The sequence below is a fragment of the Clostridium sp. MT-14 genome, from assembly GCF_042436595.1.
GTDB lineage: Bacteria > Bacillota > Clostridia > Clostridiales > Clostridiaceae > Clostridium_B > Clostridium_B aromativorans.
Window position 1 is genome coordinate 1 of record NZ_JBHMIY010000019.1, and the last position, 57671, is coordinate 57671.

The window sequence follows — 57671 nt, forward strand, 5'->3', positions numbered from 1 at the left end:
GAGATAATGGTATAATACGAAAACTTGCCGCATATATCATTCTCGGTATCAATGATGAAGGAAAGAAAGAAGTTCTGTCTATCCAGATTGGCGAAAATGAAAGCAGTAAATACTGGCTCAGTGTCCTAAACGAACTCAAGAACAGGGGTGTAAAAGACATACTTATTCTCTGTGCTGACGGGCTTTCTGGTATAAAGGAATCAATATCTACGGCATTTCCAAAAACAGAATACAAGAGGTGCATTGTACATCAGATACGTAATACATTGAAGTATGTGTCATATAAAGACAAAAAAGCCTTTGCCTCAGACTTAAAGACCATATATCAGGCCCCGTCAGAAGAAATAGGTCATAGGAATATGGAAGTAGTAGCTGAAAAATGGCAGGATAAATATCCGGGAACAATGAACAGCTGGTCAAAAAACTGGGATGCCATAAGCCCTATATTCAAGTTTTCAACGGATGTCAGGAAAGTTATCTATACTACTCTATTTTTTCATTATCAAAAGTTTGTACAAGTTCATTGAATACTCTTTTATCATAAAAAAATTTGGTATTATATTTATTTAATAATACTACCGCGTTTTTATATATATCTTTAAAAAGCAAATCGAAACAATCCATCATAACTCACCTTTCTAATTTATTTTAGAATTTTTAATTACCATTTAAAGCCGATATTCAGTTCTGCTTGTTTTTTAAAAATTCTTGAAAATATTTCTTCCCTTACAGTTTCAAGTATATTTACATATTTTAGTTCATAATAATAGTTTGAACCTGATTTAAATAGCTGGATTAATGCACCTGAAACAATTAGTTCGTCATCATTCTCAAAATTAATTTTTATATTGAAAAATTGTTTAGTTAAAGATTCCTTTATATTAATATGACAGTAGAACATTAGAGAATCACCTCCAAGTTTAAATATTGCAATACTACTAATAGGAAATTTACAAAATATAAGTTCTCCCTGTAAATTCCATGATAGATTAAAGTAGTTGTTAAACTCAATTTGATGAATTTCTTTTATATGTAAAGTATTTTCTTTGAAGAAATTAAAAGCAATTTTATATTGATAAATATCGATTGTATTTTTACATATATATAAATGCATACATTGTATATCGGCAATGTTTATATCATTTAAAAAAATAAATTCATTAGATTTAAATATATATTCTGAATCTGTTTTTCTTAGAATTCCGTCTATTGAGTATGATGCTTTTGAGGTTTTTATTGTAAGAGTACTCCATTCGACTTTATTATCTAATTTATATATGCTATTGTTTTTAGACTTTATTATTACTTTTATTGCCGCATCTACAACTGTACTATCGAACTTTTTATCAGCGGAATGGAGAAGCTCTGTAACTAAAGAGTCTAAACTTTTAGAAGTATTGTAACTTCTGGCTGCATACATTGCATCTATGGCATCTGCAACAGAAATTATTTTACTTTCTAAAGGAATTTCATCGCCTTTCAAGTTATCAGGGTATCCAGTCCCATCTATTTTTTCATGATGGTATTTAATATATACCGCTATGTCATAATATATATTTTTTAATAGATTGTAGCCGTATATACTATGCTCTTTTAATATTATATATTCATTTTCCGTGAGGTTATCTGTTTTATTTAAGATATTTTTATTTATACATAATTTTCCCATGTCATGCAGTAATCCTGCGAGATAAATTTTATCTATTGAACTATAGTTTAATTTTAATTGTATAGCTATTTTCTTTGAAATATCAGCTACGTTATATGGGTGAAAAACCATAAGAGGCTCTTTTTCTTTGAGTATTTCAGTCATTATATAAATAAGTTCAAATATAAGCTCGTTTTTTTCATGGGATAGAAAATACATCTCATATGTATTTATAATTGAGTATAAAAGATATTTGAAATTGTCATTATTAATAAAATCGATATTAATGTGGTTATCATTTGTATCTAGTGAACACATGTATATGAATGTTGTTAAATTATTTTTACTTTTTATAGGTATAAGTAATTCCTCTTCTGCATTTTCTAAAATAATGGGAAAATTTGTTGTACAATTGTTTTTTACAAAAATTATCTCCTTATTGTAAAATAATAGTTTTAATTTGCTTTTGCCAAAATTAGTTATATTTATTTTTGACAATTTAGGTAGAGCTTTAAAAGGATTATTTTTAATGTCTAAAATTTTATCCAATGTAACAAAATTTTTATCTATGTTAAAATTAAGTATTGATATTGTATCACAATTAAAACAGTCTCCTATATTTTTTAATAAAGTATTAATATTATTGCTATTAAAGATAGATTTATAAGATTTAATCATTTTGACTACCTCCATATATTTAATGAAACAATTTGTTAATTTTGTTTCATNCAAATGCCATAGAAAGTCTTAATAGTACATATCCGCAGGCTTAACAGCCAGCGAAGTGTATTTTCAAGTGATACAGCACTTCTTAAGGCCTTGTATCTTGCAACTTCTGAGGCCACTAAAAAATGGACATCGGTCCTTAGAAACTGGGGGAAGGTACATGGTGAGCTGTCTATAATGTATGAGGGAAGACTTCCTGAATAAAAATAGAACCATCGAAAAAAGCGCCTGCAAATAGGTTTTTTTGGCATACATGTTTTTACACTGTATATTAAAAAATAAGGCAGTATTTCATTTTACTGATATCCGCCTTTAATAATTATCATAGAAAGCTAATTTACAGAAAAAGCTTCACACTCTCGGCAGGATTTAAATGCAATTTCAATTTCTCCTGTTCTCTTGATCTAGAGCCTTAATCTGTGCCACCAGACTATTAAGTTTATAATTTAATTTTTCCATATAACATTATTCTTCATTTAATCTAATTTTAGGAAACACATTCATATAACCCTCTCACACCCTCATAAACTTATGGATTTATTTATCTTTCGCTATTTTTCTCACACACAGCCATCATATTATATGCGGCTAAGTTCATACCTTTAGTTAATCTATTATTTACTATAGAATAATATTGTACATTAGAAAAATATTTATATAGTAATTTATCAAATTCCAAGAAATTATACTCTTTAATATGAAAAGGATTATTAATGCTTTCCCTAACAGCTTTATTTGGAGTAGATATAATCATTTTACCTTTATTTTTTAAAACTCTAATAGCTTCTGAAAAATATTTCTCTATCAAATTTAACGGTAAATGTTCTAATGTTTCAAATGAAATATACACATCAAAACATTCGTTGGTATAAGGCAGCTTTGTCACATCTCCAATAACCCAATTAATATTGTTAAAGTTATATGTTTTTTGGCCAAACGAAATATTTTCTTCAGCTAGATCCAACGCTTCTACATGCTTGCAGTTCTTTGAAATATATGCTGCACCATATCCAAACCCACAAGCAGCCTCTAAAACAAGGTCTGACTCTTTTATGGAATTAAACGCCAACCTATACCTTTCAATAACATTCATATATCCCATCAACGGCATAAATTGAGTAGCTGGTATTCCTCTTTCCCAATTATAAGCCAATTGATTTTTCTTTATATCATCAATTATTTTTTTATCGTTAATAAATCCTGCTATACCCCTACTATTGTATTTTATATCGCTATAAATTATATTTTTAATCATTTTAATTAATTTGTCCTTATTTCTCGAAAAATTTAAATAATCAGGTAAAACTATTTCCTCTTTTTCATTATCATAAATTATTCCAGTAATTATTAATTGTATTTTATCACAAGCTAAGATAAATTCTATAAGCTCATACTTTTCATTAAGCTTTTCTTTTTTCCCCATAACAATTCTAGAATTATTAAGATCACATTTATCAGCAAACTCTATTTCATAGCTATTAAATAGATTAATTTTCTCATAAACTTCTTTTATATCATAATTGGGAAAAACTAGATTATTAATTTTTTGTTGTAAATGTATCAATTGCCTATCAATATAAAATCTTTTATTTACCTCAATTTTTCGTAAAATCAAATTAATATTATTCTCTATATCACGTTTATTCCATATATCGTCAACATTAATATTTACATCCATTTTATTTTGCTTCTTTTTTACAATTATTAGTTTTTCTGATAACCCATGCTTATATTTCGCTAAACATAATTTATCAATATAATATATATATTCTAATATAATTTTCATATCTTCCTTTACATTACAATACTCTTTACTAAAATATCTGCATATTGAATTAAAAATGTCAATAGATTTTAACGATTCATTTCGCAATTCATTAATGTCAAATGGATTACTAACAAAAAAATATATGGGAATAGTTGAAATTATTTTCATACCATTTTCATTGAATAAATTTTCAATATATTCAATATCTCTAATTCTAACATGTGGTGATACATTTTCTACTTCGCCTTTACTTATAGCATCATAAATAATCATATAACCATTATCGCTTAATATATTACTTATATTTTTTAATGTAAACCTAAACTTATCTTCATCAGTTAAATGCAAAAGTACATCTGCACCAAAAACCAAATCATATTTATTTTTTTCAGGGTAATTTTGGATATCACTTACATCACCTTGTATAAAATTAAAATTCTTATATTTCGATGATAATACATCAATTGATTTTTTTGATATATCAATGGAATAATAATTACTTATTCCATTTGTTGCAAAATATTTTGTAAATAATCCTATACCTGGACCTATTTCAAATACTGATTTTAAATTTTTAAATAATTTTTTAATTATCTTATCTAATGAATAGAATCTAGCTTTATAAAGATATTCATTATATTCTTTACCCAATCCTATATATCCTACACCTTCTATATCAAACTTGCTATTCAATCTATTATTCCAATACTCTTTATAATCAAATTTTTGTTCATCTAATTTATTATCAATTATTTCATTTTTAATTATCTGTTTTACTTTTCTTATTTCTTTATTCAAAGAATAGTTTTTTTCAATAAACTTTCTATACTCTTTTGAATTATAATTTTCAGACATTATCATATCTATAGCTTCATCTAATGAATTAAATATATATCTCTTATTATAATGATCTTTCAATCCTTCACAATTATGAAGTATAGGCTTTATTCCACTTGCCATAGCCTCTGCTGCAGCAAAACATAATCCTTCATCAATACTTGATATAACCATATAATCTATTTTTTTTAACCACTCAATCTTTTGCTTTTCACTCTGCCATCCGTCAAAAACTATGCTTTTATCAAGTTTATATTCCTTTATAAAATACTGAAAATATGCTAATGTTCTCCTATCTTGAAACCGACCCGCTATATACAGCTTATACTTTGGATTAATATCATATAATGTTTTAAATATGTCAAGAGTTAATGGTATATTTTTCTTAAAATTTATATACCCTAAGTACCCCAAATTATAACCTTTCTTTTTCACATTCAAAGGATATTTATTTAAATTAATTCCACAAAATATCGTATGTATTCTTAATTTCCCTTTATATATATTTTTCGTATTTTTTTCAAATATTCTTCTAATATGTGGAGCTACAATAATTAAGTCATCAACATTTCCCCAATTTGTCTTTAAAATCAAATCACAATATACTTCATATCCATGAATTCTGCATATTATTTTCTTCTCTCTAGCCAAAGGCAATTTACTGCCATATATAACAAGTTCATCACACCACTCAAACCAGCATATATTGGCCCATGCCATGCCCTCGTCTATTTGCTTATAATCATTAACAATGACCTTCTTAACTACATACTCATCGGATAATCCATCTATAATATCACCTAGAAAACTGTCCATTCCCTGCTTTACAAAAAATACAAGCTTCAACCTGGAAATGGCATTTGCTTCCGGATGTTTTTTCTTTATCAAATCAATTGTGCTGTTTACCTGTTCCTTCAATTTTTCATCATTACAGCTGCTATTTGCTTTCTCATAATATTCAATTGCCAAATTAAATTTCTCAGCCTGCTCATACACATATCCCAAATTATAATTTAGGTCAAAACTCTTTTCATTTACGTTAAGCCCCTCTTTAAGCACTTTCTCCGCTTCCTGAAGCTTTCCTTCCATTATAAGAATAACAGAATCCATAGAATAGGCTTCTGCATCATCCCTGGCTATACTTTTGTATTGTTCTATAAGTTGCCTGGCCTCATTCAAACTGCCATTGTCAATGAGCTGCTGTATATTTCCCTTTAATTGTTTCTTTACTGAATCAATATCATTCTGCATACAATCCATCCACCTTTAAAAATTTACATTTTATAGTTTGTATTTACCTTATTAAGCCTTCTTAACGATATTTTGGATTTGAACAGCACTATTTCCAGATCATCTTTAACTATCTGCTCATATTCATCGATAATTCGATCTGCCTCATTTAGTTTATCATTATCTATCAATGCCTTTATAGTGTTTTTAACCTTTAACTTATAACTTTCAAGCTCGTCATTTTTCTTGTTGAATTTTTTTTCAAAATCTCCTAAAAGCATTTCTATTCCCTTTTTCATAAACGGATATGCTGCCAGTGCTTTCCTTAGATATATTATATATTCTTTTTCATCATAATCTTTAACTTCATCTGCCTTATTCATAAATATAAAAAAGACATCTTCATCGCTCTTTACATCATAGATCATTTCATTCCCCAAAAGCTGGTTGCTGTAAATCATAGATACATAGTTGATTCCACAGCCTATATAATCCTGAAATAGAACCCTATATTGTTTCTGGTCAAGTTTATCCAGAACAAGAATAAATCTTTCTAATAATCTATTTATCCTGATAACCTTGAAATCACTGCCTGTATTTTTAATAACATAATCATATACGGTGTCTGAAAAATCATCATATTTATTTGCCACATATACAATAAATTCTTCTACTTTATTCATAGAAACTTTCGACAATATACCATATATGTTTCCTGACGACTTCATCATAAAATAAACAAAGTCTCCAAAATAATTTGGCTGATCGGAAAGTGAAAAGTCATTTGCAAATTGAGTTATCATGCTACCATAATTATGTTGCCCATTCTCGTACATCTTTCTTATTTTATTTAAAAAACAATATGTATCATTGTACTGAGAAAAATATTTCAAGTAGGTCAAATAATCTCTTCTATCCAGATTTATCAGATTATTTTCAATCACATTTAAGAAATCCAGAGTAAAATTCTTATCTGAGATATCAAGTACTTTTTTATATAGTTCCCTTAATCCCACAAAATCAGTTTCCTTAAAAAATGATTGTACAGAAAATTGACTTATTCTTTTCAGATATTTTTCTGAATTGATTTTGTTTGCATATTTTATGCAATTGGAATAATCGCATAACTTGAAATAAGCAGCTGCAATATCGTAATAACCTTCGTCCTTCCTATTTATTGAATATATTTCGACAAGTCCATTGTATCTTATTCTCAGATTATCATAATCATCCACAAGTTCAAAATACTTTAAATACTCTTCTATAGCTTTTTCATACTTATTCATAAGCATATATACTTTTGCAAGGCAAAAATACAAATCTATATGTTGATCTTCAATTTTAATACCTTCAATACAATACTTTTCCGCTTTCTTATAATTCTTCACTTCACCTGATTCCAGATTGCATACTACAAGTTGATAATACAAATATATATAATCTGCCTTTTTCAGCTGTTTTCTTGAGAATATTTCATAAGCCCTTTCTATTTGTTCCAGAGCTTTTTTGAAATCCTTGTGCATTGAATATGATACAGAAAGCTGATATGCATAATAAATATTTTCAGGATTCTTTTCCAATTCTCTTTTCAATATACAGCTGGTTCTCTCAAATTTTCTATTCATAAGTTCTTTGTCCGTAGATATGTATCCTGTATGAACCAATACAGTACCCAAGGTTAAAACAGGACTTCTAAACACCGGTTCATTATGTACCTTTCCTTCATAATGAAAGTATCCATCATTTCTAAAAATTCTAGGGGATGTAGATAGGACATAATCCTGCTTTTCTTCATCTGTTATGCTTTTTACAGATAAATTACAGCAGTTGTATTTATCTGTATACTTTGAATTCAAGAATACCAAAATTTCACTGCAGTCTTCTACAGATTCATCGGCATCGATTATAAATATCCATTCACCTTTGGCATAACTGATAGTCACATTTCTCATACCAGAAAAGTCATTGTCCCATCTATGGAAATAAATCTTGTCTGTATATTTTTGAGCTACCTTTACGGTATCATCACTGGAACCTGTATCTACGATTATAAGCTCGGAATCCAAACCCGTTAAAATAGGTTTTAAACTCTCCAGACACCTGGGTAAATTTTTTTCTTCATCTTTAACCATCATACATATACTGAGTTTCATGCTATCCATCCTCCCAAAATTGATATAAATTTCATATCAATTTTCAATACATCATGTTTAGTTATCGTATAATAATATGATTTCTTTAAGTATTGAACATATTTTACCTTCTATTTTACTTTCTTTTCTTCGTTGGCTTCCTGTATAGTAATCCTTTAGCTTTTCTGATATTTACGAGATTATAACTGAATAATCAGTTCTCCTTTTTTACTGCTCTTATGTCAGTATAATATAATACTTTTACTTTTTAAATAATTTATTTATCTAAACTCTCCAATATTCCTTCTTTGACAGCTGCTAAATTATTAAAATTAAGCCCACCAATTATCATTAAAGATTTATCAAGTGCTCTTCTTAAAATAAATCTATCAATATCATCTATTGCTAAAATATCACAGTTTTTAAGAAAATTATTATACCTATTATCAAATTTCTTTCGGTTTATTCTCAATTCCTTAATATAATCTTTTGATTTTATTAAAGGGAAAAAATTATATTCTTTTAAAAGTTCATTAAAAATCATATCTACAACTTTCATATAATTAATATAGTTTTTTTCAATATTAAAATATAGTTTCTTTTCATTTATGTATCTATTAAGAGTATTTCTTGCTCTACTATCATATGGAAAATATATTGAAGGTCTAAATATAAAAGCAATTTTGGAAAAACATGATATTTGAACTCCTCTAGTATAGCCATTACTTTTTGCAATTTTTGCATAATTTTCAATATTACCTGGTGTATATGCTTTATTAAGTTCTTTTAAATATTCCTCTAGAATGAACTCAATAAAATTGTATCTTTTTATAACAGGTAACCCTCTTTGTATCCTAAAAATACCAATGAAATGTTTAAAATGAGGTTCATATTCTATGACGATTTCTTTTCTTCTAATTGTATTGCATTTACAATACTGATTATAGTATTGAGCTATCTCTTTAGAAAAGCTTCCCTCTTTGTCTCCAAAACTTGCTATTGCTTCGATAATGGCAAGTTTATAAATTGAAAAAATTTTTTGTGTTACCAACACATTCCATCACTCCTATTAGATATATGAGTAGTTTTGAGCATAACTCTAAGGCTTTTGTTTTCTTAGCCCTAAGCTGTGTATTGTCTGTTGCAATTGTGGCTATAAAATGTAGTAATTTTAAAAGAGAGAACCAATCGCATAGATTAGTCCTCTCTTAATTCATAAAACAATTACTTATTAAAACTTTTTATTCTTACTTCAAGTTCTTCTTTTAAAGGAACCTCCGCCTTCTACCATCGGTGGAGTAAGCGATTCACACAGATTTAATATTGTTAAATCCGGTTCTCTACTTATCTCAATAACTGAAGAACCTGTTGAGGCTGTTGATTTGCTTGCGTTTCACCAATGACCTTTCAATCACTGCCAGACTATATCTTCACCCATCTTTTCAGTTAAAAGTTATAACTTAAAAATCAATAGTTTAATTACACCTGAAATTCAGTTTACTAAATTTCTTCCTTCACTCTTAACTATCCACTTTCAACTCTCAACTAATTTATGGGGTCGGGCACTTCAGGAAGCCTCTTCCCTACAGACCTCATAGGCATACACTTTATTCAAGTTAAAAGTATATAATGAATAATTTTGATGGATTTTCGGCTGCCGTCGAAAACCTCCCTTTACTCTTAACTTTTCACTTTCAACTCTCAACTATAAAAATGCTTAGCCCGTCCGTCCTAGTCGTTGAACCTTCTCCAGCCTTTCGGCCCAGGAGCTTGGCTGCTGATTATCCAATCTGTTTGCTTTTCAGCCTGTCACACCTGTCCTTTCGGACTTTGCTTTAGGGAAACAGCTTAAGGAAGTTCCAGCAATTCACCCAATATACTTGAAGATCACTCTCCAAGAGACCCTATAAATACTTAACCAAAATTCAAATTTCCAATTTTTGTATTGGGGTCAGACCCCGCTTTATCTAAGCAATTGAAGAACCTGCTGTGGTTGAGTATTTGCCTGAGCCAGCATTGCCTGAGCAGCCTGGGAAAGAATATTGTTCTTGGAGTACTCGGACATCTCTGCTGCCATATCTACATCTCTGATTCTGGATTCAGCAGAAGTCAAGTTTTCTGAAGAAACTCCCAGATTATTTATAGTATGTTCCAGTCTGTTTTGTACCGCACCAAGCTGACCTCTTGTAGCAGATACCGTAGCTGTAGCTTTATCAATAACGTCGATGGCATTTGAAGCATCTTCTTTTGTCAGTACGTTCAAGGCTGCTTCCTGCTTAACATCAGTAGTTCCATTAGTTACTGTATTTGTACTTGTAAATCCAGATTGTCCTGCATTTCCAGTGATTCCAATAGCTGCTGATCTCATATCAGCTATATTAAGTGTCATGGATTGTCCTTTATTAGCACCTATCTGGAATGTAGTGGTAAATCCAGTTCCTTCAGCTCCAGCTCCTACAACTTGTTCTACATTCTTAACAGTATCTAAACCAGTACCTAATGCAGTTATTGGAGTCCCTGTACCATTTGCAACACTTATGTCAACACCATCTTTTGATATAAACTGAACTTTGTTATCACTTGAAAGTGAAGCTTCTACCTTGTCTGAAAGTCCTGCCTTCTGAAGTGATGCATTCAAGTCTTTTATAACATCATCCATTGCAGCTTTTGCTACATTTGCATCAGTATTACTTGTATCATAAACCTTATCTTCTGTTCCGTCGTTCAGGCTTACTTCAACTGCACTGTCAGATCCAACAGTAACCTTTATTGTAGAGCCCTTTGCTATAGTTGTATTAGCATCTGTTAAAGCATTAGTCGCTTCCAGTCCAGCTCTCTCGATTGTAGTTGGATCTCCACTTGCAATAGTATCAGCAGCAGTTAAACCTCCAGCCGCATCGACATTAATATCAATTTTGCTTGATGTTCCACTAGACTTATCTGTAAATTTGATAGCAGCTCCATCATCCGTAATATCAACTAAATCAGATAATTTAGTACCACCTGATGTAACATTATTTAATGCATTTATTGCAGCTATTGTATTAGCACCACTCGCAAGCGATACACTACTTAAATCAAACGTTACATTATCTACCTGTATTTTCCCGCTAAATGCTACTGCAGCACCTGTCGTAAACCCAACAGTTATTGCTGCACTTGTTGCCTGAGTTATCTTCTGTCCATCAGTGTTTCCAATGCCGCCATTTAAAAGCTTCTGGGTATTGAATTCTGTTGTATTTCCTATTCTGTTGATTTCAGAAGTCAATTGGTTTATTTCATCCTGGATTGATGATCTGTCGGCATCAGTATTTGTACCATTGGCTGCCTGGTTTGCAAGTGTCCTCATTCTCTGAAGTATGCTGTGAGTTTCATTTAATGCACCCTCAGCTGTCTGAACCATGGAGATACCATCCTGAGCATTGGAAGATGCCTGATTTAATCCATTTATCTGTCCTCTCATTTTTTCGGAGATTGCAAGACCTGCTGCATCGTCTCCTGCCCTGTTTATTCTAAGTCCTGAAGAAAGTTTTTCCATTGCCTTTGAAGCATTATTTGAATTGATGTTCATGTTTCTCAAGGCATTGTTTGCCATAAGATTGTGATTGATTATCATTTTTATTCCTCCTTGATTTTTGTACTGGACATCCTTGTCCACTTTATTTATAGTTACTTCTTTTAAGTTACAACTGATTTGACAGTTATAAGCTTAACTGAAGAGTACTAACAGATTTATTTAGTTAAGAGTGGAGAATTAATAGTGGAGAATTATGGTTGGAATTTTTTAATTTCATTAAAAAATTCCTTCATTTACTTTTCATTTTTAACTCTTGATTATTAACTTATATTAAGCTGCTTCTTTGTAGTTTTCACAATTGCAACTAACATCTTATTCAGTTCAGTACAATTCTCTATTAAAAATTCATACTTTGAAATATCAATATAATTAGTTGCAGTTAATAATTCTAACCAATATAGGGTCTCAGAACATTCTTTTAAAGAAATATTCATTTTCCATAAAAAATCTCTTTTGCTCTGTGAAAATAAACTCTCTCTAATATTCGCTCCAATACTGGTTCCTGATCTTAAAAGCTGTTTTGAAAGAACATACTCCCTTTTTTCCTGTGACAGATACTTATATAATTCAACTATGCTTACAGAAAACTTAAAAGCTTTGTTGTAAACCAGACTTTCCTTCAACTCTTCAACCTCCTAAATAATAATTGTATTTAGAATTATTGGCACACCAGCTATTATTTAATCAGTTGAATTCATTTTAGTGATTCTTTTAGTTAAGAGTGTGGAGTCAATAGTATATAGTTAAGGTTGAAATTTTTTAACTCTGTTAAAAAATTTCTTCATTCAATTTCAATTCTTAACTCTCAACTTTCAACTATTCTCATAAACTTTTAACTTTTTCTATCGTTCTAGTTCAATTATCGGCTTCCCCTTACAGGCCTTTATAGTCTTTTAAATTTTTTTACTGAATATTTTTGCCCCGCTTCCAACATTGCCATAGGCACTGCTGGCAGTTTTGTTTCTGGATATGTTATTGAGTTTTCCTTTTATAAATAAAGCTTTTTCTTTCATGAGCCTGCCTGCTTCATTTTCAATTTCACTTATATTTAGCTCCTTATAAACTTTTTTGGACTCAACTTTTATGTGATTATCAGAAATGAGTTCATTTAAAATACACTGCCTTATTTTTATTTTATCCTGAAGATAATCAAAATCATCTTTTTTAAGGGCATTCACAATATCTTCCGTGCATTTCTTATAATCATTCAATATCTCTTCGACAGTTCTTTTCATGTCAGCATCCCTTTCCTTTAGTTAAGAGTATAAAGTTGATAGTATATAGTTATGGTTGAAATTTTTTGATTTCATTAAAAAATTTTTTCATTTACTATACACTATATACTCTTAACTATTAACTAAGCTTTAGCTCAAGTACATTGAAAGTGTAGACTGCTGTGCATTGAGCTGCTCCATGGCAGTTTCAAGCTGTGTGAACTGATTATAGTATTTTGTCTGGTCATCATTCATTCTATCCGTCAGTGTATTTATGAGAAGCTGCTGCTGATATATCTGATCTGGGAGAGTGCCTGTTCCACCGCCTCCCATTACAGTATAATCGTCCTGTAGATTGGCATACTTTGTAAGTGTACCGCTGTTCAGCGTAGTTCCTATTACTCCCACATTCTTGTCTATTATGTCACTTATTCTCTGGAATATTCCTGACTGATTGAATTTGTCAGTAGCATCTGTACTATTGGAAGTAGTGGTAAAGAGCTTCATTATTTCATCTGCATGATTTGTAAGTGCATCTGTGAACTGCTGATCATCTGTAACGGTGAGCTTTCCTCCCTGGGTATAATCATCAGAAGTGTCAATTCCCAATGCATTGTCACCTATGCTTCCAAAATAAATTGTGGATACACTGTTTCCACTGCTGTCCTTAACAGGAGTATTAAAGGCACTTGTAAGATCATTCAAAAGCTGTTCCAAATTGTCATCATTCCTGAGTATGCCTTCCTTGGCCTTGTTCTCCCAGTTGGTTATATCTGTATCACTCATTTCCTCTTTCTGCGCATCTGTAAGAGGCGAATAGTCATAATCTTTTTTCTCACTGAGCTTGTCCTGTATTTCTCCAATTAGATTATTGTACTTGTCGATAAAGTTTGTAATGAGATCATGTGCTTTTGATGTATCCTGAGTTACCGATATATTTACAGGACTATCTGCTGCAATTGTCCCTGTTATACTGTAGGTAACACCATTTACAGTAAAGTTATTGGAAGATTGGGTTAAAGTCGTACCGGAGCTTGAACCTGGTTCTGTAATTGTAACAACAGCATCACTTCCATTTTTCATTGATGTATCCAGCCCAAGAACACTCAATAACTCAGCCGTAGTTGTTCCCTGTGATGGATTGTCTTCCGTAGGATTTGACATATCCGTTTCGATCTGCAGACTTGACGTACTTCCCGTAGACGCAGTCTGCAAGGTAAACTTGCCTGTCATATCATCAAAACTGCCTGTTACAGCTCCTCCCGTGGCATTTTTAACAGCTGTAATCAGATCATTCACTGTAGCAGATCCGTTTTTGCCTGTAGAACTATTATCTAAAGAAACAGATACTTCCTTTCCATTATACTTTAAATTCATTACAATTTTTCCATCAAGTCCTGATCCAAGTGAAGTGAGTTTTGTATCTGCGGAAGTTGATACTATACCCTTGCCAACCAAATTATTTAAATCACTTATACCGCCGTCATCTGTTATTTTAATCTCAGTATCAGATAAAGGTGTAAATTTTATATATTCACTGCCATTTTGATCTTTTACATATGAAGTGGACAACTTTCCGTTCAAATCTGAATTTTGACTTATCTGGTTGTTAATATATGAAGTTAATTCAGCCCCTGTCGTTCCTGTAAACCCTGACAAATCCAAAATAGCAGTTCCGTCATTAAAAGTTATTGTTTTTCCGCTCCAACCCTCTACAGTGTTCAGCTTAACTTGACTGCCTATAGAATTGAGACTGCTTATACCTGCATTTTCTGCAATCTGACTCACTGATATCTTATAATTTCCAGCTGTCGCATTGGTCCCTGCCTTTGCACTTACTGTAGTAGCATCAGAACTCGCTGCCACCATATTGTTGTATGCATTTGAAGACAGTAGATAACTTGTGCTTTTTGTTAAATCAAAGTAGGTGCTTTGTAAATCTTTTACATCCTTTATTATGCTCTGATAGGCTTCCTGTCTCCACTGTATGAGCTGCTGCTGCTGCTTTGCCTGATCTACTTTTGTCTGATCTGCCGTCAGCATCTTCTTTACCATTGCATCTATGTCAAGACCTGTATTCAGTCCTGTAATCCTGAGCATGTTTCCGCCGCCTGCACCTGTTGCACCCACAGGCATGCTGCTGCTTGTACTGTCTGCCATTTTCATACCTCCTTTATTGAGTTAAGAGTTGAGAATTGATAGTGTAAAGTTATTGAGGATTTTCGGCCGCTGACGAAAATCTTCCATCACTATATACTCTTAACTATTCACTCTTCACTTTCTTTGAAACCTTGTAAGCTTGCTCCCATGTGTCCTTTACATTTTCTATAATTGGAATTACCTCATCCATTATTGCTGCATCTTTTTTTATATTGGCATCCGTAAGTTTTCTAACTATGAAGTCATATACGGCCATGAGGGACTGTCCCCAGTTTCCTGCCTTTTTCACATCAAGCGTTGACATCAGTTCATAAAATACATTTTCAGCTTTAACTATATTCTCGTGTGCTTTCTTAACATCTTTATCCATTATTGCCTGCTTGCCTATTTTCGCAAATTTAGCTCCTCCATCCACCAGCATCAGAAGCAGCTGATCCTTGGAAGCAAAATTTACACTGTTGGTTTTATAGGTATTATAAGCATTAGCAGTATACATGCTAATTCCCTCCTTCTTTAATTAATAGTGCAGAGTGAAAAGTATATAGTATAAATGGAAATTTTTTAACTCCGTTAAAAAATTTCTTCATTGACTATTCACTCTTAACTCTTAACTATTAACTCTTAAAACTATTCACTTCTTTACATCTATAATACTTCCCCTGTTGTCCACTTTTGAAGTTGAATTTTTTTCCTCTCTAAAGGCATCGACTTTTACTTCTTCCACCCTGGTAGCCTTTACTACTATTTTCTTTTTGTTTTTTCCCTGCTTATATTTTCCAAGTTCTGTTTCAAAATTTCCCTGCTCTTTTTTCCCTTTATTCTTGTTATTATTGTCTATAAATATCTTTCTTTTATTATGGACTTTATCGGCACTGGTAGTTTCCTTTACTCTACGCCTCACTTCAGGGTCTATCTTATTTAACTTGAATTCCATAACAACACCCCCTTTTTCAATTCACAATTGTCAGTTCACAATTCACAATTCAGGTTGGAATTTTTAATGAAATTAAAAATTCCTTCGTCAATTGTACACTGTGCATTGTAAATTGTGTATTGAATTAAGCTTTTTCGTCCATAAAAAATCCTGACATTTCACAAAACTTCTCAACCATATCCAGTATTTTTTTAGGTGGTACTTCCTTTATAACTTCGTTGGTGTCATCATCAAGCACTTGTACTACAATATCCTTGAATCTACCGTAGATTTCAAATTTTAGATGAGTCTGATTTTCATTCATTATTTTATTTGCTTCATCTGCTGCATCCTTCGCATTTTTTACAGTTATATTTTCCTGATTGACCTTTTGTACTGTCCTATTCTGCAGAAGTTCTGAAACTTCATTATTGTAAACTCCGGCAGTTGTTCCAGATGTACCTGTGCTTAATTTTAAAGGCAGCTGTCCTCCTTGACCCATACCTGTAACTTCCATGCTAAACACCTCTTTATTTATTTTGCACCTGAATTTATTTTTTTAATTTTTTAAGCAGATTCATATCTGAAGCTGCTGCATCCCTATTTTCCTTTTTTACCTCATCATACAGTTCTTTTCTAAGTATAGTTACATTTTTAGGTGCGGATATAGAAAGCTTCACTGTACCTTCCTCTATTTTTGAAACAGTTACTTCTATATTATCACCAATTAAAAAGGATTCTCCCTTTTTTCTGCTTATAACCAGCAATCATGCTCCCTCCTCAAAAAGTGGGTATTTTATGGGATAATCTGAATTATCCAGTATTATTTGTTCCCCAATTTTTTTATTTATATTTATAACCAGCGGAGCTTTCAGATTTACGGTTATATTTTCTACTTTCGAACCGAGAGTCACTGTATTCAAAACCAGTATATCCTCATGACTGCTTATGCCCAATTCTTTCTTTTTATCCTCGCCTAATTTGAATTCATAATCTCTTAATATATTAAACGGTGAAACGAGAATAAGTCCTATGGCTAAATCCTCTATGGACTGGAGTACATAAAACATTTCATTTTCTTCTGCAGGAAATATGATGTATTTTTTTAAATGCTCCAACCCGGGAATACCCTTTTTAAAGGTTATTATATCTTTTTCATCATAATGTCTTACACCGTGATACTTTGTCTTTAATTCCATATTATCATCCTTTATTTAGTCAAAAGTGTATAGTGTAATCTAAAGTATATAGTAAATGTGGAAATTTTTTAATTTTATTAGAAAATTTCTTCATTCACCTTTAACTATTAACTATCATCTTTTAACTGATATAATCCATAAGCGTAGGCTGTATTATCCTTCCTCCAGTCTGAAGGCATGCCTGATAGATTGTTATCATAGTGGCATATTCTATGGTTTTTTGCGTTATATCTATATCCTCTGTTTTCGAGAGTATATCAGTCATGTCCACTTTAGAAGAAGAGTTTTGATCCGATAATCCATCCATTCTCTTTTCCTTGGCACCTATCTGAGAATCCACCTTGAGCACCTGCTTCGATGCAGCATCTATATCTATAAGATCTTCATTGATCAGTCTTTCCTTAGCTTTTTCTTCATCGTTCACATAAATTATATTTCCATCTAAATCCTTCTGAATATTCCCATCATCATCCGTCTGCTCAACCTGACCTGCCAGATGGTGTTCTATCCTGTCCATCAAAAGTCTTATATCATCATTATCCCCGGAACCATATTTCATCACATCCACTGCTGTGACATTGTAATCCAGCACAACTCCCTGAGAAACCTCTATATTTTTGGAAGCTCCTATGTTTTCCAGATCCATACTGGAAAGCTGCTTATCAACTGCCCCTGCCAAATCATCTACAACAGTAGTACCACTTATTTTAATATTATCACTGCCTACAGCCAAAAATTTTATATTTCCATCATTGGTTTTTACAACATTTATTTTATCCTTCAATCCAGTAATATTTTGTATTTGGGTATTCAGATCCTTTACCACATCATCTATATTTGAATCAGCAGGGTCTATAGCTATTTTATAAGTATTACTATTAAAATCAAAGCTTATAGTTTTACCAACAATATTAGTTTTTATACTATCATCAATATTCTTTGCTTTGAATGTTACAGTACCATCACCATTATCATCAATCTCAATTTTATCTTTAAGACCAGTAGTATCAGCATCTAAGGTATTAATTACATCAGCTGCTGCCGTAGCACCGCTCAAATCTAAACTACTCAAATCTAAATTATATGTTGTCCCATCAACAGTAAACTTTACATTACTAGGCAAATCAGAAACAGACTTTGTAATACCAGTACTATCAACAGTTGAATCAATACTGGAAATCCAATTATTTATATCAAATCCATCTGAAACTACATCAGGAAGATAATTCACCGTATTTCCGTCTTTATCTGAATAATCTATTTTGACACAATCTTTATATACATCTGTTGCGCTGCGGGTTATATCATAAGTTGAAGTACTTACGGGTTTTGAAAGGCCTGCAGTGCCCCCGAATACATACTCTCCCTTGAAGTTTGTATTTAAAAGCTGTGCAATCTGCGATACCTCCTGATTTACTTCATCGTTGATCTTGTCCCTTTCATCCTGGGTATAGCCTCCATCTCCGCCGCCCTTTTCCAGGTTGTTTCTTATCTTTGTAAGCACAGTATTGATCTGGGTAAGAGCTGTATCCGTAGTTTGCATCCATCCCTGGGCAGCTTTTATATTTACGGCGTATTGAGCATTGTAATCTATCGAAGTTTGAAGCTGCATTGCCCTCTGCACATTTATTGGATCATCGGAAGGCTTTGAAAAATTCTTCATGGAAGACATCTGAGTCTGAATTTTACTTAAATTTGTAAGATTTCTCTGCATATCCGTCAGAAAATTATTTGACAATAATTTATTTGTTACTCTCAAAAATAACACCACCTTTTATTAAGTGTAAAGTACATAGTGCAAAGTATATAGTGTATAGTTAATAGTGGTGGTGGAAATTTTTTAATTTTATTAAAAAATTTCTTCATCAACTATCCACTCTCAACTATCCACTCTCAACTATTGAATTTATTTTTTAAGTCCATTCACCACTACATCCAGAAGTTCATCAATCGTCGATATCATCTTTGCATTTGCCTGGTAGCAGTGCTGGAATTGTATGAGATTTGTCATCTCCTCATCTATGGAAACTCCCGACACTGATTCCCTTGACTGGGTATAGTTGGCGAGCTGGGTAGCTTCATTACTTACCTGATTTTTTGCTTCCTGCTCATGCATTCCAACCTTGTTCACCAGATCATTAAAATAGTTGTTAAGAGTGGAACCTCCTGTCACACTTCCTACAGAATACACATTGTTCAACTTGTCATTTGTGGAAAATATGTCTTCAACCAATTCATCTCTAGTTGAAGTGGATGTCACGCTCTGTATATTCATAAGGCTGTTCGCCAGCTGGGCTATAGCTGCAGCCCTGTTTCCATCGGTGCTGTCATTGAGGGAATTTCCCTTTGAATCATATTTGGTGGCAGTTTTTATTTTTGAAGGATCATTCAAGATGGCCACATTTACCGTTATGTTCCCTGCATTTATGTTGTTTTCGTCTTTTTCAGTATAGGAACCTGAAGCTTCAGGATCTGCATTTACAAAAAAATTGTTTACGCCGCCTTCCTGAGAACCAGTATTGTCTCCGTCTTCAACCCAGTTGCTGCTCTGACTTATTATGGCATTTACTGAAAGGGCTAGTGCTTTTGCAAATTTATTCAGCGTATCCTGATAATCATCCACATTCTGCTGTACGGCCATATAGCCCTTTAGCTCGCCCGTAGGCGGTGTGAAAATTGCCAATTGATTGAAATCCACAGATGTATCTTTTACTAAATCTCCTATACCAGTAGTACTATTAGTAATTTTACCACTGCTATCAACACTATAAGCCATTCCATCTTTATCTGCCCACAACACTCTGCTTTCATCCAGTTGCTTTGCCTCATCTTCTGTCATATTTACTGTAATGTTAACTTTATTACTATCCGTAAGAGTATCACCTTTTTTATAGTAATCAACTGAATATTCATATATAATATTTCCATCAGTATCTTTTATAACACTACTAGGATCGCTAGGGTCGCTGAGCTTCGCACCTTTGCTGGTTATGCTGGTTATATAAGAAAAACTGACTACATCATAACTGTCTGGATTATCTGACTGGACTATATTGAGCGGATTACCGTCAGTTCCAATAGGTGCTGTACCATCGACTCCATCGCTTGAGGTGGTGACGTCAATGCCGTCCAGAGATCTCTGGTTGATGGTTATGCCAAATTCACTGCTCAATTGATCCAGGAGAAGATCCCTGCTGTCCATGAGATCATTGGGGTTCTGTCCGGATATCTTGACATCTTTAATCTGCTGGTTCAATTTGGATATCTGGGACAGCATGCCGTTTATGTCCACCACCAGGTTTTTTATCTCGGTATTTGTATTGTCCTTGATACTTGTAAGCTGTGAATAAGTGCTGTTTATGCTGTTAGTCAGCTGATAAGCCTGCTGGGCAACGGTGCTTGTATTTTCTGTGGAGCCTGACAGGTCCTGCCATGAACTAAAAAACTGCTGTATAAGCGAGGAAATTCCAGTATCCGTAGGTTCGTTCAGGGCATTTTCCACCTGAGTCAGATATTTATCCTTAGCTGTATACTGGCCGCTTACACCCATCTGCACCCTTACCTGGTAGTCCAGAAAAATGTCCCTTATTCTATCTATAGAGGCCACCGTCACTCCTGTTCCCAGCTGTCCTGCGCTAGCTGGACTGTTCATGCTGGGCATGGTATAGGGCGGGGTGGTTACAAGATCCGCCCTCTGCCTGGAGTACCCGTCTGTATTTGCATTTGCTATATTGTGAGATGTCACATTTATTGCCGTCTGCTGCGAAAAAAGCCCGCTCTTTGCTGTATTGAATATTGAAAACAATCCCGGCATTTAATCAACTCCTTTTTTCCAATTTACAATTTTCAATTGACAGTTGACAATTTTAGGTAGAAATTTTTAATAGAATTAAAAATTTCATCATTAACTGTTAATTGTCCATTATCAATTGTTAACTCTCAATTATGCATTGTGCATTGCTAAACTATCTGCTCTTTCCCAGTGCGTTGTAGGTAACTGCTTTTCTGGCTGGATTGAGTGCCCTGAGCATCTGGTTGGTAAATACAAGCCACTGTTTTATAAGGGCCTCGTTTGTATCCTTTTGCAGCTGCATTTTTCTGAGTAATTCCACTATATTTTCATAGGTCTTTTTCATATTTTCATCCCTGGATTCTGCAATAACTTCTCTCATAGGTCTTTTGTCTGTAATTTTTCTTCTTTCCACTTCCCAGAAAGCTACGGTTTTGCTCTTCTCCTCCAGTACTTTCACTATTTTATCCAGTTTAAACACTTCTCTTTTTAAAAGGTACTGATTTTGATCCTCCAGGGCCTTAAGAAGTTCTTTTAAAACTGAATACTCGTTTTCCATTATGTTCATCAACTGCAGTGACACCGCATCTCACCTCCATAGAACTATGGGGAGAACTATAATATTTTCCCCTTCATGGCATCTAAAATTCTAGATGCCACCAATTTTTTATCTACATTATAGGTTCCGTTTTCCACAGCCTTTCTTATACTTTCTATTTTTTCTTCAGAACTTATGAATTTATCCTCAGGAGAATAAGAACTCAAACTTTTTCCTGCAGACGAAATTTCAATGGAATCCTTTTTATCCATATTTTTAATTGTCACGTGCTCTTTCTTATTTCCCCCGTAGATATTCAATGCCTGGTTCAAAATGATCCCATTAATCTTCATATAAATACACTCCCTTAAATTCAACGACTCCAAATGTTCTTTGTCATTAATAATATTATCGGGTATATATATTTAAGGTTTATACTTTGGATAAAAGATAAACATGTTATTTTAGGACCAAAGTCCCCTTAAATTCCCACTTTAACGCTATATATCAATTCAATTATAATTCCCATTAAAGGTTACTAATATCAAAATTGAAGAGCCAACAGAAAATGAAGATTTTCAGCAGAAACTGAAAACCAACCAAAACCATCAACTCTTCACTCTCAACTCTCAACTGTAATAAAACCTATTTCAGGGATTTGATCCTCTCCTCGTTGCTCACAATACCCGTTATCCTCACACCGAAATTTTCATCCACTACTACGACTTCGCCGTAAGCTATCTTCTTTCCGTTTACCAGTATCTCCACAGGCTCCTCGGCCAGTTTATCCAGTTCTACCAGAGATCCCGTACCAAGATTCAATATGTCCTTGATATTCTTTTTGGTTCTTCCAAGCACTACCGATATCTCAAGTGGCACGTCCAATATCAGATCTATATTTCTGGGCACATTCTCCACGGTTTTAGGTTTGCCAAGGGGTTGAAATGCCGCCTGCTGCACCGGTACCTGTTTCTTAACCGCACTTGTTTCTATAGGCTTTTCATTTATGCCGCTGCCGGAAGGTGAATTGCTCTGCTGCGGCGGAACGGAAGAAGCTGCTGCGGCCTGTGAAACAGCATCACCAGAAGGTGCTTCACTTTTGTTTTCCACTGCTTTGGCTTTGGATTCAGCTGCTGCTTCCTCCTCTCCTTCCTGACCCATCATTATGGAAACTATTTTTTTTGCAGTTGCCAGAGGAAACAGCTGCATTATATGGCTGTCTACTAATTTACCTATTTTAAGTGAAAAGGACACCTTGATCACAGATTCCTCGTCACCTATTCCCTCGGACAGCGGCTCTGTGAGATCCGTCCATATTTTTGATTTAGGAGGGGATATATTCACCTCTCTCATAAACATGGTGGCCATGGAAGTGGCTGCAGAACCTATCATCTGATTCATGGCTTCAGATACCGCACTTACCTCTATTTCACTGAGTTCAGATTTCTTTCCATCCAGTTCACCGCTGTTTCCCATCATGAGATCTGCTATAACAGCTGCATCTGTCACTTTCATCACAAGAAGGTTTTCACCTACTATTCCTTTGGTATACTGAACTTCCAGCGCAATATTGGGAATTTCAAACTCATTTCTCAATTTTTTCAAAGTGGTCAAAGTCACCACCGGAGTAGTTATATTCACCTGCTGGTTTATTATTGTAGAAAGCGCTGTGGATGCAGATCCCATGGATATATTTCCTATTTCCCCCAACAGATCTTTTTCTACATCCGACAATTCGGAGGTATCCTGGGAGCCAGTTTCTGACGCCGGATCTGCTTTATTTTCTTTATCTTTCTTATTGTCTCCTCCGTTTAAAAGTGCATCTATTTCTTCCTGTGAAAGAAACCCATTCCCATCATTCATAATTTTCCACATCCTTACTTATAATATCTAGTATCTCAACGCCCATGTTTTTTCCTATTATGCCAGGCTTTCCATAACAATATACCTTGTCTTCTACCATCATCTTTATAGGACTTTTAGTGTTTTCATTTAAGGTAATCACATCTCCTATATTCAGATTCAAAAATTCCTCCACTGTGAGTCTGGCAGTTCCAAGTACGGCAGAAAGCTGCATTTCAACTATATTGAGTCTCTTTCTGAGCTTTTCTCTGGACTCATTTACTACATCCTCATCGCTGTCCTGAAACCAGTACTGTACCACCAGCTTATCCAATACCTTCTCTATACTCAGATAGGGAATGCATATATTTATGAAAGTATTGCTTTTACCCATTTCCACAGAAAAAGTTATAAGCGCCACGGGATCATTAGGTGCAAGAGTTTGATTTAATGCGGGATTCGTCTCAATTCCCTCTACTTCTGTCTCCACCGACATTACATCTTCCCAGGCCAGTTTTAAATTGGATATAAGTCCTGCATTCACCACTTTTATAATATTTTTATCTATATCTGTGAATTCCCTGGCTTTATACTTACCCGTTCCACTTCCCCCCAGGAGGAGATCTATAATTTCAAATACGAACTGCGGATTTATTTCAAACAGCACGGAGCCGCTTAAAGGCGGCATTTTAAATATGGTAAGTACAGTAGGATTTGGCACAGAGTGAATAAATTCCTCGTAGGTTATCTGCTGTACTGATTCCAGTTTTACTTTTACATTACTTCTTACCTGTGCAGTCAAATAGTTTGAAATTATTCTGGCATAGTTGTCGTGAATAAGTTCCAGAGTTCTTATATGATCCTTAGAAAACTTCTGCGGACTTCTAAAATCATAGGGCTTTACTTTTTGCTTTTCCTCTTCTTTAGGCACTTCATCAGGAGTAAGTTCTCCTGCAGACAAGGCAGCTAAAAGGGCATCTATCTCATTCTGTGATAATACATCTGCCATTCTCTTCCCTCATTTCTCGTGAAAATTCTAATTTGAAAGAAGCTTGTCTATATCGATTAGTGTAACTACTCTATTTTCAAGATTTACTATTCCCTCTATATAGGCTTTTTTTCTTTCATCATTTATCTTCTCAATAACATTTTCTTCTAGATCCAAAACTTCATCCACCTGATCTACAGTTACACCTACCAGTTCATCTTCCATTTCCAGTATTATTATATTGTTTTCACTCTTGTCACTCTTGGGAATGTCCATTAAAAGATTTATATCCAAAAGTGATATTACATTTCCCCTTAAATTTATAAGCCCTTTTATGTAGGCCGGTGCCTTGGGGACCCTCGTTATTTCCATTGCATCATTTATACTTTGAACCTTAGCTGTTTCCACAGCAAATTGCTCGTTATTCAATCTAAATATAACAACCTGCATATCTACACCTCCATGCGCATATGGATACATAAACTATGTACTTGTAAGCTGGCATATCAAAGTCACAGTTTTATACGTATTTTAACAAAGTTTAACATTGAATTTAATACTACTAAAATATTTCGTTATAAATTATATTACCTTTATATTGGTTGTGAAATTTTAACTTTAATTTTACATCTTACTATGAATTCACAACTTTACTTATTGCCTCCAGTACTCTATCCGGTTGAAATGGCTTTACAATAAAATCTCTCGCACCAGCTTTTATTGCATCCATAACCATGGTCTGCTGTCCCATCGCGGAACACATTATTATTTTGGCGCTTGGATCCAAAGCCTTTATGGCCTTTACGGCCTCAATACCATCCATATCCGGCATTGTTATATCCATTGTCACTACATCAGGTCTTTCCTTTTTATATAATTCCACAGCTTTTATACCATTGTTTGCCTCTCCTATCACTTCAAATCCGTTTTTCTCCAATATATCCTTTATCATCATCCTCATAAATGCAGCGTCATCCACAATTAATATTTTAGCCATTTTTTTCCCTCCAAAATTATATACTACTGTTATTATCCTATTCCTAAAGCATTTAAAATTTTTTCAAGAGATCCGGGCACAGGAATATAATAAAAATGCCCGCTCACCTTGCTGTTATTTTGCATAAGCAGTGTTTCTATATCAATGACATAATCATCAAACTGTCCTGATTCTATAAATGTAGTTGAAAGTATGGCCCCCAGCATGTCACAGGTAACTGCAGGTACAGAAGGTATAACATACAATCCTGTAAATTTAGCCATGGAATTCATATAAGAACTGGCTATTATATTTCCAACTTCACATACAACGGAATTTCCCATCTCATCAATATACTCTTTTTTCTGGCTCGTAAGCATGTATATGAGATCAAGTGCAGTATTCTTTTCAAATATAAATAGTATATTTCCAGGTGCATCACCCAGTATTCTGACTATTACCCCTACAACTATTTCATCTCCTCCTATACTCTGGAAGATGTCCTCAAAGGGCACAACATTTATAGAAGGTACAGTCATGTCAACTTTTTTATTCAAAAGCTGGGAAAGAGCTGTAGCAGCGTTTCCTGTACCTATATTGCCAACTTCTTTCAGTGCATCCAACTGTATAGGAGTGAGCTCCTTATAATTCATACCTATCCTCCTCATACTAGGTAAGCAACATCTAATATAAGTGTTACAAGTCCATCACCAAGTATTGTTGCCCCCATGTATTCTTTCAGGTTCTGTAGTGTTTTTCCAAGAGGTTTTATTACAATTTCTCTCTGCCCCAAAAGTGAATCCACCATGAGTCCTACAGTTTTCTCTCCTACTTTAACTATAACAATATATTTCTTCTTGCTGTCCGATTTTTCAATTCCCAGTTTCTCGTACAGCCTTATAAGCGGTATAACATTTCCATTATATATTATAACTTCCCGGTTGCTTGTCATTTTAACCATATCATCGCTGTAATCTATAACTCTATCTACATATCCAAGCGATATGGCCATGGTCTCATTTCCCGCCCCTATAAGCAGTACCTGAATTATCTGCAGTGTGAGAGGCAGTCTTATTATAAAGGAAGAACCCTTGTCTTTTTCACTTATGAGATCTACGGTTCCCCCGAGAGAGGATATTTTGGTCTTTACTACATCCATGCCAACTCCCCTGCCTGAAATATCAGTTACTTCCTTATTAGTGCTGAAGCCCTGCATGAATATCAGATTTTTTATATCACTGTCCGACATTCCATCGGTATTTATACCCATATCCTCTGCTTTTTCCCGAACCTTGTCTACAGGTATTCCGCCTCCGTCATCTTCTACTTTTATCACCGCCTTGGTCCCTTCCTGATAGGCAATGAGTTTTATCTTTCCCACGGGATCCTTTCCCTTTGCAATTCTCTCTTCTTTAGGTTCTATACCATGATCTGCTGCATTTCTGATGAGGTGGATAAGAGGCTCTCCTATTTCATCTATTACTGTCCTGTCAAGTTCCGTGTCTGCTCCCTGAATTATAAGTTCCATTTCCTTATCCAGTTCAACGGATAAATCCCTTATCATCCTGGGAAATCTGTTAAATACTGTGTCCAGCGGCAGCATCCTGATTTTCATTACCAGATCCTGGAGATCAGAAGTGGTCCTCGCAACCTGCTCCAGAGTTTCATTCAATTCCGTCAATTTGTAGTTGCTGCTTATCTGCTCAAGTCTTGTCCTATTTATAACCAGCTCAGACACCATGTTCATGAACTTGTCCAATCTTTCCAAATCCACTCTCACAGACTGGTGGATCTTCTTGTGATTTTCCTTTTTCGAAGTTTTTTTGCTCTCCTTTTTCTTAGTGTCCGCAGCAGCAGGTTTGGGCTTTATATTTTCAGCCTGACTTTTAACTTTAGCTTTTATCTCGCTTTCCTTGGCCGCATCTTCCTTAACTTTTTTCGCCTTTACCGATTTTATATCCACATTTTCTATATCCACACTTTCCACTTCGGATATATTTTTCAAGGTATTATAAACTTTTTCTTCATCACTTTTAGTCAGAAAAACAAGCTGTATTTCAAATTCAAAGTTCTCACTTTCTATATCTTCTGTACCGGGGATGGACTTTATTATCTCCCCGATCTCCTCCAAATTTTTAAATATCAGAAAAGCTCTGGCCGACTTCAGCAGTGTACTTTCGCTGAGGTTGATTTTTATCTCATAGGCATTAAAGCCCTTATCCTTTGCCTGTTTAACCACATTTATATCATATTCGTTCAATTTTACAGAAGAATTGTCTATGTCTTTGGCTTCTACTTCACTGTCTGTTTTATTGTCTTCAGCTCCCACATTTTCCCTGCCGGCGGATGCTTCTTGAGGATTTCCCGAAATCTTTTCAAGTTCCTCTATAATGCCTTCAATAGGCACTTCTTCATCTACTTCATCTTCTATATTTTTTATCATCTGCTCAAGGGTATCCAGGCATTTAAACAATACCGTTACTACATCTTGCGTAACCTTAAGTTGGCCGTCTCTGAATTCAGACAATACGTCCTCCATCTTATGAGTCAATTCCGCCACTTCATTAAATCCCATGGTAGCTGCCATTCCCTTTATGGTATGTGCAACCCTAAAAATTTCATTCACCTTATCTATATTATCCGGTTCCTGTTCAAGCTGAAGCAGCGAATCATTAAGTGTCTGTAAATTATCCATTGCTTCCTCAAGAAACATAGCCATATACTGTGATGTATCCATTTTCCCCCTCCTTATAGCTTTCTGTACATAAAGGTAGATGCCTTCTCAAAACCATAGTCCCTGTAATTATAGATGCTTTCAGTAGCTCCAACAAACAGCAGTCCCCCTTTTTTCAGGGATTGACTAAATTTTTTATATATTTTATCTTTTATGTCCTGATTAAAATATATCACCACATTTCTGCATATTATCAAGTCAAAATTGTCTTCATAGCTATCCAATATCAGGTCGTGTTTTTTGAAGGTAACCAGATTTTTTATCTTATCACTTATAATATATTTATCGTCCTTTAATGTGAAATACTTATTTAAATATTCCCTTTTTACATTTTTTATTTCCGATGAAACATATTCACCCTTTTTGGCCCTCTCAATTATAGTACTGTCTATATCTGTTGCAATTATTTTATGCCTTCCCCCGGGGCTCAGTTCATCTAAATAGATGGCCACCGAATAGGGTTCAGCTCCGATGGAACATGCTGCACTCCATATCTTCAAATAGTTATTTCGAGAAAGCAGATCTCCTTTTAACTTGATTTTAAGCTCCTCAAATATCTCTGGATTTCTGAAAAATTCAGATACATTTATAGTTATGAAATCCAGGAATTTCTGCCTCTGCATCCTATCCACTTTTAAAAGCGCTATATAATCCTCTATGGTTTTCACTCCAACCCTGGACATAAGACTGTTTATCCGCCTGTGCAGCTGATTTGGTTTGTAGGCAGACAGATTTATATTGAATTCTCTCAGAACCCATTTTTCAAAATAATCCATATCCACAACCATAAGTCTACCTCCTGCCGAGCTTTATTATCTTCAAAATTTCGTCTGCTATTTTATCTATGGGCAGGACCAAATCTACCTTGCCGGTGGCATAAGCTGCCTTAGGCATGCCGTAAATAGTACAGGTGGATTCATCTTCTGCTATGGTGATTCCACCACTTTTCTTGATCTCGACGGTTCCATTTGCACCGTCTCTTCCCATGCCAGTTAAAACCACACTTATGATATTCTCTCCATATACCCTCGAAGCAGATAAAAATAACTTATCCACTGCAGGTCTTACCCCCCATATGGCAGGTTCTTCATTTAAATGTATTTTTCTGTCCCTCCAGACTTCCATGTGAAATCCGCCCGGAGCTATGTAAACAGTATTTTTCATTACATCTATGCCGTTCTGTGCTTCCATCACTTTTATATCTGAATTGGAATCAAGTCTTTCTGCAAAAGCTTTTGTGAATCCTACAGGCATATGCTGCACCACAAATACAGGCACCCCCATGTCTTTTGGGAATTGCGTTATGACTGTATACAGCGCTTTGGGTCCTCCTGTAGAAGCTCCTATTACTACGGCATCTACATTTCTCCTGAGCTCAATTCCACCGTCCATTTCATTTCCCGGATCTGCCTTTATGTAATCAGCAGCTGCCCTTTTAGGGCCTTCATCTTTATAAACTGGATCTGGTATATTTTTTATCCTGCTTACATTTCTATAAGCTGCCTTTATTTTCTTTATGAGTTCAGCTTGGACTTTATTTATATCTAGAGATATGGTGCCGGACGGCTTTGGCAGAAAATCAAATGCACCTGCTTCAAGGCATTCCATAGTAAGCTTCGTACCTTCTTTGGAGATACTGCTTAAAACTATTACAGGTATTTCAATACCTCTTTTCTTCAACTCACCGAGGGCAGTTATACCATCCATCTTTGGCATTTCCACATCAAGGGTTATTATATCAGGCATGCCTTTCCAAAAATTCGTGGAAAGCTTGTCTAAAAAATCTTCACCATTTCTTGCAGTGCCTATGACCTCCATAGATGGATTATTGTTTATCATATCCGAAATTATTTTCCTCATAAGCGCAGAATCATCTACTACTAAAACCTTAATTTCCTCCAAATTGCTATCACTCCATTAACCTTTAAATTTCTTTTATTCCTATTCCTACTGTCTTTATCTTAACCCTGCCATCGTAAGTATCAAATATCATGGTTCTTCCTTTATTGCCCCCCAGATCTTCCGCCAATATGGAAATAGAGTACTCCTCTAGTATATGTTTTACAGCATTTCCATTTCTATTTCCTATATCCATAATCATGCTTTTATCTGAAAAGTTGAACATGGATGCTCCTCCCGCTATTTTTGCCTTTAAGTTCTTTCTATTTACACCTAATTTCTCCAATTTTTCTATGAGCAGAGGGATAGCCAAATCAGCAAATTTCATGGGATTCTTTTTATTGCTGAATTGAGTGCTGTCCGGCAGCATTATATGTGCCAATCCTCCTACACTTATTTTATCGTCATACAGTGCTATGCCCACACAGGAACCCAAACCAATGGTTATAATTTTATCTGGGGAACCGGCTGTATTCATGTCTGCTATTCCTACCTTTATTTCTTTTCCCTCCATAAATATGCAACCTTTCAATTTAAATTATATGAGTTCCTTTTCCTTCTCCGTCAATATCCTTGCCATATTTAAAAATATTACTATCTTATCATCTATTTTAATAAGTCCCTTGATATATCTTTTTGATATTCCCGCTATTATTTCAGGTGGTACTTCTATATTATCGGTATTTATATCTCTTACTTCAGATACTACATCAACTATTACGCCTATTTTATTTTCATCCTGCTTTGTAACTATGATCTTAGCCTGATCCTTTTTCTGCTGGGATTCAAGTCCAAACTTTTTAGCAAGGGATATTACAGGAAGTATATTTCCCTCATAATTTATTACCCCCTCCACAAAATCAGGTGAATCAGGCAATTTTGTAGTTTCTTCATATCCTAAAATTCTCTCTATCTCCATAATATCTGTAGCATAGTATTCTTCGCCTATACTAAATATCAACACTTTTATTTCCTTATTGCCCATTGTCAAAAATCCTCCTTAATTATTTTAAAATAATCTATGACTTTTACAGGACGAATTTATCTACTACTATAAGTCCGTCCTTTAAGTAAGCATGTACACTTTTACTTGGTGAATCCAGAACCATCTCCCTGTTTCCCACTTTAAATACAGTATTATGATAAGCTATATCAGCCCATATATGGCCCTTGCTTCCTACCTGGAGTTTTGTAGACACTCCTGCCATACTCCCAACAACCTTGCATTTGATCTCCCTCTGAGATTTTAGAATTCCTCCTCTTGCCACACTTCCTTCCCTTGCAAATTCAATAGAATCATTAGCTGTAATAGTCGATACATATTCTCCTTTTCCTGTAATTATTACATTACCCGAACTCTGTATATTTGAGTCCTGGCAGTATGATAAACTCACGTTTACCGGAAGCGCAAGGGTATCCTCAAAATACTTTATTTTATCACTTATTTCATCTATCAACTCATTTAATTCCAAATAATTTTTTATACTTATAGGTCCTATTCCCATAAGTTTTGTCCTTATATATCTAACTATTTCATCTTCTCCATCCTCTTCATTTTGAGTGTTCAAATCTGCAATTACATTTATACCCAACCTCAAAAGAACTTTAAATTTATTTTCCAATAGTACTTTTATTATTTCTCCATCACTTTTATCGCGTCCAAGCAAATCATAGGATTTTATCTCCTTTACCACTTCAATTAATTTGGTCAAATTCTCATTGAATTTTTTCAGATGTTCCAGAGCATGGAGCTTTGTTACATTTTCTCCTCCGCCGCATATTTTCGATGCAACAACACTGCCAACTACAGCTACATCGCCTAATGCAGTTATAGTAGCTCTCTCCACTTCCCTGTCTATGACAAGGTCATTTCCACACTCCACTTCCATTCCCTCTTTTACATCACCGTGTACAACTATATCTCCTATATACTTTACATTTCCAGTACTCAGATCCACATCGCCATTGATCTCATGGACCTGATGGACATAAAAAGTATTCCCATTTACAGAAGGTTTTCCGCTGACAGCTGCTTCAACTGTATTTTCATCTTTAAGAAGGCAGCCGGTTCCAGCTTTGAGCTTCAACTGCTTTCCATTTTTACACTTTTTTATTTTCCCGTATACATCATATCCATTTTCACCTTTAGTGCCCACATGTCTTACTGCAATTACATCTCCCTTTTCTACTGCATTTACAGCTCCTATGCTTTTAAAATCCACATTGCCTCCCACATCCTCTTCCAGGTCTGCAAAAGTTTTAAATTTCACTTCTATTAGATCATCTTTTCCATTTACAGGTTCCTTTCCCTGTGCTACAAGAACCCTCTCACTAATTTCTACAGCTTTTTTCAAATTTTCTTCTATTATACCATAAACTACTTTATTATTGGATAATTCTTCTTTAATTTCTTCCACAGTGTATTTAGCAGGGGAAACACTCTCTAATATTTCAGTTTTCAAGCTGGCTTTCTGGCTTTCTTCCATATCCTTCAATGCGTATTTATTTTCAGGTATATATTTAACTTCCGCGTAAGCCTTCATTTTATCATAGGACACGTGCATGTTGAGTTCTCTTCTGGGTTCATCCTTATGAAAAGTCACTTCTATACTGCTGTTTGAAAAAACTTCACACTTTTTTTCAACTTCAGCCCCATCTACAGAAATCGACATATGCTTACTTCTACAAATTACTGCAGGTTTCCCGTCCGCTGCAGGATCTTTTACAATTACCTTCCCCTTAACCACTTTGATGGTTCCATTATTCTCATAGGACTTTAAAGGTGCCATATCTTTTTCGTCATCATCTATCAAGACTTCAATTACCGTCTTCTTTTTAAAAAAGGATTTTTTCTGCTTTAACACTTTATATTTTAACTGTTCTTTGGGTTTATTTAACTCATAACTGGCGGATTTCAAACAGTCTTCCAGTGAAACTCCCTTAAATATCTTTTTCATCTTAAACAATCACTCCCCTGTTTATTTAAAACACAAAATTCTCTATATCCTTTCTTATCTTCTCGTTATATGCCCCCATTATTTGAAGTAGTATTTTATTATTTGAAGAATTAAATTCAATATTTCCCACGCTCTTTACAGGAAGTACCTTGGGAGAAGTGCCTGATATAAATATGGCGTCAAATTTATCTATTTCCCTGTAATTCACATCTTCCTCAAGTACCTCCAATCCCAATCCAAGGCAGATCTGCATTATAATATTTCTGGTAGTCCCGGGCAGTACCCTTTTAAAAGGTGCCGTTATAACCTTTTCACCTTTTATCATAAATATATTGGACTTGCTGCCTTCAGTTATATTACCTTCATCATCCACAAGTACTGCTTCAAATATACCGCTTTCCGTTATCTTCTTATTCACCCGGACCTTAAACTTCCTATTTATCACCTTGGCATTTGGATTTTCTCTTTCAATGTGAAAAAAATCGGTTTTCACCCCCACTTCATAGTCCCTTGAAGTTGGATAATGGTGTTCTACAAAATATGCCAAAAACTTATTATTTTTATAAAAATTAAATATAAGCTTTACATTGCCGCTGTAAATTTCATTTATATGTATCAATTTAAAGATACTGTCCACAATTTCTTTTCTGCCGAGCCACAGTTTTAAGTCTGTTATATTAGAAGAATTGTTCAGTCTATCCAGATGAGCTTTTAAAAATAAAGGTTTTCCGTCTATTATTCGAATTACTTCATACAGGGACTTTCCCTCTTTAAATATATTATCTTCAAATTCCTCCCTTTTTCTTATTTCATCATTGTATAAAAAAAAGTTACTAACACATTCACTCATTGTAAACCCCTTCTTTAAAATTTAATAAAATATTAATATTATAATTACATTTTATCATTATCCTGAACAATTTCCTACCTTGTTCAAGGCTCAAATATCAGATATTGTGACTTTGTTACTGCCTGCAATTTATATCATAGTTAAATTATCTTTTCAATCAAGTTATCCATATGATATTATAGAAAAGAACAAGGTTTACTGCTTAAAGAATAGATGGGGTGATTATTTGACAAAACTTGCTATATTTGACGTTGATTTTACTTTAACCAGCCGGGAAACCCTTATGGAATTTTACATATTCATGGTGAAAAAAGATCCAAAGCTCATAGTGTATGCACCTTTCAGCATCATTTCTGCTTTTTTATTCGTAATAGGATTGTTCACTGCAAAAAAGGCCAAGGAAAATTTTATTTCATTTATAAACGGCATAAGTGAGGAAAAGATGAAATGCCTGACGGCAGAATTCTACGAAAAAAGAATGTGTAAGATATTATATAGAGATGGCTTAGATACTATGAAAAAATTGAAAAATAAAGGCTGTAAGATATATCTGATTTCTGCTTCAGCGGAATTCTATTTGAAAGAATTGTATAGAATAGAATATGTTGACAGAATAATAGGTACCATATTTTCCATTAAAAACGGGAAACACTACAATAAAATAGCCGGTAAAAACTGTAAGGGTGAGGAAAAGGTGAGAAGACTTATGGAGTCTTTAAAAAAAGACGGTCTGGAAGTTGACTTCAAGAACTCCTATATGTTCTCCGATTCCCTAGCAGATCTGCCATTATTTAATATAGTTGGAAATCCATACCTCATAAATCATAAAAAAAGCAATCCATACAATATCAAGGTGCTGAACTGGAAGTGAAGTCAATATACAATTGACAATGCACAATTGACAATTAAAGTACAAAGTTCAAAGAACAAATATCAAATAGTGAAGATTTTCGCCTAAGCCCTAAAATCCACCAAATTTGATATTTAAACTTTGAACTTTGATATTCATTCTTGCTTATTCCTGTGACAGCTGCTGGTAATAAGCTGAAACTTCCTTGAATTCTTCCTCCTCAGGGATAACAAGCTCACCTGCCGGACCTTCTCCCTCTACTTTAAATAGATATACAGCTCCATTTTGCGGATTCTGAACTATAGCATACTCATTTTCCTTGAATTCAAATCCATCAACCACTTCACAGGGAACTATGTTTCCATTTTCATCTTCCAGATCCACTACTAATGATTCATGCTCTCCGCAGTCGCTGCACCCACAGCCGCAATCATGAACCCTTTCATCACAAGCTTCTTCTGCTTCATCGCCGCTATTGCGGCCCTTCTTATTTAAATCCTCTTCATTCATAACATATGCCCGGTAACCTTTAAGGTGGATATCCTATCAATATTATAACCCAATTACAAAATTTTCCTGTATCTTACAGAGCTATAACTTGTAGTCTTGATCCTACCGGGATATTCACCTCCTCTTTTATTGTTATGTTTTAATTTTACCCTTAATTACAATATAATAAAAGCTTTTTTTAGTTAAAAATAAAAAATTATCAGTTAAGCCAAAAAAACACCGGGCAATTCATGCCCGATGTCTTTTAGCTATTATTCTGCATTTGCAAGTTTCTTGTATCCTTCAATTCTCTGCAGTGCATCTCTCTTTGTCTTTGCAAACAGAGCTTCCGCTTTATCAGGGAACTGTTTAGCAAGTGAAGAGTATCTAACCTCACCCATTAAGAATTCTCTAAAGTCTGTCGTTGGCTCTTTGGAATCAAGGCTGAATGATTTCTTGCCCTCTGCCTTTAATTCAGGATTATATCTGTAAAGTGCCCAGTATCCACAATCAACAGCTTTCTTAGCTTCTCTCTGGCTCTTGCCCATGCCAGCTCTCAATCCATGATTGATGCATGGAGCATAAGCTATTACAAGTGATGGTCCTTTATAAGCTTCTGCTTCTTTTATTGCTTTAAGAGCCTGAGCTTTATCTGAACCCATGGAAATTTGAGCTACATATACATATCCGTAAGTCATAGCCATCATTCCAAGATCCTTTTTCTTAGTCTTCTTACCACTTGCTGCAAACTTAGCTACAGCTGCTGCAGGAGTGGATTTTGAAGACTGTCCGCCTGTATTTGAATAAACTTCTGTATCAAGTACAAGTACATTTACATCTTCTCCAGATGCCAGTACATGATCTAATCCGCCGTATCCTATATCATAAGCCCAGCCGTCTCCGCCGATTATCCAGTGGGATCTCTTGATAAGGAAATCTCTGTTTTCATAAATTTCATTTAATACAGGGTCATTTCCCTTTTCACTTTCAAGTAAAGCTATTATCTTATCAGCTCTTTCCCTTGTGCCTTGGCCATTGTCTATATTTTCAATCCAATCCTCAAAAGCAGCTTTAAGTTCTGCACTTAAACTACCTTTAAGAGCTTCTTTTATGCTGATCTCAAGTCTTTCTCTTGTCTGTTTTACTCCAAGAACCATGCCCAGTCCATATTCAGCATTGTCCTCAAATAATGAGTTAGCCCAGGAAGGACCGTGTCCTCTGTAATTTTTAGTATATGGAGTTGTCGGTGCAGAAGCTCCCCAGATTGACGAACATCCTGTTGCATTGGCTATCATCATTGTGTCACCAAACAGCTGGGTTACAAGCTTAACATAAGGAGTTTCTCCACATCCCGCACAAGCTCCTGAGAACTCAAGCAGCGGCTGCTCGAACTGGCTTCCCTTTACGTTGAATTTATTCATAGGATTGTCCTTGTGAGATACCGACATAGCATAATCCCATGCATCTGCTTTATACAATTGAGTATCCAGTGGTTTCATAACAAGAGCTTTTTCTTTTGCAGGGCATACATCTGCACAGTTTCCACATCCCTGACAATCAAATGGTGAAACAGCCATGGTGAATTTAAGTCCCTTTGCTCCTGTTGCATCTTTGTATTCAAATCCCTTAGGTGCCTTGGATGCCTCTTCCTCAGTAGTGAGAACAGGTCTTATAGCTGCATGAGGACATACAAATGAACACTGGTTACACTGTATGCAATTGTCTACCTGCCATTCTGGAACAGATATAGCTATTCCTCTCTTCTCATAAGCTGCAGTTCCTGCCGGGAATGTACCGTCTTCCATTCCTACAAAAGTGCTTACTGGAAGTTTGTCTCCATCCTGTCTGTTCATAGGATCAGCTATCTTTTGAATGAATTCAGGAACTTCTCTTGTGGCAGCAGCTTCTTCCGATGCATCTTTCCATGAAGCTGGTACATCTATCTTAACTACTGATTTGACGCCCTCATCTATAGCTGCATTGTTCATGTCTACAACTTTTTGTCCCTTTTTACCATAAGAAGTTACAACTGCTTCTTTCAGGTATTTAACTGCATCTTCTACTGGTATGATATTTGCAATCTTGAAGAAAGCAGCCTGACATATCATGTTTATTCTTCCGCCAAGTCCTATTCCCTGTGCAATTTTCACGGCATTTAATGTATAGAATTCGATATCATTATTTGCTATATATCTTTTTACTGAAGCAGGCAGTTCCTTTTCAAGTTCTTCTGGGCTCCAGATTGTATTCAGCAGGAATTTTCCGCCTTTTTTAAGTCCCTCAAGTACATTGTATTTATGAACATAGGACTGATTGTGTACAGCGATGAAGTCAGCCTTATCTATAAGATATGGTGATTTTATCGGTGACTTACCAAATCTCAAGTGGGAAACTGTTATACCTCCGGATTTTTTGGAGTCATATGCAAAATATCCCTGGGCATACATGTCTGTATGGTCTCCTATGATTTTTATTGCACTCTTGTTTGCTCCTACAGTACCATCGGATCCAAGTCCCCAGAACTTACAAGCTGTAGTTCCTGCTGGAGTTGTATTTATATCTTCTCCAACTTTCAGGGAAGTGTTTGTAACATCGTCCACTATGCTTATAGTAAATCCGTTCTTTGGATTATCTGATTTCAAGTTTTCAAATACTGGAAGAATATGTGATGGTAATACATCCTTGGAACCTAGTCCATATCTTCCTCCAACTATAACAGGTTGTCCTTCTTTACCATAAAATGCATTTTTAACATCCAGATAAAGAGGTTCTCCAATTGATCCAGGTTCTTTTGTTCTATCCAGAACCGCAATCTTTTTAACAGTTTTCGGTATATATTTAAAGAAATGTTTTATTGAGAATGGCCTATACAGGTGAACTGTAAGAAGTCCTACCTTTTCGCCCTTAGCAGTTAAGTAATCTATTACTTCTTCTATAGTTTCACAGACAGAACCCATAGCTATTATGATTCTCTCCGCATCTTTTGCTCCATAATAGTTAAACAGATGATACTCTCTTCCTGTAAGCTTGCTTATTTCTGCCATATAATCTTCAACTATTTCAGGAAGTGCCTCATAGTATTTATTGGATACTTCTCTTTCCTGGAAGTATATATCTGGATTCTGAGCTGTACCACGGGTTACAGGATGATCTGGATTTAAAGCTCTTCTTCTAAATGCATTTACTGCATCCATATCAATAAGTTTTGCCAGATCTTCATAATTCAACAATTCAATTTTCTGAATTTCATGGGAAGTCCTAAATCCATCAAAGAAATTCACAAATGGAACTCTGCCCTTTATTGCTGACAAATGTGCTACTGCAGCAAGATCCATAACCTGCTGTACTGAACTCTCTGCAAGCAGTGCAAAGCCTGTCTGCCTTGTAGCCATAACATCCTGATGATCACCAAATATGTTAAGTGAATTAGCTGCTACTGCTCTGGCCGATACCTGAAATACTCCTGGTAAAAGTTCTCCTGCAATTTTATACATGTTAGGTATCATAAGTAATAAACCCTGTGATGCAGTGTAAGTTGTAGTCAAGGCTCCTGCCTCAAGTGAACCATGTACTGCTCCAGATGCTCCTGCCTCTGACTGCATTTCCATAACTTTTACCTGCTGTCCGAAGATGTTCTTTTTACCTTGAGCTACCCATTCATCCACATGTTCTGCCATTGGAGATGATGGAGTTATCGGATAAATAGCTGCCACATCGGTAAATGCATAGGAAATATAAGCTGCTGCTGTATTTCCATCCATAGTCTTCATTTTACTCATAAAAAATTCCTCTCCTTTTTAGTATTGTAAATTTTAAATATAAATAGTTGTGCTTTTTAATTTTAAATTAATACAGTAATTATATCACAATTAGTACAGCAATTACACTGGAAGCAAAAATTTTAATTAAAAAGTACAAAATTTAGCTATATTTATTTATGATCTATAACTTTACTATACAGCAAAACGACAAAATTTTAAATATATAAAACGATTTTAAAAAAATTTTTTAGTTCCAATTATCTACTATCAACCATAATTGGTTAATAAAAACTATACTACAGATGCAATTTTTTTAAAATACAGTTTCATTTTGAATTCAACATAGTAAAAAAAGATATTTAAAAATATAAAAAAAGGAGATGTCTGATCGTTAATAAATAAACAATAATTTTTATCAAGCAGCCCACATCTCCCGTACTTTCAAATAATCCTATTAAAGTTCAAGGAACAATTGTTTGATAATTGTTCTTTGAACTTCTATATTTATATTTTCATGACCCACATGCCTAAACTATTCTGCAAGTAATTTACCAAGTTCCTTAGCTTTTTGCAGCTGTTCATCATTAGGAGCTTCTTTAACTGCAAGTTCCCCCACCACTTTAAAACCATAATCTTCTACAGTCTTTTTCCAGTCTTTCAAAAATGCACCTTCATCCCAACCATAGGATCCGAATAGTACAGCTTTCTTTCCCTGAATAGGAAGAAGTTTAAATTCTTTAATAAATGGAGCCATATAATCCTGTTCTATCTTGTTATTGTCAAGAGATGGGCTTCCAAATGCTACGGCATCTGCAGAAGTCACATCCTCCACCTTTGCATCCTGTACATGTTTTGTTGTGACCTTTGCACCTTCAGCTTCTGCGCCTTTTACAATATTATCAGCCAGTACTTCTACATTTCCCCCATTACTCCAATATATTACAGCTATGTTTTTCATATATTACCTCCACCTTTCACTTTTATATCATTTATAAGTTATCTGTTCAGCAGTATATCAATACACTGTGATAATTCTTATTATTTATACTTCTACACAGGATCTGTTTTTCCTTCTAGAAAAAGCAAAATATAATCACTTTTTTCACAAAGTATTTTGCTATGCTAAAGCAAGCAGGCAAAAGATTCATTAAGAATATGTTTATGCAGCAATTCAGTTAATTGCTGCATTTTTCTATCAAATTTATGATTTTACTCACTCCATGACGGACAGGGCTTGCCTTCATATTATTTATGTAATTATTCCTGGATGCATAGAGTTCTTTAATTTTATTCAAAAATGTCATTTGTGTCATTTCTTCTTCCTGAAGCACCATACTGTATCCGCTTTTTTCAAAAGAAGCTGCATTTAAAATCTGATCACCCCTGCTGGATGCCCTGGAAAGTGGAATAAGCAAATTGGGCTTTTTAAGTGCAAGTAATTCAAATATGACATTTGCACCTGCCCTGGATACAACTATATCTGCCGCATTCATTATATGTGGAAGTTCCCTGTTTAAATATTCAAACTGAATATATCCTCTTCGCATATTCAAGGATTTATCCACATTTCCCCTGCCGCATATGTGTACTATATTAAATACTCTCAGGAGCTCATTTAAAGAATTCCTCACTGTATTGTTTATGAATCTGGACCCGAGACTCCCGCCTATTATAAGAAGAATTGGCTTTTCATCTGTAAATCCACACAACCTTCTTCCAATTATTCTACTTCCATTTAAGAGTTCCTGCCTTATGGGAGTTCCCGTAAGAACAGCATCATGTCCTTTTACATTTTTCAGGGATTCAGGAAATGTAACGCAAATTTTTGTACAATAGGGTATAGATAATTTATTTGCAAGTCCAGGTGTAATATCCGATTCATGGATAATGACAGGTATTTTATTTAAATATGCAGCAATAACCACGGGTACCGACACAAATCCTCCCTTGGAAAATACTATATTTGGTTTTTCCCTTCTCATTATAACCACGGCCTGAAATATTCCCTTCAGTACTCTAAAGGGATCCGTAAAATTTTTTATATCAAAATACCTTCTCAATTTTCCACTGGAAATAATGTGATATTTTATTTTTTCATCTTCTATTATTTTTCTTTCAATTCCATTTCTGGTTCCTATATACTGTATCTCATATCCCAATTCCTTCAAACTGGGAACCAGTGCCAAATTAGGTGTAACATGTCCAGCAGAGCCGCCACCTGTTAGAATTATCTTCTTCAAAGTACATTTCCCCCCCACAAAATATAATATTCACACTGCACATTAAAAAGTCAGTCTAAAATCTTTTACTATAATCTGAATACTTTTATTTCCATTAAATTCATTAATAGATGGTGAAAATATAAAATCCATTTTTATGCTGCGAAATTTATTGTTTAAAATTTCATTTCCCTTTTTATCACCATAGCGCTCCATCACTAATTCTTTAAATTTTTTACCTCCATTAAAATCCACAGCATCAATTTTCTTTAAACTTTTTTTCAGCCGGCAAAATAATTTCAGTACATTTTTATCTTTTCCTAAAAAATATACCCTGAATACATCTATATTTTTTTCACCAAAAACAGGTTCTGGATTTCCCTTTCCAAAAGGCTGCAGTTTTTCTACATCCTCCAGCATTTTAAAAGATACATTTTCAAGGGGAAGTCTTTTATCTATCCTAATTTTAGGCACTATATCTTCATCTGTAAGATTACAGTTTTCATTGAGTTTCTTCCTCAGTTTATCTATATTTTCAGTATTTATGGACAACCCCGCTGCCAGCGGATGACCTCCAAATTTATTCATCAATTCTCTGCATTTTAAAAGTTCTTCAAACATATTATAGCCTTCTATGGATCTGCCTGAGCCCTTAGACTGATCTGCACTTTTTGTTATCACTATAGAAGGTACATTGTATTTTTCTTTGAGCCTTCCTGCGACTATACCAACTATGCTCTCGTGTATATCATCTCTATGTACTACAAGTACCTTGTCTTTTTTTAGGGAAGAATTTTCCACTTTCTCCACTACTGCATTTAAACTGTCATTAGTCATATGCTGCCTCTGTATGTTCAATTCATGAAGTTTTTTGGCAAGCTTTTGTGCCTCAGCTGAATTCCTGCACAGCAAGAGTTCAAGCGCCACAGATGCACTATCAAGGCGTCCTGTCGCATTTATACAAGGCCCTATAATAAAACCTATATGGTAGGAATTTATAATTTTCCCATCCAATGAAGTCTCTTTGATCAATGCCCTTATACCAGGGTTTCCAGTATTATTTAACATTTTAAGACCATTTTTAGCTATAATTCTGTTTTCCCCCAATAAATCCACCACATCACATATAGTTCCTATAGCTGCATATTCTATAAACGCATAAGCTTCCTCTTCCTTTATTCCAAATTTTTTATAGAGTACCTGAACAAATTTGAAAGCTATTCCTGCACCACAGAGCTGTTTAAAAGGATATGAACAGTTTTTTTGTTTTGGATCGATGACAGCATCTGCTGGCGGTATGAGAAATTTCTTTTCACCTTGTTTTGAATCATCAACATCAAAAGGTATATTGTGGTGATCCGTAACCACCACTGTAACTCCAAGCTCTTTTGCCCTTTCAATCTGATCCAAAGCAGAAATACCGTTGTCACAGGTTATTATAACTTCAATTCCCTCATTTTTTAACTGCTCAACACTGTGAATATTCATGCCATACCCCTCTGTAATCCTGTCCGGAATATGATATTTCACCTTTGCCCCGCACCTTAAAAGCCCACGGTACAGTATATATGTGCTTATTATTCCATCTACATCATAATCACCATATATAGCTATGCTTTTATTTTCCCTTATAGCTCTGTATATTATATCCGTACCCTTTCCCATATCTTTCATGAGCATGGGATTCAGCAATTTATGTATTGACGGATTTATAAAATTCTCTATTTCTCTTTCATCAACTATTCCTCTATTGACAAGAATTTGTGCTGTAATTTCACTTATCCCCGATTTTTTAGCAATAGCCTTTATATCTTTTCTACATCTTCTCAGCATCCATTTTGCACTCAAAAACAAACCACCAGCCTTATATCAATTGACAACTCACAGTTCACAGTTTACAATTTATAATTTTCAACTTACAATACACAATTGTCAATGGACAATTGTAAATTGTAAATTGATATCTAAGGTGCTCTTAATATCTGTATGGAGGGATTTTTCATAACTTTGTCTATGACTTCGACTATATCCTCGCATTTAATTTCATCCAGCTGTTCTGCATCACATGAATTGCAGTGATCATCAAATCTCTCATACATGAGATCGTGTTCCACAACTTCTTTACAGTATTCAATGGATCTTTCTCTTTTAATTTCCCTTTTCAGTTCCAGACTTCTGGCAATTTTTCCTATTTTATCACTGCTAAAATACTCTTTCGAATTTTTCAATTCATTTATTACACTATTTACAATTCCAAGTGCTCTATCTATATTTTCAGGCAAGGTACTCATTTTTATGGAGAAAAGTTTCATGCCCCTTTCATCCTTTATGCTGCTGCCCAAATCATAGGCTATGCCCTTTTCAGTTCTTATTCTGCTGAACAAGAGGCTGCTGGTGCCCTGCCCAAAGACAGTGTTAAACAGATAGAGGGCTTTGTATTCCCTTTCACTTAAATCATGAATATCAAATATATACTGAATCCTGGCACCGGCTATTCCAGATACTTTTTCCAGGAATACACCAGCCCTATTTTTTTCATACACGGGTTCTTTTGCAGCACATATCTTTGATTTTACTCTCCATTTTCCAAAATATCTGTCCACAATAGAAATTATGCTTTTAAAATCCAGGGAAGAACAAAAACAAACAGTACAATTTTCAGGGAAATAAAAAGTACTGTAAAATCTCTTTATCTCATCTAAGGTAATGGATTTTATACTGCCTTCATTCCCCACTATAAGCTCTCTTATTCTTCTCTTATTAAAGGAGTTCCCAAAAAGAGCATCTTCACACCGCTGATATGCATCATCTTTCCAATCCCTGTACTCCTGAAGTATTACATCCATTTCTTCCTTAAAACCTTTTTCAGGAAAAATGGGGTTTAGAATCACATCGCCATAGAGCTTCACTGCCCTTTCAAGATCATCTGAAAAACAAGTTCCATAATATATGGTATAAGGATAATTAGTCATGGCATTTTCAAATCCAAATACATTGTCAAATTCCTCATTTATCTGATTTTCATCTCTGTGTTCCGTCCCTTTAGATATGACATGCTCCAGGGCATGGGCCGTCCCAAAATTAAATTGCCCGCTCTCCTCTAGAGCTCCTGCATTAAATCCAATACACAGTGAAGTGAGTATTCCCGCCCTATACTGATACAAGAGCTTGATCCCATTGTCAAGCATATATTCTCTCACTTTTCATCCTCTCTTTCCACGGGTTTACCTTGAAGTCAGGCTGAACAATTTAACCTGTCACCAGATTTAAAAGCATATCTTTTTTCAAATTTTCCACTATATCCTCATCTGAAAGATTTTGTAAAATCCTAAAGGCAAAATACATGGCCGTAGCCGGGCCCCTACTGGTTATGAGGTTTCCATCCTGAACTACTATATCATGGCTGAAATGGATTGGTTCCAGTTCTTTTTCAAAACCGGGATAGCAAGTTACTTTTTTATTTTCAATTATTCCCGCTTTCTTCAATACTATGGGGCCCGCACATATGGCAGCTACTATTTTATTCTCATTATAGAATCTTTTTACCAGATCTATAACTTCGCTGTTATCCCTAAGATTTGCCGCACCGGGCATACCTCCTGGTATTATAAGCGCATCATATTTATCTACATCCGTATTCTCAAGTATATTATTGGCCCTTACATGTATTTCATGACAGCCAGCTACATCTTTATCCAAATTTATAGAACAGGTTATACAGTGCACTCCACCTCTTCTCAATACATCTACACAGGTAAGAGCTTCCACTTCTTCAAAGCCTTTAGCAAGTAACACTATAGCTTTTTTCATAATAAATCACCTCTAATAAATTATACCATAATTATTCAATTCACAATGCACCATTATAAAAAATCCCGAGACAAAAGAAATATCATCTCAGGATCACAATATATACAATTATTTTATTTGTTTGCCCATCCCATGGATCTCTTCACAGCCTCATGCCATCCATTTAGCAGTTCAATTCTTTTTCCTTCCTCCATATCTGGCTCAAAGGTTCTGGATATAGCCCAGTTCTTAGATACTTCTTTCCTGTCACTCCAATATCCAACTGCAATACCAGCCAGATAAGCTGCACCCAGCGCAGTGGTTTCTATAACTTCAGGTCTGTCGACTTTAACATTTAATATATCCGATTGAAATTTCATCAGGAAATTATTGGCACAAGCCCCGCCGTCTACCTTTAAAGCCTTAAGTCCAATTCCAGAATCCTCTTCCATGGCTTTTAGTACATCATAAGTCTGATATGCCAGGGATTCAACTGTAGCTCTTATAAAATGCTCTTTTTTGATTGCTCTTGTAATTCCAACTATAGTGCCCCGCGCATAGGCATCCCAGTAAGGTGCACCTAATCCCACAAATGCCGGCACCAGGTATACTCCACCGGTATCCTTCACAGCAAGGCAGTATTTTTCGGACTCCGGAGAGGTTTTTATCATTCTAAGTTCATCTCTGATCCACTGTATTGCTGCTCCACCTACAAATATGCTTCCCTCAAGGGCATATTCAACTTTACCATCTATTCCAACTGCTATAGTTGTCAAAAGACCATTTTTAGATTCCACTGCTTTTTCTCCAGTATTCATTAGAAGGAAACATCCTGTACCATAGGTATTCTTTGCAGTTCCCGGCTGAAAACAAGTCTGTCCAAACAAAGCCGCCTGCTGATCTCCTGCATCTCCTGCTATTGGAATATTTACTCCAAACAGGCTCTTATCGGTTTCCCCATAGACACAGCTGGAAGGTTTTACTTCCGGCAGCATTGATTCAGGTATATCAAGCATGTCTAAAAGATCCTTATCCCACTTCAATTCGTGAATATTGAAAAGCATAGTTCTAGATGCATTGGTGTAATCAGTTACATGAACCCTGCCTTTAGTCAAGTTCCATATCAGCCAGGTATCCACATTTCCAAAGGCCAGATTTCCCCTCTCGGCTTCTTTCCTCGCACCAGGTACATTGTCCAAAATCCATTTTATTTTTGTACCTGAAAAATATGCATCCAAAATCAATCCTGTCTTTTCCTTTATCATCTTGTCCAAACCTTTTGCCCTTATTTCATCACATATGCTGGCAGTTCTTCTGCACTGCCATACTATGGCATTGTAAATTGGAAGTCCAGTTCTTCTGTCCCATACTATAGTGGTCTCTCGCTGGTTGGTTATTCCTATGGCCTCAACATCCTCAGCTTTTATATTTTCCCTAAGAAGAGCTTCTGTCGCCACTCCAAACTGTGTAGCCCATATTTCAGTAGGATCATGCTCCACCCATCCATTTTCCGGATAAATCTGTTTGAACTCTTTCTGAGCCATACTTACAGGCAATCCCTGTTTATTAAACAATATGCACCTGGAACTAGTCGTTCCCTGATCCAGCGCCATAATATATTTTGCCATTTTACATCCTCCTTTACAGTCTTATCAAATTAAATTCTTACATAACATAGATCATGGAATTTCAGTTTTTTGATCTTTTGTTAGTTTCTGAAATTCCACAATCTCATATTATCAACCTTACAAGTTCCACAATTTGTGAGTAGTAGTGGATATAGCTATAGCTCCTGCAGACAGAGAATTCATTATATCCTTTTTTTCTTTTATAAGCCCTCCTGCTATAATAGGCATCTTAATTTCCTTTTCAATAACTCCTATTATTTTACTTGCTACTCCAGGTAAAACCTCAAGTGCATCAGGATTATTTTCATGTATATTCTTTATTCCCGTTTTAAGAGAAAGTGAATCCAGTATAAATACTCTCTGTATCGTCAGTAAATCCAGTTGATTCCCATATTTGATATTAGAGGATTTTGTGCTTATTATTCCATTTGGATTTGCACATTGTTTTATATACCTCATTCCTGCAAAGTCTCCCTTTAATCCATCTACTAAATCAACATGAATAAAAGTCAATTTGTTTTTTCTCCTGAGTTTCGCACATATTTGTGAAATATTCAATATGTCTCCATAGAGTACAAATACTATGGACACCCTGCTCAAAATAGCCTGTTCCAAATCCTCTTCATTTCTCACAGCCGCTATAATAGGATTCTCTATGAGTTCTTCTCTAAATTTAGGCATTTAAAAAGACTTCCTTTTTAATTAATTTAAGCAATTATCATCAGAATATTACTGCAAATAGCAGTGCCCCGGCTATTCCTCCCGCTATAGGTCCAAAAACCGGAACCCAAGCATAAGCCCAATCTGAATCGCCTTTACCTGCTATAGGAAGTATAGCATGTGCAATTCTTGGTGACAAATCTCTGGCTGGATTCATTGCATATCCAGTAGGACCACCGAGAGCACAACCCAGAACAAAGATAATTGCACTTACAACAATTATAGATCCCATACCATCGGCAGTTTTAACCGTACCCATCGCAGCTAAAGAAAATACTAAAGTAGCCGTAGCCAAAAACTCAGTTAAGAAGTTTGCAGGATAATTTCTCACAGCCGGCGCTGTGCAGAATATACCCAGTTTTGCAGCCTTATCCTCTGTAATTCCCCAATGCGGTAAATAGGTAAGCCATACAAAAACTCCTCCAACTATACCTCCCACCATTTGAGCTACGACATAACCAGGAACTTCCGCCCACGGAAATTTACCAATTACGGCCAGCCCTATGGTAAGCGCCGGATTGAACTGATTACTGAAATTTGAAAACAAGTATGCAGGAATTCCTACTGCAAAACCCCATCCTGCTGCTATGACTATCCATCCTGCATTCTGCCCTTTACTCTTGTTAAGAGTACAGTTTGCACATACGCTGTCTCCTAAATAGACAAGCAATGCAGTTCCAACAAATTCTGCTAATACATGTGACATAATATTTATTCCCCCTAACTTAATAATTATGTTAATTTAAATTAACATCTAATTATGAAATAAATTTGGTATTTCAAAGAACACAAGAAATCGATTACTGAATAAAAGTATAATTCTTTTTATAAAAAGAGCCTACTTAAAAGAAGCCAAATATATTGACTTTTTAAAGCGGCTCTCTTTTCTCTGCCTTTTATTAAATTATATACACATTATAATATAATAATCACAATATTACAATATACTTCTAAATTATCTGCAAATTTGCTGCAAAATACTTTTCAGTGAACTTCCTTAACTCTGTCATCTAAATTCATTACAACAACGCTTCTGCCTCTGCCTGCTCTGTTTTGAAGCGATATATTCTTTAACTTTATTTTTCCTTTATTTCCCTTGAAAGAATTTAAAATCAAGGTGCGGTTCATCTTATCTTCATTGTCTATAAGAAGAGAATATATCACTTTCTGGTCATCCTTTAAACTCATGCCTATTACCCCTGAAGCCAATTTACCCATGGTGCTTACTGAATCCCCCTTGAATTTTATTGCCATCCCAGCATCACTTACTAAAAGTATCTGGGGACTTTGAGCACTGCTATATTCTACATTTATCAGAAGATCTCCCTTATTCTTAAATTTATATGCCCTGTTCCACAAATCCATATCTTTGAATTCCATCATGGAAGTCTTTTTAACCATTCCGCTTTCAGTAAAAAAGTATATGTATCCTGAGCTGAAGTCTTCCACAGAAACTATCTTGAGTATATCCTTTACATCTACATCTCCCATGAGCTTCGCAGCATTTATCCCGGAAGCACCTATATTTTGAAGCATAAATGCAGGCATGGAAAACACCATTCCATCAACCGTAAATAGGAGTACAGTACATCTTGAATTTGTGAGTACATTCCTGTAGGCTCTTCCCATATTTGAAATTTTGACCATTCCTGACTTATTCACATTTATATGAAACTTTCTATACTCATCCTCATCACACAACTGAATATTTAATACTCTATCTTCTTTTGGCAGGGTAAAAAGTTTAGTAGTGACTATATTTCTATCTTCAGTCGCCATCTTCGGCACTTTTAATTTAAAATCAAGCCCTATCTTTGTTGACACTTTTATAAACTTCATCTGAGAGTTTCTGTCAATAAGTTTTACATCTACAAGTTCTTCCCCACTTTTTAGCTTAAGGGCCATGATCTTGACATAATTTGTAATAAAGGATTCCAATTTTGTCCTTTTTATCCCTCCAATAGTAGTAAAAAATATAAAATCCTTTTTTAAATTTAAATTCTCCATGTTGTATACTGCAATTACGTTTTCCGCGGACAGATCAAGACCTCTTATTATGCTGTCGAGTCTTTCACCCTTTTCTTTCCACTTGAATTCAGGAATGTCCCTTCCTTTTAAATTATACACATTTCCCTTATCTGTAAAAAACATAAATGTGTCTCTGGTATTGGCATGTATGAGATATCTATTGAAATCCCCCTCCCTGTATTTTATATCTTCAATTTGCCCGCTGGATCTACTGTAGCTTTTCTCAGAAACTCTTTTTATGAAGGATTCATTGGACATTGTAACGATTATGTTCTCCTCTATCATAAGCTCTTCTTCATCTATTTTGGCTTTTTCATCCTCTTCTACAATGGCAGTTTTTCTATCATCGCCATATTTTTCACCAATTTCTTCCAATTCCTTTTTTATAATTTTCAGGACTTCCCTTTCGCTGCCCAATATTTTTGTAAGCCTCTTTATTGTTCTTAAAAGTTTTTTGTATTCTTTCTCAAAAGACACTATTTCAAGTCCTGTAAGTCTATACAGCATGAGCTCCAATATAGCCTGGGCCTGTGGAGCTGTAAACTGAAATCTATCCATAAGATTTGAGGCAGCATTTTTTTTGGATTTAGATGCCCTGATGGTTTTTATAATTTCATCCATTATACCTATGGCCTTTATGAATCCCTCTACAATATGAAACCTGGAATTTGCTGCATCCAGCTCCTTTCTTGTTCTCCTCTTTACAATTTCCTTCTGATAATCAACATAGTAACTCAATATGGTCCTAAGTCCCATAGTTTGAGGTTTTCCATTAGCCAAAGCCACCATATTAAAGGATATGCTGCACTGAAGATCTGTCTTTTTAAACAGATATTTTAAAATTTTCTTCACTAGATTGATATCTGCTGATTTTTTGAATTCTATTACTGCTCTTATACCACTCCTATCGGACTCATCTCTTATATCAGATATGGGTTCAAATATCTTTGCATGCCTTTTATCGGCAGTCATTTCAGAAATAGTCTGAAGCAGCCTGGCCTTGCTCCTCCTGTAGGGAAATTCCGTTATGACTATGGCAAGCTTTCCATTGTCAAGCTTCTCTATGGAAGTCTTGGCCCTTAAAGTCACTCTCCCCTCGCCCGTTTCATAGGCGGAAAGGAGAGATTTTTTCCCTATTATTATCCCTCCGGTGGGCAAATCTGGTCCCTTTATGTATTTCATAAGTTCCTCAGTGGTTATATCCGGATTATCTATATAGGCCGCCGCAGCTCCAATTACCTCTCTCAAATTATGGGGAGGAATATTGGTGGCAAGACCTACAGCTATTCCAAAGGCTCCATTTACCAGCAGGTTGGGATATCTTGCCGGAAGCACTTCAGGTTCTTTTTCAGATCCTGAATAATTGTCTATCATGTTTACCACATCTTTGTCTATGTCTCTCATCATTTCCATGGCAATAGGGGTAAGCCTGGCTTCTGTATAACGCATTGCCGCAGCACTATCTCCATCCTGACTACCCCAATTTCCATGTCCATCTATAAGGGGCATTCTCGTAGTGAAATTCTGGGCCAATATGACCATGGCATCATATACAGATGTATCCCCATGAGGATGATATTTTCCAAGTATGTCACCCACTATTCTGGCAGATTTATAATAGGGCCTATCAGGAAATGCCCTTAACATATAACTACCGTATATTATTCTTCTATGTACGGGCTTTAAGCCATCTCTCACATCTGGAAGCGCCCTGTCTTTTGCTACTTCCACTGCATAGGGAAGATAATTATCTGGCATAGCTTCTTCTATTGGAATTTTTATTATATTGTGATCTTCTGGAATTACTGTTTTAGTTGCCAAGTAAAAGCCTCCTTATTATCAATTCACAATGAACAATTGGCAATTCACAGTTAATGAAGATTTTTCTGCGAAAAATCAACCACAATTGTGAATTGTGCACTGTCAATTGTACATTGCCTAAAATTCTGCGTATTTATACATATATTTTTTTCTCGGCGCCACTACGTCACCCATAAGCAGAGATATCATTTTTTCAGCTTTTACAGCATCTTCTATAGTTATCTGCTGAAGTGTCCTGCTTTCCGGATCCAAAGTAGTCTGCCAGAGTTGATCCGGGTTCATCTCTCCCAAACCTTTATATCTTTGAACAAGTGCCCCGGATCCAACTTCTTTTTTTGCTTTTGAAAGCTGTTCATCGCTATAGGCATACCTGGTCACGTCTTTTCCCCTGCTCTCTTTATAAACTTTGTAAAGAGGTGGAAGCGCTATGTACAGGTGCTCATTTGAAATAAGCTGTCTCATATATCTATATATATAAGTCATCCAAAGTGCCCTTATATGATATCCATCTACGTCGGCATCACTGAGTATTATAATCTTGTCATACTTCAAATCCTCTTCCCTGTAATTTTCAAGTATTCCAGTACCTATGGCCGTGTTGAATATTTTTAATTCCTCACTTCCAAGTACATTTTCCAGCTTCTGCTTTTCTGTATTCATTATCTTACCTTTGGAAGGCATTATGGTCTGAAACCGTCTGTCCCTGGCCTGTTTTGCAGAGCCTCCTGCAGAGTCACCTTCCACCACTATAAATTCACACTTGGATGGATCCTTCAAAGTGCACACTGCAATTTTCCCTGCAAGTGGTGCAGTTCCCCTTCCTACTTTCTTTTTCTCCGCATCGTTTATTTTTTTTATTTTCTCCCTCCTCAGGGCTGCATTTAAGGCGTTATTTATTATTACTGAAGCCATATCCCTATTATCTTCTATCCATTCAGAAAGTTTAGTGTAAGAAAGATCATTCATCATGGTATAGGCCTCTGCGTTTCCAAGTTTAGTCTTGGTCTGGCCTTCAAATACGGGATTATTTATCCTTATCTTAACTATGGCGGTCATTCCCTCCCTGAGATCATCTCCCTCAAATTCTGCATCCTTTTCCTTCAGTAAATTGAGTTTTTTGGCCCATTCCTTAAATGCCCTGGTCATACCAGCCTTAAACCCGCTCTCATGAGTTCCTGACTCGGTGGTTGGAATATTATTCACATAACTTGCTATATGGTAATTAGTTGAATCGGTAAACTGAATACACACCTCTCCTTCCATATTCAAATCTCCCATATGCCTTTCCCCTTCAAACAATATGGGTTCTTTATGAAGAGGCGTCTTACTTTCATTCAAATATTCTATAAAATCCAGCAGACCTCTTTCAGAATGATATTCCCTTTGTATTTTATTCTCCCCCCAATTGCACAGGAGTTTTAAAGTTATACCTTTATTTTGAAAAGCCAGTTCCCGAAGTCTTTCCTCTATGACATCCAATTTGAACTCTACTGTTGAAAACACCCTTTCATCAGGCATAAAGGTAACCTTGGTACCTGTTTCATCGGTATCTCCTATTATCTTAAGATCAGTGACTGGTGTCCCGGGCATATCTTTTTTAAGATGTCTGTCATAAGCATATTCAAATCTCTGAGCATAAATGTGCCCATTTCGCTTGACTTCCACTTCCATCCACTTGGATAGTGCATTTACTACAGCAGCACCTACACCGTGAAGTCCTCCCGAAGTCTTATAGACCTCATTATTAAATTTTCCTCCTGTATGCAGCTGTGTAAATACCATTTCCACTCCATTTATTTTTTTTACAGGATGGATACCTGTGGGAATCCCCCTGCCATTATCTTCTACAGACACACTCCCATCTTCATTTAAAGTTACACAGGCCATATCTCCAAATCCATTTGAAATCTCATCTATGGAATTATCTAATATCTCCCATATACAGTGATGAAGACCCCGGCTGCCTGTAGAACCTATATACATGCCGGGTCTAACACGAACCGGTTCCAATTTTTCCAGAGAAGTCAGAGATGTTACATCATAAGCTTCACTCTTTTTGTCTACATTTTTCATCTGCTCATTTTCCTCCAAAATAATTATCTGCTGTCTGTCATCTGTGTTCCCTTATAATATTCCAATAACAACCAGCGAATTCCTTCTAATTTGCCAATGTTCATTTTCAGCAGAATTCAAAAAAACCTTCTGAAATTATTAGAGAAGGCATACTATTAAAGTTTAAACTTCAAAATTATTATATATATATACACATAATTATGCAATGGCAGCCACGTGATAAAATAAAATATTTAATTAACCCTACATTAATCTGGCTTTAACTTTCAAAGTATATATATATAAGTGAAGGTGGATTTTATATACTCAATGCACAATTGGTAAAAAAGCAAAGTTCAAAGGTGAAGATATCAAATAGGGAGAAAGGTGATCTTATAATGATAACAGATACCCACTTATTGATTTCCAATATCATATTTAAATACTGTTCAAAAAATTTTAATATTAAACTGAATAAATTTAATTTTTTATACGGCAGTATAAGACCTGATTTTGTAAGAGACAGCTCCAATTTTCACCATTACCTAAGTGAAAGCATGGATATAGTATGCGAATACTGCGATCAGCTGATCAATACCAGGATGTCAATAAAAAAATATTCAGTCATTTTAGGTATGATATGCCATTTCATCTGTGATTATTTCTGTCTATATCATACAAAAGAATATAAAGAGAGAAACCTTTTTCAGCATTTCATATATGAACTGTGCCTTCATTTTATTTTTATAGGCCTTTTAATATTTAAAAAAATCAAAATTATAACAAATGTAGATATTACTGAAAAAAGCATATCATCAGTAATATACTGCATGCGTGAAAGATATGACAAGGAGAGTAAATCCTTCGTCAGAGATATAATTTATGCCATTTCAGCAGCTATGATGGCCACAGATTTAATAGTTAACTGGGAAAATCCAAATTGTTATTATGATAAAAATGCCAGAAAAATTTCCTGATGTAAGGGGACTGACCCCATTACATATATTTACAGATTATGAAAATAACGCTTTGATGTTAGTCAAGGATTCTATTCCCGCATAGGCAGTTATTATAACTATGACAACACCTGTTATAAATAACCATTTTGGGTGCTTATAGTTTCCCACAATATCTTTTCTCCTGGATGCTATTAAAATCATAACAAGCATCACGGGAATAATGAGGCCATTTAGAGAACCTGCAACTATGAGCAATTTAGCCGGTTTGCCCAGCACAGTCATTATAAGCGTTGAAATGGCAATTATGACACTTGTGAGGATTCTCTCATGTCTGCTTACAAAGGGACTCAATGTCTTAAAAAAAGTAACAGTAGTGTAAGAAGCTCCTACAACACATGTAACTGCTGCACACAAAATAGCCACTCCAAAGAATATATATCCTAAATTTCCTGCTCCATATTTAAAAGCCGATGCCGCCGGATTGGTAGGATCTAATCCTATTCCCCTGGCTACCACACCTAAAGCTACCAAAAACAGCATAATCCTTATAACTGTTGTTATAGCTACTGTTGAGATGGCAGAACTCTCCACTCCCTTTAAATTTTCTTCTCCAGAAATTCCTGCATCCAGCAGACGATGCATCCCGGAAAATAATATGAAACCTCCAATTGTTCCTCCCATTAAAGTTATAGTTGGAAATAACAAGGTTGATGGGTTTTGGGGGAACAGAGTGCCATAATCCAATCTAATTCCAGTACTCATTGAATTCCCATGAAGAACTGCTACAGTCATGTAAAAAATAACAAGTATCATAATAATACCCAATATCTTTGAAAATTGATCTAGAGCTCTGCCTATATTTTTGGATAAAAATATGAGGACAGCGGAAATGCCTGCTAAAATATATCCTGCTTTAAAATTAATACCAAAAAGAATATTAAACCCCAATGCTGCACCGCCTATATTACCTGTATTGAAAGCTATTGCTCCCAATAATATCAAAAATGAAATCACATATCCCAGCCCGGGTACAATTTTATTTGCAATGTCCTGCGCTTTCAGTTTTGAAACACATAATATACGCCATACATTGATTTGTGTGAAAATATTTATTATGCATACAGCTATAATCACTAAAATAAGCGACAATTTATAGTCCTGTGCAAATTGAGCTGTTTGAGTCAAGAATCCGGCACCAACCGTTGAAGTGGTTGCAGTAAAAAATGTAGCACCCCATAATATACTCTTTTTAGTTTTCTCGTCCATAACACCATCAGCAATATTATTTTTATTATCAATGCCAGGCAACTTATAATCCCCCTTCATATTTACAATTTTAACATCTTACTTTTTGCCTATTGAATTTTAAAATAACGGTCTATTTTCAACAGCTAATTTAAACACCCCGTCTTCTCCACCCTGTATTCCCCCAGGTAAAGTTATATCAACCTGTACTTTTTCTTGAGGAATAATTTTATTGTCTTTGATTTTCATCCAGCAATCGTGTCCAGGTAAAACACGATCTGCAATATTCTTTATTCTCAATATGCTCTGCCTGCTTTGTTCATTATCTAAAGACATATCCACTTCCCCCTTCAGCAGCTCTATCCTGTTTTTTACTGCATCACCTGCAATAATCCATGTCTCATTATCTGCTTCGAGAACCAGAGACATTCCTCCAGGAGTATGTCCCGGAGTAAATATGGCTTTCACGCCAGGGTAAATTTCATCTCCATCTCTGGATATAATTATTTTTTCCCTATCACTTAAATATTTTACAGATTCCTCTGTTGTAAAGACATCTTCTTCCGTAGTAGCATATTTCCACTCAGCTTCACTTATAATAAATCTTGCATTTCGAAACAAGGATGCATTGCCGCAATGATCAAAATGCAGATGGCTCAAAAAAACGCTGTCAATTTGATCTGGTTTCATTGATAACTCTTCAAGTGCCTTTAAAAGATTTGGACGAATTCCCTGAGACCCTGTATCAAATAAAATGTTTCTGTCTTTCATACGTATAAGTGCTACATTGCTCCATCCCAATGCACCTATAGTGGATTTACCCGGAAATGCCTTACATAATACATCTATCTTAAAATTCATATATACAACCCCCTAATTCATTATAATTTCTCTACTCTTTTTGTCGTTATAATGTCAGAACCCAGATTTAAAATATTTTTTACCACAATTTGATGAATTCCCACTGGCGCCTCTAATTCTACTTTTTTTATTTCTTTTTCGACATCAAATATTCTATCTTTAGGTATTGGATCCTTGGTTCTCACACTTACTAAAGGTTCCTTGCCATTTTTAACTTTTACCAAAGTGGCAATAGTTCTCTTGGGATCCTGTATTTCTTGTCTTGCATATTTTTCTCCTCTTTTACAGGTTGCCCCCCTGACACTTATGATACCTCTGTCATCATAATCAATTGTAATCTCACAACTATTAGGACATACTATACACGTCAAATCTCTCTTCATACCTCTACCACCACCTTAATATCTTGTTGAGACTTGATATCTTCTTTTTTAACATTCAAATGTATCATTACTGCAGGATTAAGTTTCTTCAGTTTAGCAGTTTTTATAACTTTCTCTCCCTGCATAACTTTTATAACTTTATCTTTAGATGGTTTTCTCACTCTCAAGGCCAATTCCAAGTCTTCATTTCCACTTATTTTATTTGGTACAATGTTTCCAATCGTTCCATCCGTGCTTATACCTATTGTGTCTTTTCCCCTGATCTGGTCTCTAAGCTGCCTAGTCACTGATTCAGCAGCTTTTTCTCCCTCCAAAGATACATAGTCCACCAGATCATGGACATGCAGTACATTTCCTGCTGAATATATTCCAGAAACATTGGTCTGCAAATTTTCATCTACAATGGCGCCATTACTTCTTTTATCAAGTTCAATACCAGCTTGCAGTGACAATTCATTTTCAGGTATCAATCCAACTGACAAAATCAAAGTATCACATTTATAGTTTTTCTCAGTACCCTCTATAGGCTTTCCATTTTCGTCAAGCTCACTGACTGCAACCTCCTGAATTCTATCCTTACCTATTATGTTGGTAACAGTATAACTTAAATAAAGAGGTATGTTGTAATCATTCAAACACTGCTGTATATTCCTGGGAAGGCCGCTTGGATATGGCAGTTTTTCAAATACTGCAATGACATGAGCACCTTCCAGTGTAAGCCTTCTCGCCATTATGAGACCTATATCGCCAGAACCAAGAATAATAATATTTTTTCCAACCATAAGATCATTTAAATTTATATAGGCTTGGGCAACACCTGCCGTAAAAATACCAGCAGGTCTTGTTCCTGGTATACTTATAGCTCCCCTGGTTCTCTCTCTACATCCC

The 57671-nt window shown here is 35.1% G+C and carries 47 protein-coding genes and 2 pseudogenes (1 of these 49 running past the window's edge); 4 read left to right on the plus strand and 45 right to left on the minus strand.

Annotation, left to right across the window (positions count from 1 at the left end; translation table 11 throughout):
• Positions 1-488, plus strand: a pseudogene (locus ACFHWD_RS13025) (transposase); the annotation flags it as partial.
• Between the two features lie 173 nt (positions 489-661).
• Here ACFHWD_RS13025 and ACFHWD_RS13030 read toward each other — a convergent pair.
• Positions 662-2326, minus strand: a complete 1665-nt coding sequence (locus ACFHWD_RS13030; RefSeq protein WP_179977745.1) for an HD-GYP domain-containing protein — start codon at positions 2324-2326, stop codon at positions 662-664.
• Positions 2327-2377: 51 nt separating this feature from the next.
• Here ACFHWD_RS13030 and ACFHWD_RS13035 point away from each other — a divergent pair.
• Positions 2378-2578: pseudogene (locus tag ACFHWD_RS13035) on the plus strand (transposase); the annotation flags it as partial.
• Between the two features lie 337 nt (positions 2579-2915).
• On the opposite strand, the gene ACFHWD_RS13040 reads toward ACFHWD_RS13035, so the two are convergent.
• The 28 genes from ACFHWD_RS13040 to ACFHWD_RS13175 form a co-directional block, all read right to left on the minus strand.
• The gene (locus ACFHWD_RS13040) at positions 2916-6230 is read right to left on the minus strand and encodes a methyltransferase domain-containing protein (protein WP_378062223.1); all 3315 of its coding nucleotides are present in this window, start codon (positions 6228-6230) and stop codon (positions 2916-2918) included.
• A gap of 23 nt (positions 6231-6253) precedes the next feature.
• Positions 6254-8362: a glycosyltransferase gene (locus tag ACFHWD_RS13045; protein WP_378062225.1), complete on the minus strand. Its 2109-nt coding sequence runs from the start codon at positions 8360-8362 to the stop codon at positions 6254-6256.
• 256 nt (positions 8363-8618) lie between these two features.
• A complete protein-coding gene (locus tag ACFHWD_RS13050) occupies positions 8619-9395 on the minus strand; it encodes a hypothetical protein (protein WP_378062227.1) in 777 nt (258 codons plus the stop codon).
• A gap of 909 nt (positions 9396-10304) precedes the next feature.
• Complete coding sequence (locus ACFHWD_RS13055) at positions 10305-11957, minus strand: flagellin (RefSeq protein WP_378062229.1); 1653 nt, start codon at positions 11955-11957, stop codon at positions 10305-10307.
• Positions 11958-12178: 221 nt separating this feature from the next.
• A complete protein-coding gene (locus ACFHWD_RS13060) occupies positions 12179-12541 on the minus strand; it encodes a four helix bundle protein (RefSeq protein WP_378062231.1) in 363 nt (120 codons plus the stop codon).
• 270 nt (positions 12542-12811) lie between these two features.
• Positions 12812-13153: a hypothetical protein gene (locus ACFHWD_RS13065; protein ID WP_378062233.1), complete on the minus strand. Its 342-nt coding sequence runs from the start codon at positions 13151-13153 to the stop codon at positions 12812-12814.
• 129 nt (positions 13154-13282) lie between these two features.
• A complete protein-coding gene (fliD, locus tag ACFHWD_RS13070; protein WP_378062235.1) occupies positions 13283-15292 on the minus strand; it encodes a flagellar filament capping protein FliD in 2010 nt (669 codons plus the stop codon).
• 103 nt (positions 15293-15395) lie between these two features.
• Entirely contained in the window at positions 15396-15788 is a 393-nt protein-coding gene (fliS, locus tag ACFHWD_RS13075) for a flagellar export chaperone FliS (RefSeq protein WP_378062237.1), read from the minus strand.
• A 135-nt stretch (positions 15789-15923) separates the two neighbouring features.
• Positions 15924-16226: a hypothetical protein gene (locus ACFHWD_RS13080; protein WP_150355766.1), complete on the minus strand. Its 303-nt coding sequence runs from the start codon at positions 16224-16226 to the stop codon at positions 15924-15926.
• A gap of 124 nt (positions 16227-16350) precedes the next feature.
• Positions 16351-16722 (minus strand): flagellar protein FlaG, encoded by a 372-nt coding sequence (locus ACFHWD_RS13085; RefSeq protein WP_150355765.1) that lies wholly within the window; start codon positions 16720-16722, stop codon positions 16351-16353.
• 34 nt (positions 16723-16756) lie between these two features.
• The gene (gene csrA, locus ACFHWD_RS13090; RefSeq protein WP_150355764.1) at positions 16757-16972 is read right to left on the minus strand and encodes a carbon storage regulator CsrA; all 216 of its coding nucleotides are present in this window, start codon (positions 16970-16972) and stop codon (positions 16757-16759) included.
• Positions 16973-17404 carry a flagellar assembly protein FliW gene (gene fliW, locus ACFHWD_RS13095; protein WP_378062241.1) on the minus strand — a complete coding sequence of 144 codons (432 nt, stop codon included), beginning with the start codon at positions 17402-17404 and terminating at the stop codon, positions 16973-16975.
• 121 nt (positions 17405-17525) lie between these two features.
• Positions 17526-19163 (minus strand): flagellar hook-associated protein FlgL, encoded by a 1638-nt coding sequence (gene flgL, locus ACFHWD_RS13100; protein ID WP_378062243.1) that lies wholly within the window; start codon positions 19161-19163, stop codon positions 17526-17528.
• A gap of 147 nt (positions 19164-19310) precedes the next feature.
• On the minus strand, positions 19311-21218 hold the full coding sequence (gene flgK, locus ACFHWD_RS13105) for a flagellar hook-associated protein FlgK (protein WP_378062245.1): 1908 nt from the start codon (positions 21216-21218) through the stop codon (positions 19311-19313).
• Positions 21219-21369: 151 nt separating this feature from the next.
• Positions 21370-21777 (minus strand): flagellar export chaperone FlgN, encoded by a 408-nt coding sequence (gene flgN / locus ACFHWD_RS13110; protein WP_378062247.1) that lies wholly within the window; start codon positions 21775-21777, stop codon positions 21370-21372.
• A gap of 32 nt (positions 21778-21809) precedes the next feature.
• On the minus strand, positions 21810-22085 hold the full coding sequence (flgM, locus tag ACFHWD_RS13115) for a flagellar biosynthesis anti-sigma factor FlgM (RefSeq protein ID WP_150355758.1): 276 nt from the start codon (positions 22083-22085) through the stop codon (positions 21810-21812).
• A gap of 292 nt (positions 22086-22377) precedes the next feature.
• On the minus strand, positions 22378-23595 hold the full coding sequence (gene fliY, locus ACFHWD_RS13120) for a flagellar motor switch phosphatase FliY (protein WP_268253746.1): 1218 nt from the start codon (positions 23593-23595) through the stop codon (positions 22378-22380).
• Entirely contained in the window at positions 23588-24583 is a 996-nt protein-coding gene (gene fliM, locus ACFHWD_RS13125; protein ID WP_150355756.1) for a flagellar motor switch protein FliM, read from the minus strand. The genes fliY and fliM overlap by 8 nt, the downstream gene beginning before the upstream one ends.
• A 27-nt stretch (positions 24584-24610) precedes the next feature.
• Positions 24611-25012 (minus strand): chemotaxis protein CheW, encoded by a 402-nt coding sequence (locus ACFHWD_RS13130; RefSeq protein WP_150355755.1) that lies wholly within the window; start codon positions 25010-25012, stop codon positions 24611-24613.
• Positions 25013-25196: 184 nt separating this feature from the next.
• Positions 25197-25559 (minus strand): response regulator, encoded by a 363-nt coding sequence (locus ACFHWD_RS13135; RefSeq protein WP_150355754.1) that lies wholly within the window; start codon positions 25557-25559, stop codon positions 25197-25199.
• A 32-nt stretch (positions 25560-25591) separates the two neighbouring features.
• Positions 25592-26191, minus strand: coding sequence for a chemotaxis protein CheC (locus ACFHWD_RS13140; protein WP_150355753.1), 600 nt, complete (start codon positions 26189-26191; stop codon positions 25592-25594).
• An 11-nt stretch (positions 26192-26202) separates the two neighbouring features.
• Positions 26203-28275: a chemotaxis protein CheA gene (locus ACFHWD_RS13145; RefSeq protein WP_150355752.1), complete on the minus strand. Its 2073-nt coding sequence runs from the start codon at positions 28273-28275 to the stop codon at positions 26203-26205.
• An 11-nt stretch (positions 28276-28286) separates the two neighbouring features.
• On the minus strand, positions 28287-29054 hold the full coding sequence (locus ACFHWD_RS13150; protein ID WP_150355778.1) for a protein-glutamate O-methyltransferase CheR: 768 nt from the start codon (positions 29052-29054) through the stop codon (positions 28287-28289).
• Positions 29055-29064: 10 nt separating this feature from the next.
• Positions 29065-30174, minus strand: coding sequence for a chemotaxis response regulator protein-glutamate methylesterase (locus ACFHWD_RS13155; RefSeq protein WP_229980840.1), 1110 nt, complete (start codon positions 30172-30174; stop codon positions 29065-29067).
• Between the two features lie 22 nt (positions 30175-30196).
• Positions 30197-30685 (minus strand): chemotaxis protein CheD, encoded by a 489-nt coding sequence (locus ACFHWD_RS13160; RefSeq protein ID WP_179977050.1) that lies wholly within the window; start codon positions 30683-30685, stop codon positions 30197-30199.
• Positions 30686-30709: 24 nt separating this feature from the next.
• Positions 30710-31156 carry a chemotaxis protein CheW gene (locus ACFHWD_RS13165; protein ID WP_150355749.1) on the minus strand — a complete coding sequence of 149 codons (447 nt, stop codon included), beginning with the start codon at positions 31154-31156 and terminating at the stop codon, positions 30710-30712.
• A gap of 43 nt (positions 31157-31199) precedes the next feature.
• Complete coding sequence (locus tag ACFHWD_RS13170) at positions 31200-33128, minus strand: DUF342 domain-containing protein (RefSeq protein WP_229980838.1); 1929 nt, start codon at positions 33126-33128, stop codon at positions 31200-31202.
• Positions 33129-33153: 25 nt separating this feature from the next.
• On the minus strand, positions 33154-33978 hold the full coding sequence (locus ACFHWD_RS13175; protein ID WP_229980836.1) for an aminotransferase class IV: 825 nt from the start codon (positions 33976-33978) through the stop codon (positions 33154-33156).
• Positions 33979-34204: 226 nt separating this feature from the next.
• Between ACFHWD_RS13175 and ACFHWD_RS13180 the strand changes: the two genes are divergently transcribed.
• Positions 34205-34849, plus strand: coding sequence for an HAD-IB family hydrolase (locus ACFHWD_RS13180; protein ID WP_229980834.1), 645 nt, complete (start codon positions 34205-34207; stop codon positions 34847-34849).
• 144 nt (positions 34850-34993) lie between these two features.
• Here ACFHWD_RS13180 and ACFHWD_RS13185 read toward each other — a convergent pair whose 3' ends face one another.
• The 12 genes from ACFHWD_RS13185 to ACFHWD_RS13240 form a co-directional block, all read right to left on the minus strand.
• On the minus strand, positions 34994-35338 hold the full coding sequence (locus ACFHWD_RS13185) for a DUF1292 domain-containing protein (RefSeq protein WP_378062254.1): 345 nt from the start codon (positions 35336-35338) through the stop codon (positions 34994-34996).
• A gap of 251 nt (positions 35339-35589) precedes the next feature.
• Positions 35590-39096, minus strand: a complete 3507-nt coding sequence (nifJ, locus tag ACFHWD_RS13190) for a pyruvate:ferredoxin (flavodoxin) oxidoreductase (RefSeq protein WP_229980830.1) — start codon at positions 39094-39096, stop codon at positions 35590-35592.
• 514 nt (positions 39097-39610) lie between these two features.
• The gene (locus ACFHWD_RS13195) at positions 39611-40036 is read right to left on the minus strand and encodes a flavodoxin (RefSeq protein ID WP_150355740.1); all 426 of its coding nucleotides are present in this window, start codon (positions 40034-40036) and stop codon (positions 39611-39613) included.
• 217 nt (positions 40037-40253) lie between these two features.
• Positions 40254-41318 (minus strand): undecaprenyldiphospho-muramoylpentapeptide beta-N-acetylglucosaminyltransferase, encoded by a 1065-nt coding sequence (locus tag ACFHWD_RS13200; protein WP_378062257.1) that lies wholly within the window; start codon positions 41316-41318, stop codon positions 40254-40256.
• A 42-nt stretch (positions 41319-41360) separates the two neighbouring features.
• Entirely contained in the window at positions 41361-43145 is a 1785-nt protein-coding gene (gene recJ / locus ACFHWD_RS13205) for a single-stranded-DNA-specific exonuclease RecJ (RefSeq protein ID WP_378062259.1), read from the minus strand.
• Between the two features lie 116 nt (positions 43146-43261).
• Positions 43262-44497: a M16 family metallopeptidase gene (locus tag ACFHWD_RS13210; RefSeq protein ID WP_378062261.1), complete on the minus strand. Its 1236-nt coding sequence runs from the start codon at positions 44495-44497 to the stop codon at positions 43262-43264.
• Between the two features lie 49 nt (positions 44498-44546).
• Positions 44547-45107, minus strand: coding sequence for a DJ-1 family glyoxalase III (locus ACFHWD_RS13215; RefSeq protein ID WP_150355736.1), 561 nt, complete (start codon positions 45105-45107; stop codon positions 44547-44549).
• 113 nt (positions 45108-45220) lie between these two features.
• Positions 45221-46714: a glycerol kinase GlpK gene (gene glpK / locus ACFHWD_RS13220; protein ID WP_378062266.1), complete on the minus strand. Its 1494-nt coding sequence runs from the start codon at positions 46712-46714 to the stop codon at positions 45221-45223.
• A 117-nt stretch (positions 46715-46831) separates the two neighbouring features.
• Positions 46832-47395 (minus strand): glycerol-3-phosphate responsive antiterminator, encoded by a 564-nt coding sequence (locus tag ACFHWD_RS13225; protein WP_150355734.1) that lies wholly within the window; start codon positions 47393-47395, stop codon positions 46832-46834.
• A gap of 40 nt (positions 47396-47435) precedes the next feature.
• Entirely contained in the window at positions 47436-48140 is a 705-nt protein-coding gene (locus ACFHWD_RS13230; RefSeq protein WP_229980829.1) for an MIP/aquaporin family protein, read from the minus strand.
• A gap of 278 nt (positions 48141-48418) precedes the next feature.
• Positions 48419-51283, minus strand: a complete 2865-nt coding sequence (locus ACFHWD_RS13235; RefSeq protein ID WP_229980828.1) for a DNA topoisomerase IV subunit A — start codon at positions 51281-51283, stop codon at positions 48419-48421.
• A 117-nt stretch (positions 51284-51400) separates the two neighbouring features.
• Positions 51401-53356 carry a type IIA DNA topoisomerase subunit B gene (locus ACFHWD_RS13240; protein ID WP_150355777.1) on the minus strand — a complete coding sequence of 652 codons (1956 nt, stop codon included), beginning with the start codon at positions 53354-53356 and terminating at the stop codon, positions 51401-51403.
• A 377-nt stretch (positions 53357-53733) separates the two neighbouring features.
• On the opposite strand from ACFHWD_RS13240, the gene ACFHWD_RS13245 reads away from it, so the two are divergent.
• Entirely contained in the window at positions 53734-54312 is a 579-nt protein-coding gene (locus ACFHWD_RS13245) for a zinc dependent phospholipase C family protein (protein ID WP_378062268.1), read from the plus strand.
• A gap of 36 nt (positions 54313-54348) precedes the next feature.
• Here the strand turns inward: ACFHWD_RS13245 and ACFHWD_RS13250 are convergent, their stop codons facing one another.
• The 4 genes in view from ACFHWD_RS13250 to ACFHWD_RS13265 are tightly spaced (at most 57 nt apart) and all read right to left on the minus strand, a layout consistent with a single transcriptional unit that may run on beyond the window.
• Positions 54349-55602 (minus strand): NRAMP family divalent metal transporter, encoded by a 1254-nt coding sequence (locus tag ACFHWD_RS13250; protein WP_328707006.1) that lies wholly within the window; start codon positions 55600-55602, stop codon positions 54349-54351.
• 57 nt (positions 55603-55659) lie between these two features.
• Positions 55660-56400 carry an N-acyl homoserine lactonase family protein gene (locus ACFHWD_RS13255; protein ID WP_229980826.1) on the minus strand — a complete coding sequence of 247 codons (741 nt, stop codon included), beginning with the start codon at positions 56398-56400 and terminating at the stop codon, positions 55660-55662.
• A gap of 20 nt (positions 56401-56420) precedes the next feature.
• The gene (locus ACFHWD_RS13260; protein ID WP_229980825.1) at positions 56421-56783 is read right to left on the minus strand and encodes a DUF1667 domain-containing protein; all 363 of its coding nucleotides are present in this window, start codon (positions 56781-56783) and stop codon (positions 56421-56423) included.
• Positions 56780-57671: the 3' portion of an NAD(P)/FAD-dependent oxidoreductase gene (locus tag ACFHWD_RS13265; RefSeq protein WP_378062271.1), read on the minus strand. The gene runs 350 nt beyond the window's last position; 892 of the gene's 1242 nt are visible here — the last part of the coding sequence; its start codon lies off the right edge, out of view; its stop codon occupies positions 56780-56782. The genes ACFHWD_RS13260 and ACFHWD_RS13265 overlap by 4 nt, the downstream gene beginning before the upstream one ends.

What these genes read in the sequence shown, in the direction of transcription:
- ACFHWD_RS13065 (WP_378062233.1), bottom strand. Translation starts at nt 13,153, where the DNA reads ATGAAAAGAACTGTCGAAGAGATATTGAATGATTATAAGAAATGCACG.
- ACFHWD_RS13080 (WP_150355766.1), bottom strand. Translation starts at nt 16,226, where the DNA reads ATGGAATTCAAGTTAAATAAGATAGACCCTGAAGTGAGGCGTAGAGTA.
- ACFHWD_RS13175 (WP_229980836.1), bottom strand. Translation starts at nt 33,978, where the DNA reads ATGAGTGAATGTGTTAGTAACTTTTTTTTATACAATGATGAAATAAGA.
- glpK (WP_378062266.1), bottom strand. Translation starts at nt 46,714, where the DNA reads ATGGCAAAATATATTATGGCGCTGGATCAGGGAACGACTAGTTCCAGG.
- fliS (WP_378062237.1), bottom strand. Translation starts at nt 15,788, where the DNA reads ATGTATACTGCTAATGCTTATAATACCTATAAAACCAACAGTGTAAAT.
- ACFHWD_RS13240 (WP_150355777.1), bottom strand. Translation starts at nt 53,356, where the DNA reads ATGAAAAATGTAGACAAAAAGAGTGAAGCTTATGATGTAACATCTCTG.
- ACFHWD_RS13030 (WP_179977745.1), bottom strand. Translation starts at nt 2,326, where the DNA reads ATGATTAAATCTTATAAATCTATCTTTAATAGCAATAATATTAATACT.
- ACFHWD_RS13195 (WP_150355740.1), bottom strand. Translation starts at nt 40,036, where the DNA reads ATGAAAAACATAGCTGTAATATATTGGAGTAATGGGGGAAATGTAGAA.
- ACFHWD_RS13165 (WP_150355749.1), bottom strand. Translation starts at nt 31,156, where the DNA reads ATGGGCAATAAGGAAATAAAAGTGTTGATATTTAGTATAGGCGAAGAA.
- fliM (WP_150355756.1), bottom strand. Translation starts at nt 24,583, where the DNA reads ATGGCAGATGTATTATCACAGAATGAGATAGATGCCCTTTTAGCTGCC.
- ACFHWD_RS13170 (WP_229980838.1), bottom strand. Translation starts at nt 33,128, where the DNA reads ATGAAAAAGATATTTAAGGGAGTTTCACTGGAAGACTGTTTGAAATCC.
- ACFHWD_RS13230 (WP_229980829.1), bottom strand. Translation starts at nt 48,140, where the DNA reads ATGTCACATGTATTAGCAGAATTTGTTGGAACTGCATTGCTTGTCTAT.
- ACFHWD_RS13185 (WP_378062254.1), bottom strand. Translation starts at nt 35,338, where the DNA reads ATGAATGAAGAGGATTTAAATAAGAAGGGCCGCAATAGCGGCGATGAA.
- ACFHWD_RS13255 (WP_229980826.1), bottom strand. Translation starts at nt 56,400, where the DNA reads ATGAATTTTAAGATAGATGTATTATGTAAGGCATTTCCGGGTAAATCC.
- flgM (WP_150355758.1), bottom strand. Translation starts at nt 22,085, where the DNA reads ATGAAGATTAATGGGATCATTTTGAACCAGGCATTGAATATCTACGGG.
- fliD (WP_378062235.1), bottom strand. Translation starts at nt 15,292, where the DNA reads ATGGCAGACAGTACAAGCAGCAGCATGCCTGTGGGTGCAACAGGTGCA.
- ACFHWD_RS13215 (WP_150355736.1), bottom strand. Translation starts at nt 45,107, where the DNA reads ATGAAAAAAGCTATAGTGTTACTTGCTAAAGGCTTTGAAGAAGTGGAA.
- ACFHWD_RS13140 (WP_150355753.1), bottom strand. Translation starts at nt 26,191, where the DNA reads ATGAATTATAAGGAGCTCACTCCTATACAGTTGGATGCACTGAAAGAA.
- ACFHWD_RS13160 (WP_179977050.1), bottom strand. Translation starts at nt 30,685, where the DNA reads ATGGAGGGAAAAGAAATAAAGGTAGGAATAGCAGACATGAATACAGCC.
- ACFHWD_RS13040 (WP_378062223.1), bottom strand. Translation starts at nt 6,230, where the DNA reads ATGCAGAATGATATTGATTCAGTAAAGAAACAATTAAAGGGAAATATA.
- nifJ (WP_229980830.1), bottom strand. Translation starts at nt 39,096, where the DNA reads ATGAGTAAAATGAAGACTATGGATGGAAATACAGCAGCAGCTTATATT.
- ACFHWD_RS13130 (WP_150355755.1), bottom strand. Translation starts at nt 25,012, where the DNA reads ATGCAGGTTGTTATATTTAGATTGAATAACGAGCAATTTGCTGTGGAA.
- ACFHWD_RS13145 (WP_150355752.1), bottom strand. Translation starts at nt 28,275, where the DNA reads ATGGATACATCACAGTATATGGCTATGTTTCTTGAGGAAGCAATGGAT.
- ACFHWD_RS13225 (WP_150355734.1), bottom strand. Translation starts at nt 47,395, where the DNA reads ATGCCTAAATTTAGAGAAGAACTCATAGAGAATCCTATTATAGCGGCT.
- fliY (WP_268253746.1), bottom strand. Translation starts at nt 23,595, where the DNA reads ATGAATGATGGGAATGGGTTTCTTTCACAGGAAGAAATAGATGCACTT.
- fliW (WP_378062241.1), bottom strand. Translation starts at nt 17,404, where the DNA reads ATGGAATTAAAGACAAAGTATCACGGTGTAAGACATTATGATGAAAAA.
- ACFHWD_RS13135 (WP_150355754.1), bottom strand. Translation starts at nt 25,559, where the DNA reads ATGGCTAAAATATTAATTGTGGATGACGCTGCATTTATGAGGATGATG.
- flgK (WP_378062245.1), bottom strand. Translation starts at nt 21,218, where the DNA reads ATGCCGGGATTGTTTTCAATATTCAATACAGCAAAGAGCGGGCTTTTT.
- ACFHWD_RS13055 (WP_378062229.1), bottom strand. Translation starts at nt 11,957, where the DNA reads ATGATAATCAATCACAATCTTATGGCAAACAATGCCTTGAGAAACATG.
- ACFHWD_RS13245 (WP_378062268.1), top strand. Translation starts at nt 53,734, where the DNA reads ATGATAACAGATACCCACTTATTGATTTCCAATATCATATTTAAATAC.
- ACFHWD_RS13045 (WP_378062225.1), bottom strand. Translation starts at nt 8,362, where the DNA reads ATGAAACTCAGTATATGTATGATGGTTAAAGATGAAGAAAAAAATTTA.
- ACFHWD_RS13260 (WP_229980825.1), bottom strand. Translation starts at nt 56,783, where the DNA reads ATGAAGAGAGATTTGACGTGTATAGTATGTCCTAATAGTTGTGAGATT.
- ACFHWD_RS13085 (WP_150355765.1), bottom strand. Translation starts at nt 16,722, where the DNA reads ATGGAAGTTACAGGTATGGGTCAAGGAGGACAGCTGCCTTTAAAATTA.